Source organism: Cupriavidus sp. 8B, from assembly GCF_054589115.1.
In genome coordinates this window covers 1-54,650 of the sequence record NZ_BAAILO010000093.1, presented here as the reverse complement: position 1 = coordinate 54,650, position 54,650 = coordinate 1, and the positions used below count along the sequence as shown (strand labels likewise).

The following is a 54,650-nucleotide window of genomic DNA, read 5'->3' as shown; positions in this document are numbered from 1 at the left end:
ATTCCCGTCTATAACGAGGAAGACGGCCTGCAAGCCCTGTTCGACCGGCTCTACCCGGCCATGGACGGACTCGGCTGCAACTACGAGATCATCTTCGTCAACGACGGCAGTCGCGACCGTTCGGCACAGATCCTGGCCAGCCAGTTTCACAAGCGCCCGGACACGACGCGCGTGGTGCTGTTCAACGGCAACTTTGGCCAGCATATGGCCATTCTGGCCGGCTTCGAGCACACCCGCGGCCAGATCGTGATCACGCTGGACGCCGACCTGCAAAACCCGCCGGAGGAAATCCCGCGGCTGGTGGCGACCATGCGCGAAGGCCATGACTACGTTGGCACCATCCGCCGCGAACGCAACGACACGGCGTTCCGCCGCATTGCGTCCCGCGCCATGAACCGGCTGCGCGAGCGCATCACGCGCATCAAGATGACCGACCAGGGCTGCATGCTGCGTGCCTACGACCGCAATGTCGTCGACACCATCAATGCCTGCCGCGAGGTGAATACCTTCATCCCGGCACTGGCCTATACCTTCTCCGCCAATCCGGTGGAGATCGTGGTGGAGCACGAGGAGCGCCACGCCGGCGAGTCCAAGTATTCGCTGTTCCAGCTCATCCGGCTGAACTTCGACCTGGTAACCGGCTTCTCCATCGTGCCGCTGCAGTGGTTCTCCGCCATCGGCACCTTGCTGTCGCTGGCATCGGCGGGCCTGGTGGCGGTCCTGCTGGTTCGGCGCTTCGTGCTTGGCGCGGAAGTGCAGGGTGTGTTCACCCTGCTCGCCTTCAACTTCTTCCTGGTTGGCATCATGCTGTTCGGCATCGGCCTGCTGGGTGAGTACATCGGCCGCATCTACCAGGAAGTGCGCAACCGTCCGCGCTATCGCATCCAGGCGGTGCTGGAAGGCACGCCGGAGCAGCAAAAGGCGACGGGGGTCCCGTGCGCGCAGTAGTCTTCGCTTATCACAACGTCGGCGAGCGCTGCCTGCGCGTGCTGCACGCGCGTGGCGTGGAGGTGGCGCTGGTCGTCACGCACCGCGACCGCCCGGATGAGAACATCTGGTTCCGCCGCGTTGCCGATACCGCCGCCGAACTCGGCCTGCCCGTCACCTACGGCGAAGATCCGGCCGACCCGGCGCTGGCCGCCGCGGTGGCCGCGGCGCGCCCCGACGTGATCTTCTCCTTCTACTACCGCGCGATGATTCCCGCGGCAGTGCTGGCGCTGGCGCCGCAAGGCGCCTTCAACATGCACGGCTCGCTGCTGCCCAAGTATCGCGGCCGCGTGCCGGTAAACTGGGCGGTGTTGCACGGCGAGACCGAGACCGGCGCCACGCTGCATGCGATGGAAGCCAAGCCGGATGCCGGCTTCATCGTCGACCAGACGTCAGTGCCGATCCTGCCCGACGACACCGCCGGCGAGGTCTTCGAGAAAGTGACCGTGGCCGCCGAGCAAACGCTGTGGCGCGCCCTGCCCGCCATGATGGCTGGCAACATCACGCCACTGCCCAACCGCCTGGCCGAAGGCAGCTACTTCTCCGGGCGCAAGCCGGAGGACGGCCGCATCGACTGGCAGCAGCCGGCCGCGCAGGTCTACAACCTGATCCGCGCGGTCGCACCGCCCTATCCGGGTGCCTTCACCGATGTCGGCTCGCGCCGCTTCGTGGTGGCGCAGGCGCGCCTTGCGCATGCCGGCAGCGCATCCGGAGCAGCCCCATTGCAGTCCACCAGCGCCGCCCACCCGGGCTTGCACGTGATCGACGGGCAGATCGTCGGCGTGTGCGGCGATGGCGGCCTGATCCTTGTACGCGAACTGCTGGACGATGGCGCCCAACCCGCGCCCGTCTCGCCCGCCGCGCTTTCCACATTTCTTACCGCATTGTCCAAAGAGGAAAACCGATGAAAAAGGTCCTGATTCTTGGCGTCAACGGCTTCATCGGCCACCACCTGACGCGCCGCATTCTCGAAACCACGTCGTGGGAAGTCTACGGCATGGACATGTCCAGCGATCGCCTTGGCGACCTGATCGACCATCCGCGCATGCACTTCTTTGAAGGTGACATCACCATCAACAAGGAATGGATCGAGTACAACATCCGCAAGTGCGACGTGGTGCTGCCGCTGGTGGCCATCGCCACGCCTGCCACCTACGTGCGCCAGCCGCTGCGCGTGTTCGAGCTCGACTTCGAAGCCAACCTGCCGATCGTGCGCGCCGCCGTGAAGTACGGCAAGCACCTGGTGTTCCCGTCCACCTCCGAGGTGTACGGCATGTGCCACGACGACGAGTTCGATCCCGAGACGTCCGAGCTGATCTGCGGCCCGATCAACAAGCCGCGCTGGATCTATGCCTGCTCCAAGCAGCTGATGGACCGCGTGATCCACGCCTACGGCATGGAACAAGGCCTGAACTACACCCTGTTCCGCCCCTTCAACTGGATCGGCGCCGGCCTGGACTCGATCTTTGAATCGAAGGAAGGCTCCTCGCGCGTGGTCACCCAGTTCCTCGGCCACATCGTGCGCGGCGAGCCGATCAAGCTGGTGGACGGCGGCGCGCAGAAGCGTGCCTTTGCCGACGTCACCGACGGCATCAGCGCGCTGATGCGCATCATCGAGAACCCGAACGGAATTGCCACCGGCAAGATCTACAACATCGGCAACCCGCGCAACATCCACTCCGTGCGCGAACTGGCCGAGATGATGCTGAAGATGGCCGGCGACTACGCCGAGTACGCGGAAGAAGCCAAGAAGACCCAGATTGTGGAAACCTCGTCGGGCGACTTCTACGGCAAGGGCTACCAGGACGTGCAGAACCGCGTGCCGAAGATCGACAACACCGTGGAAGAACTCGGCTGGAAGCCCGAGGTCAGCATGGAAGACGCGCTGCGCGCCATCTTCGAGGCTTACCGCAGCAAGGTGATCGAAGCGCGCACCCTGGTCGATTCGGCCAACTGAGCGCGCGCACCCGATGGCCCGTATTGCCCTGAAGGTCGACGTCGACACGCTGCGCGGCACCCGCGAAGGCGTGCCGGCGCTGCTCGCCATGCTGGCACGCGTGCGGGCCGAGGCCACCTTTCTGTTCAGCCTCGGCCCCGACCATACCGGCTGGGCGCTGCGGCGCGTGTTCCGGCCCGGCTTCCTGAAGAAGGTGTCGCGTACCTCGGTGGTGTCCAACTATGGCTTGCGCACGCTGATGTACGGCGTGCTGCTGCCCGGCCCCGACATCGGCCGCAAGGGCGCGGCCGAGATGCGCGCGGCGCGCGCGGCGGGACACGAGTGCGGCATCCACACCTGGGATCACGTCTACTGGCAGGACAACGTGCGCGAGCGCGATGCCGCCTGGACGCGGCGCCAGATGCAAAGCGCATTCGACCGCTACGTCGAGATTTTCGGCGAAGCGCCGCCTACCCATGGCGCGGCCGGCTGGCAGATGAACAATGACGCCTTCCGCCAGATCGACGACTGGGGCATGGTGTATGCGTCCGACGGACGCGGCACCGCGCCGTATATCCCCACGGTCGACGGCATGGCATGCCGCCATGTGCAGATGCCCACTACGCTGCCAACGCTGGACGAACTCATTGGCGTCGATGACTTGACCGAGGACAACGTGCACGAAGCCGTGCTGCGCCTGAGCGAAGGCGAGCGCGACCACGTCTTCACCCTGCATACCGAACTCGAAGGCGGCAAGCTGGCGCCGGTGTTCAACCGCCTGCTGGATGGCTGGCGCGCGCAGGGGCACGACCTGGTCTCAATGGGCACGTTCTATCGACACCTGGATCCGGCGAGCCTGCCGACGGCACCCGTTACCTGGGGCGCCATCGAAGGGCGCAGCGGCGAGTTGATTATCCAGCCCTGAATCGCCGCTGAATATCCGCCAAGAAATGACCGCGCCCCCATCCAATGGGGGCGCGGTCATTTCAGCTCCGCCCTGCTTTCGCCAGCCGCAAGCCGTTGAAGACCACCAGCAAGCTCGCCCCCATGTCGGCAAACACCGCCATCCACATGGTGCCCAGGCCCATGACCGTGAGCGCCAGAAAGATCGCCTTGATGCCAAGCGCCAGGATGATGTTCTGCTTCAGGATCGTCGAAGTCTGGCGCGACAGCCGGATAAAAGCAGGGATCTTGCGCAGGTCGTCGTCCATCAGCGCCACGTCGGCGGTCTCGATCGCCGTGTCGGTCCCGGCCGCGCCCATGGCGAAGCCGATGTCGGCGCGGGCCAGCGCGGGCGCATCGTTGACGCCGTCGCCCACCATGCCCACCACGACGCGCTTGCTGCCATTGCCCTGGATGCCCTGCGCCCCCTTCACGCTGAGCGCAGCGATGGCGTCGGCCTTGTCCTGCGGCAACTGGTTGCCGCGCGCCTCGTCGATCTGCACCTGCGCGGCGATCGCTTGCGCGGTATGCGGGTTGTCGCCCGACAGCATCAGCGTCTTGACGCCCAGCGCATGCAGCTGCGCCACCGCCTCGCGGCTGCTGTCCTTGACCGTATCCGCTACGCCGAACAGTGCCTCGACGCCGTGATCCGCGCCCAGCAGCACAACGGTCTTGCCTTGCCGCTCCAGCGCTTCCAGCGTGGCTTCCAGTTCCGGCGAGCACAGCCCACGGTCGTGGATCAGGCGGTGGTTGCCCAGGTAGTAGCTACGCCCGTTCACGGTACCGCTGACGCCATAGCCCGGCAGCGCCGCAAAGTCCCGCACGTCCAGCGGTACCAGGCCTTCCGCGCGCGCCGCGTTGGCGACAGCCATCGACACAGGATGGTCCGAGCGGGCAGCCAGGCTGGCGGCGATCAGGCGTGCGGCAGCGCTCGCCGCCGCGCCGCCGGCAGCGGTTGTGCCCAGCGGCTGGAAATCGGTCTGGGCCGGCTTGCCGTGCGTGATGGTGCCGGTCTTGTCCAGCGCCAGCCATTTCAGGTCCTTGCCCTGCTCCAGGTAGACGCCGCCCTTGATCAGGATCCCGCGCCGCGCCGCGGCCGCCAGGCCGCTGACGATGGTCACCGGCGTGGAGATCACCAGCGCGCACGGGCAGGCAATCACCAGCAGCACCAGCGCCTTGTAGATCCACGCGCTCCAGTCGCCGTCCATCGCCAGCGGCGGCACCACGGCCACCAGCACCGCGCCAAGAAAGACCAGCGGCGTGTAGATGCGGGCAAAGCGGTCGACAAAGCGCTGCGTGGGCGCGCGGCTGCCCTGCGCCGCTTCCACCGCGTGGATGATGCGCGCCAGCGTGGAGCCGCTGGCCGGCGCGGTGACTTCGTACTCCAGTTCGCCGGCCTGGTTGATGGTGCCGGCGAAGAGCGCATCGCCGACGGTCTTGTCGACCGGGACGCTCTCGCCAGTGATCGGTGCCTGGTCCAGCGTGGACTGGCCGCGCAACACGCGCCCATCCAGCGCTACGCGCTCGCCCGGACGCAGGCGCACCAATGCGCCGATGGCCACCGCGCTAGCCTCCACGGGCAGCCAGTTGCCATCCGGCTGCCGCACCGTGGCCTGCTCCGGCGCCATCGCCATCAGGCCGCGCACCGCGTTGCGCGCACGGTCCAGCGACGCCGCCTCGATGCGCTCGGCCAGCGCGAACAGCACCATCACCATGGCCGCCTCCGGCCACTGCCGGATCAGCATGGCCCCAGTGACAGCGATGCTCATCAGCGCGTTGATGTTCAGGTTGCCGTTGGACAGCGCAATCCAGCCCTTCTTGTAGACGCCCAGCCCGGCTATCGCCACAGCCGCCAACGCCAGCAGGGGCGCGAGCCATTCCTGGCCCGGCACTTGCTGCCACTGCACAGCCTCCGCGCCAAGCGCGACCACGCCGGCGAGCGCCAGCGGCCACCACGGCTTGGCGGCTTGCGGCGGCAGCGCAGCGGCCTGCTCCGATAGCGACTCGGCCTTCATGCCGAGGCTCTCGATGGCCCGCACCACCGGCTCCAGGGAGTCCAGCGTATGGTGCACCGTCAGCACGCGCTGCATCAGGTTGAACTGCAGCGCGGCCACGCCGGCCATGCTGCCCAGCTTGTTGCGGATCAGTGTCTCCTCCGTCGGGCAGTCCATCGCGTCAATGCGATAGCTGGCCGCGGCGGTGCCGGCAGGGACGGCTACGGCAATCTGCGGGGCCATGCTGGCGCTGCCGCAGCAGGCGGCGGCTTGAGCGTGCTGATGGCCGTGACCGCCACTGTGATCATGGCCGTGGTCGTGCCTGTGGTCGTGCCTGTGGTCGTGCCTGTGGTCGTGCCTGTGGTCGTGGCCGTGGCCGTCCTGGTGCTGGTGCTGGTGTGCTTGATCGTGCTTATGCGCATGTTCGTGTGCATCAGAATGCTCATGATCACAACACGATTGGTCACGGAGCGAAGCTTGGTCTGGGGTTGCGCTAGGCATGGCGGTTTTCCCTGCTTGTTTTTGCTTACCGCCCATTTAAGACCCTGAAGCGACTACAGGGTCAAGCGCAGTCTGCAACTCGGTCGATGCGGGCACCTGACATCGCCCTAGCGCCACGATTAAGCCACAGTCGTGCAAGGGTCATCCTTCCTGCCTATATAATCCGCCGCATGCGCCGTTTCCTGATCCTGCTTTTCGCCATCATGCTGCCGCTCCAGTTCGCCTGGGCCGGGGCCGCGGCGTATTGCAATCATGAAAGCGCGCAGCAAGGCAACGGCACCGCCACGGCCAGCGCCAACTGGCATTTCGGCCACCATAGCCACGCCCATCAGGGCAAGCTCAGCCAGCACGGCAGCAGTGACAGCAAGGAAGGCAAGGACAACATCAAGCTGCCCGACCTGGACTGCGCCGTGTGCCACTTTGCCAGCGCCCAGCTGGTCTTGCCGGACCTGGCCACGAGCGCCTCGCACCACGGCGTGGCCATCAGCTACCGGGCGCTGGCCGCGTCCTACCTGTCGGCGCCCGGCGCCCCCCCCGACCGCCCGCAGTGGCCGCTCGCCGCCTAAACGGCGAGACGACTCCCTTTACCTCCAGACTCTCGTCTCGCCGAACTTCCCTGGCCTTTTCCCGGTGAAATTCGATGAGAACACTTGTGATGCCGCTCGGGCTGGCGGCAGCTTTGCTCAGCCCTGCCGCGTTCGCCCAGAACGCGGCGACTACCCCATTGCCTGCCGCGCAAGCGGCGCAACAGATCGCGGAGCCAGCCGGCACGCTGACGCTGGACGATGCGCTCGCCCTCGCGGCCGGGCGCAACTTCACGCTCTCGGCCGCCGGCCATGAGCTCGATGCCGCCGAGGGCGGCATCATGCAGGCCCGCACCATCCCCAACCCGGAACTCGCGGTGCTCCTCGAGGACAACCGCCGCGACACACGCACCACCACGGCCCAGGTCAACCTCCCGATCGAGCTCGGCGGCAAGCGCGCCGCGCGCATCGGCGCCGCGCAGAAGGCGCGCGAGCTCGCCCAATCGCAACTGGGCGCCGCGCGCACCGACCTGCGCGCGGCCGTGGTCGGGGGCTTCTTCGCGGTGGTCATCGCACAGGAGCGCGTCAAGCTGGCGCGGGGCTCGGCCGAGATCGCCGCCAAGGGCGCGCAGGCGGCAATCCGCCGCGTGGCCGCCGGCAAGATCGCGCCGCTCGAAGAAAGCAAGGCACGCGTGGAGCAAGCCAATGCGGAACTCGAGGTCGCCGACGCCGAGGCCGCACTTGCCATAGCACGCCAGTCGCTGGCCGGCCTGTGGGGCAGCAGCGAAGCCCGCTTCCTGGAAGCGGCTGGCAACCTCGATACCCTGCCCGCGCGGCCCGACGGCGCCAGCCTTACGCAAGCGCTGGACAGCGCGCCGGAACTGGCGAGCCGCCGGCTGGAACTGGAGCGCCGGCAGGCCATCATCGGCGTGGAGCGCAGCCGCCAGTACCCCGACCTGACCGTGAGCCTGGGCAGCAAACGCGACAACGGCTCCGATCGCGGCACCATGCCGGTGCTGGGCGTGTCGCTGCCGTTGCCGCTGCTCGACCGCAACCAGGGCAATCTCTACGCCGCGCTGCGCCAGGCCGACAAAGCGGCCGACGAGTACCGCGCCACGCAGGTGCGGCTCGCCAATGAGCTGCAGCAAGCCACGCGGCAACTCACCGTATCGCGGACCTCGGCCGACTCGCTCAGGGGCACCGTGCTACCGGCTGCCCAGCAGGCCTATGAGGCCGCCACGCGCGGCTTCGAAGCGGGCAAATTCAACTTCCTCGACGTGCTCGATGCGCAGCGCACCTGGTTCCAGGCGCGCATCCGCTATCTCGGCGTGGTCGCCAATGCCTATCAGGCAGCCACCACCATCGACCGCATTCTTGGCCGTTGAAGCAAAGGAATTCCATCATGACAATCAACAACAAGCAAAAAACGAGCATCGCCATCATCCTGGCGGGCGGCGCCATCGCCGCCGCGGGACTGATTTTCGTCGGGCGCGGCAGCGGGGACGGCACGACCGAAGCCGCCCCGGCAGCAGCCGCGCAGCGCGAGGCCGCTGCCCACGGCGACGGCGAGCATCACGGCAGCCCGGCCAGCGCGGCGCATGACGACACCGCCCGGCACGCCGACGGGGAGCACCACGAAACGCAAGAGAAAGAAGGCCACGTCGAGATGACCCCGGCGCAGATCCAGGCGGCCGGACTCACGCTGCGCACGGCTGGCCCGGCGCGCATCGAAGCCACGGTGTCCTTCCCCGGCGAGATCCGCTTCAACGAGGACCGCACCGCCCATGTGGTGCCACGCGTGGCCGGGGTGGTGGAAGGCGTATCCGCCAACCTGGGGCAACAGGTGAAGAAAGGCGATTTGCTGGCGGTACTGGCCAGCACCGCATTGTCCGACCAGCGCAGCGAACTGCTGGCCGCGCAAAAGCGCCTGGAACTGGCTGAATCCACCTTCCAGCGCGAGAAAAGGCTGTGGGAGGACAAGATCTCCGCCGAACAGGACTACCTGGCCGCGCGCACCGCGCTGCAGGAAGCCCGCATCGCCACGCAGAACGCCACGCAGAAGCTGACCGCCATCGGTGCCAGCGGCAGCGCTGGCAGTGGCAAGTCGCTCAACCGCTTCGATCTGCGCGCGCCCTTCGACGGCACCGTGGTCGAGAAGCACCTGGCGCTGGGCGAAGCCGTGGCGGCCGACGCCAACGTGTTCATCATTTCCGACCTCAGCACGGTATGGGCCGAGTTCGTGATCGCGCCCAAGGACCTGGATCGCGTGCGGGTCGGCGAGAAGGTGAAGATTGCCTCCACCGCCTTCGACGGCAAGGCCGAGGGCACGGTCTCGTATGTCGGCTCATTGCTGGGCCAGCAAACGCGCACCGCCACCGCCCGCGTCACCCTGCCCAACCCCAAGATGGCCTGGCGTCCTGGCCTGTTCGTCACTGTGGGCGTGACCGACTCCAGCGCCGAGGTGCCGGTGGCGATCGAGGCCGAAGCCCTGCAAAGCAACGGCGATCAGCAGGTGGTGGTGTTCGCTGTCGTTCCGGGCGGCTTCCAGGCGCGGCCGGTCAAGACCGGCCGCAGCGATGGCAAGCTGGTGGAGATCACCGAAGGCCTGAAGTCCGGCACGCAATACGTGGCGGGCAACAGCTTCGTGATCAAGGCCGAGCTTGGCAAGGCCGGCGCCGAGCATAGCCACTAAGCCACTCAGCGGAGACTCCCTCATGTTTGAAAGACTGATCCGCTTTGCCATCGAGCAGCGATGGCTGGTGCTGCTGGCCGTGTTCGCCATGGCCGCGCTCGGCATCTACAACTACAGCCGGCTGCCGATCGACGCCGTGCCCGACATCACCAACGTGCAGGTGCAGGTCAATACCTCGGCACCCGGCTATTCGCCGCTGGAAACCGAGCAGCGCGTCACCTACCCGATCGAGACGGCGATGTCCGGCCTGCCGGGCCTGGAGCAAACCCGCTCGCTGTCGCGCTATGGCTTGTCGCAGGTGACGGTGATCTTCAAGGACGGCACCGATGTCTACTTCGCGCGCCAGCTGGTCAACCAGCGCATCCAGGAAGCCGCGCAGAACCTGCCCGCAGGCGTTGCGCCACAGATGGGCCCGATTTCCACCGGGCTTGGCGAGATCTACCTGTGGACGGTGGAAGCCGAGGACGGCGCCAAGAAGGCCGACGGCACGCCCTACACGCCCACCGACCTGCGCGAGATCCAGGACTGGGTCATCAAGCCGCAGCTGCGCACCGTGCCAGGCGTGACCGAGATCAACTCCATCGGCGGCTTCGCCAAGGAGTACTTGGTGGCGCCCAGCCCTGAACGGCTGGCCTCCTACGGCCTGAGCCTGCAGGACGTGGTGGCAGCGCTGGAGAAGAACAACGCCAACGTGGGCGCCGGCTATATCGAGCGGCGCGGCGAGCAATACCTGGTGCGCGCGCCGGGGCAGGTCAAGTCCGTCGACGATATCCGCGAGATCATCGTGGGCAGCGCGCAGGGCCAGCCCATCCGCATCCGCGACCTGGCGGACGTGGGCATCGGCCGCGAACTGCGCACCGGCGCGGCCACTGACAACGGGCGTGAAGTGGTGCTAGGCACCGTCTTCATGCTGATCGGCGAGAACAGCCGTGCCGTATCGCAAGCGGTGGACCAGCGCATGGCCGCCATCAACCGTTCGCTGCCGGCCGGCGTCAAGGCCGTCACCGTGTACGACCGCACCGTGCTGGTGGACCGCGCCATCACCACCGTCAAGAAGAACCTGGTCGAGGGCGCGATCCTGGTGATCGCGATCCTGTTCCTGTTCCTTGGCAACCTGCGCGCCGCCATCATCACCGCACTGGTGATCCCGCTCTCCATGCTGTTTACCTTCACCGGCATGGTGACCTACAAGATCAGCGCCAACCTGATGAGCCTGGGCGCGCTGGACTTCGGCATCATCATCGACGGCGCGGTGGTGATCGTGGAGAATTGCGTGCGGCGCCTCGCCCATGCCCAGCAACAGCACGGCCGCCCGCTCACGCGCAGCGAACGCTTCCACGAGGTCTTTGCGGCCTCGCGGGAAGCACGCCGCCCGCTGATCTTCGGCCAGCTCATCATCATGATCGTGTACATCCCCATCTTTGCGCTGACCGGCGTGGAGGGCAAGATGTTCCACCCCATGGCGATGACCGTGGTGCTGGCGCTGATCGGTGCAATGATCCTGTCGGTGACGTTCGTCCCGGCGGCGGTGGCGCTGTTTATCGGCGACAAGGTGGCCGAGAAGGAAAACCGCCTGATGCGGTGGGCCAAGCGCGCCTACGCGCCGATGCTCGGCAAGACCATCGCCAACACACCGGTGGTGCTGACCTTCGCCGCCGTGGCGGTGCTGCTCAGCGGCCTGGTGGCGACGCGGCTGGGCAGCGAGTTCATCCCCAACCTGAACGAAGGGGATTTCGCCGTGCAGGCACTGCGCATTCCCGGCACCAGCCTCACGCAGTCGCTCGCCATGCAGCAGCAGATCGAGACGCGCCTCAAGGAGAAATTCCCCGAGATCGAGCGCGTCTTCGCCCGCACCGGCACCGCCGAGATCGCCTCGGACCCGATGCCGCCCAACGCATCCGACGGCTACATCATGCTCAGGCCACGCGCAAAGTGGCCCGATCCCTCCAAGACGCGAGAGCAATTGCTGGCGGAGATGGAGGCCGAGCTGGCGACCCTCCCCGGCAACAAGTACGAGTTCTCGCAGCCGATCCAGCTCCGCTTCAACGAGCTGATCTCCGGGGTGCGCAGCGACGTGGCCGTGAAGATCTTCGGTGACGACAATGCCGTGCTGGAGGACACCGCGCAAAAGGTCGCCACCGTCCTGCAGGCCATCCCGGGCGCAACCGAGGTCAAGGTCGAGCAGACCAGCGGCCTGCCGATGCTGACGGTAGACGTGGACCGCGCCCGCGCGGCCCGCTACGGCCTCAACATGATCGACGTGCAGGACACCGTGGCCATCGCCGTGGGCGGCCGCGACGCCGGCATCTTCTTCCAGGGCGACCGCCGCTTCAATATCGGCGTGCGGCTGCCGGAAGGCATCCGTGCCGATGTGGAGGCGCTGCGCCGGCTGCCGATTCCCCTGCCGAAGGGAAGCACGGCAACCGCCAGCTATATCCCGCTGGGCGAAGTGGCAACCCTCACGCTGGCCCCGGGCCCCAACCAGGTCTCGCGCGAGAACGGCAAGCGCCGCATCGTGGTCAGCGCCAATGTGCGCGGGCGCGACGTGGGCACCTTCGTGCCCGAGGCGATGGCGACGCTGGACCGCCAGGTCAAGATCCCGGCAGGCTACTGGGTTACCTGGGGCGGCACCTTCGAGCAATTGCAGTCCGCCACAACGCGGCTGCAGATCGTGGTACCGGTGGCGCTGCTGATGGTGTTCGTGCTGCTGTTCGCCATGTTCGGCAACGTGCGCGATGGCCTGCTGGTCTTCACTGGTATCCCGTTCGCGCTCACCGGCGGCATCCTGGCGCTGTGGCTGCGAGGCATTCCGCTGTCGATCTCAGCGGCGGTGGGCTTTATCGCCCTGTCCGGCGTGGCGGTGCTCAACGGGCTGGTGATGCTGTCCTTTATCCGCAGCCTGCGCGAGGACGGCAAGCCGCTCGACGAAGCCATACACAAGGGCGCGCTGACCCGGCTGCGCCCCGTGCTGATGACCGCGCTGGTGGCTTCGCTGGGCTTTATCCCGATGGCGATAGCGACCGGGACCGGAGCCGAGGTACAGCGTCCGCTGGCCACGGTGGTGATCGGCGGCATCCTGTCTTCCACCGCGCTGACCTTGCTGGTGCTGCCGGTGCTGTACCGGCTGGCGCATCGGCGCGATGAGGATGAGGCTGGCGTTGAAGATGACGCAGGCTGCGAACGCCTGGCTGGCGGCTTGCCGGTGCCACCGGCATTGCCCAACGGCTAACCCTGCCGACAGCAGGAGCGGCACGCCGCTCCTGGCATCAAGCACCGCTACGCCTCAGTGCAACCAGGTGCCCGGCGGCGCCAGCACGATTTCCACCCGGCGGTTCATTGCGCGCCCGGCCGCGGTGGCATTGTCGGCGAGCGGCTGCACATCGCCACGGCCAGTCACCTGGATCCGGCTTCGCGCGACCCCAACTCCTTGGGCAACATGCGCCAGCCACAACCGGAACGCACCAGGTAGCGCAGCGCATTGATCACCTCGCGCAGATTGCACTGCCTGCGACGGCCACGGGCAAACGGCTTGGGGAGCAAGCCCTCCATCGCACCCCACACAACGTCCGTCAGATCGCTCGGATACCGCTTTGTCTTGGCCGCCATGTTCGCCTGCCGCTCTCGATGTTCATTTTTCCACATCGGAACGTTTAGCCACATCTACCGAGATCTTTCAAACGGGTTCTTACTTCTGGCCTGAAGAATCCAAAATGAAGATCTGAATTTTCCGAATCCTGCCGGCGCTTGAAATCGATATTCTTTGCCGGGCACCGATTCTGGTCGAGCTTGCAACGCCAAAGCGCTTGATGCACGAGGGCTTGGTGCGCTGGCTTGAATCGCCCGCGCACATCGACCGGGCGCTTGGCTTGACAAGCAGATCATGTAAATCGATCACCGTTCGCGCACGGCTCCGTGAAATTCAAATTCCCTACATTTTAGGAAACACCATGGATAGTGATAAATTTGATTTGATTAAGTTTTCTTCAGAAGTCCGTGACTTGCTGAAAAGTGAGTTAGAAGTTTCGGTTGGGAATATGGAGGTTGTTCCATTCGGGGAAAAATTGTACAAATTGGTGCGATCCCATGCGTACAATGAAGGTGCGCTAGACGCGCAGCGTTTGCTGGATCGAAAGTTGTCCGATATTTCGGAACAACTTGATTTGTTGTTGCAGCATGAATAGTAGATATTTACTAGATAAAATAAGGGAGGTTTGGATTGACGCCTATCTAAATGGAGAGGTGGACTGGCTCTCATATAATTTTCGTCACCTTGAAAGGGGTGGCTCTTAACCCCTGCCCACCGAGTCTGTCGAGCACCGGGCATGATGCACCGGAAACATCAGCTCCGCCACAGTCTCGCCGGGCCGGCTGCGCAGGCTCACGCTACCGCCATGCAGCCGCATGATCGTATCGACGATGGCCAGCCCAAGCCCGGTCGAACCCGCCGAATTGCTGCGCGCGGGGTCGCCTCGGTAAAATCGCCCGAACACGTGCGGCAGCGCCTCGGCGGCAATGCCGGCGCCTCCATTGCCAACCTGGATCCGGGTAGCGGCGGCGTCCGCCACTACCCGGATGTCCACGGCGCTGCCGGCGGGCGCGTGCCGCAAGGCGTTGTCGACGAGGTTGGTCACCGCGCGCCGCAGCAGCGTCTGGTCAGCGCGCACGGTGCCTTGGCCCACCAGTTGCACCTTGATATCGCGGTCCGCCGCCACGGCTTCGTAGTACTCGGCGACCTTGTCCAGCTCCGCGCGCGCGTCAAGCTCACGCACCGTCATCGCTACCTGGGCATGGTCCGCGCGCGCAAGAAACAGCATGTTCTCGATCATGCGCGCCAGCCGTTCATATTCTTCCAGGTTGGATTCCAGCAGGTTCTCGTACTCCTGCACCGGGCGACTATGGCCCAGCGTGACCTGGGTCTGGCCGATCAGGTTGCTGATGGGCGTACGAAAATCGTGTGCAAGATCGGCCGAGAATTCGGAGAGCCGATGGACGCCATCTTCCAGGCGCGCCAGCATGTCGTTCAGCGCGGCGACCAGTGCGCGCAGCTCGGTGGGCGCCTGGCCGGCATCGAGCCGCGTGGCGAGCCGGCTCATGGTGACGGCCGAGGCGTCCTCGGCCATGCGCCTGAGCGGGCGCAGGCCGCGCCTGGCCAGCAGGTAGCCCAGCCCTGCCGCGACCGCCGCGCCGCACAGCGTTGCCCACAGCATCTGCGTCTGGTAGGCCTTCATCAGCGCCACGCGGTACCCGGCGTCACGCAGCACCACGATCTCTACCGCCCGCCCGGAATCGCCCAGCTGCCCCAACGCGGAGATGCCGCGCGAGGCGACGCCGTTGCGCGGATACCAGGTGTGCAGTTGTGATTTGTCGGGCGGTGTGGCCGCGGGCAGCACTGGCAATGCCGGCACCGGCTCATGGCGTGGGTTCAGGGTGACCAGTGGCTCGCCGCCGCTGCCGCGCACCAGCAGGATCAGGCCTTCGTGGCCGAGCGCGAGATCGGCGAAGCGATGCGTGTCGGCGCGGATCTCCGCCTCCGAGCCTACCTCGCGCAGCAGATGGCGCACCAGCAGCACTTCGCTGACCAGCTCGCTCTCGTCGCGATCCTGCAACTGGGCAGCAAGCGCGCTCGCCAGGTAGGTCCCAACGGCCACCAGGATGGCCACGGTGGCGGCGCCATAGGCCAGCGCAAGCCGTGCCGTGAGCGATGCCGGCAGGCGCAATACGGCGCGGATCAAGAGGCTGCCCCCGACATCCGCCGGCTCACAGCACTTCCTCTTCCAGCACGTAACCCATGCCCCGCCGCGTATGGATCAGCTTGGCGGGAAAGGGATCGTCAACCTTGGCGCGCAGCCGGCGGATGGAGACATCGACCACATTGGTATTGCTGTCGAAGTTCATGTCCCAGACGTGGGAGGCAATCAGCGAACGCGACAGCACTTCGCCGCTGCGGCGTGCCAGCAGTTGCAGCAGTGCGAACTCCTTGGAGGTCAGCTCCAGTTTCTGGCCGTCGCGCGTGACGCGGCGCTTGACGGTATCGATCTGCAGGTCTGCCACTTCGATCAGCTCGCTTTCACGCAGCGGGCCGCGCCGCAGGATGGTGCGGATGCGCATGACCAGCTCGGCGAAGGCGAAGGGCTTGACCATATAGTCGTCCGCGCCCAGCTCCAGGCCCTTGAGGCGATCGGAAAGTTCGTCACGCGCGGTGAGGAACAGCACAGGCGTATCGCGCTCGCGCCGCAGTTCCTGGAGCACCTGCCAGCCGTCCATGCCCGGTAGCATGACATCCAGCACGATCAGGTCGTACTCCTGCCCGCGCGCATGGGCGAGGCCGTCCACGCCGTCGCGCGCCAGGTCCACCACGAAACCGGATTCGCTCAGGCCCTTGCGCAGGTAGTCGCCTGCCTTGGGCTCGTCCTCGACAATCAATATGCGCATATTTATTCACTCCGGGCCGTCAACCGGCCCTGCAAGACCGACACGCTATACGAGGAAGCCCCGCCGCGGCCGAAGATGTCAGCAATGTCATGTTGGCGTCACGCTACCGCACCTTTCGATGCAGGTACAATATCGGCTGCTGATTCCCCTGCCCCGATGAAACGCTTCCTTAGCTACTTCCTGTTATGCCTTGCCATGATCGCGCTGCCCGCACAGGGTGTCGCGGCGGCAGTCATGATGGTCTGCAGCGCGGCGCAATCGGTGCAATCGGTGCGGACGCAATCCGTCGTACTGCCGGCCGATTCGCCTGCCATGGAATCGATGATGTTACGTCATGCGGCCATGAAGTCGCAGGCGGAAGCCGCGCTCGGCAGCCATGCCGGCGCGCAGTGCCATGACGCGGCGGACCCGGCCCAAGAGAGGGACGGGATGACAGGTACGACTGGCACGACTGACCAGCCCGCCCATCAAGACCATCGGGATCACCACGCCAGCCATGGCGCCGGTGGCGCCTGCAACGCCTGCTCGGCCTGCGCACTCGGGGCCATCATGCCCACGATCCTGCCCGAACTCGCCCTGGCCAGCCACGGCCATGCCGCTCCGGCAGCCTCCCTGGCTGCCTACGCCGACTTCCTCCCCCCCCTCTCCGACCGCCCGCCCGCCGCACGTTGCTGACACCCGAGGTGCGTCCAGCGCACGCTCGCCCGCCGTTCGTTTTGCCCCGCGCGGTCATTCGCACATCCCACGAACTCTGAGGTTGTCATGCATTTCGTCCGCATTCTTGCGGCGGCTTGCCTGGTGCTCGGGCCGACCTTGTCGTCGGCCCAGTCCAGCGCGCCCGCTGCCGATCCGCTCGATCCCCGCGCATCCGTGCCGCCGCTGCCGGCACTGAACGTGCTGGCGGGCTATGTGCCGTTCCAGGCGCAGGCCATCGCCCCGTGGCGCGAGTCCAATGCCCAGGTCACGCCGCCGGCGGGCAAGGACGCACCGGGCGCCAATGCGCCCATGTCCATGTCCATGCCCATGCCCGCGCCGACACCTGCGGCCAAGCCCGCCGCTGCCGCTCACGGCCACCACCACTAAGGAGGCCGCATGTCTCACCCATTGCCAATCCGGCCGGGACTGGCCGCGGCGGCCTGTACCCTGCTGCTGGCCGGCTGCGCCGGATTTACCGCCGACGGCGGCTTCGGCACGGCGGCGACCGCGGCGCGCGAGCGCCTCGGCAAGGACGCTATCTGGGTCCGCTCCGACCAGGACCGCGCCGCCGTCCACGAGCGCACCCAGGCCTTGCTGGCGCAGCCGCTCGACGCCGACAGCGCTGTACAGATCGCGCTGCTCAACAACGCCGGCCTGCAGGCGGCCTTTGCCGACCTGGGCATCTCCGAGGCCGAATACGTCCAGGCAACGCGCCTGCCCAACCCGCGATTCTCCTTCAGCCGCACGCGCCAGGGCGACGACCTCAAGATCGACCGCGCCATCACGGTCGGCTTGATGAACCTGCTGGTGCTTCCGCTGGCGGCCCGCATCGAGCAGGACCGCTTCACGCAAACCCGGCTCGCCGTGGCCGACACCTTGCTGCGGCAGGCGCTGGAAACGCGCAAGGCCTTCGTCAATGCTGTCGCCGCGGAACAATCGGCGCGCTATGCCGAGCAGGTCAAGAACGCGGCTGAAACAGGCGCGCTGTTCGCCCGCGACCTGGCGCGCGCCGGTAACGTCAGCGCGCTCGATCACGCGCGCGAGCAAGCCTTCTATGCCGACGCCGCGACCCAGCTGGCCCGTACGCGCCAGCAGGCACTGGCCGCCCGCGAGCAACTCACGCGCCAGCTTGGGCTGTGGGGCACCGGCGCGCAATACCGGCTCCCCGAACGCCTGCCGGACTTGCCGAAGGCGCGCCCGGCCATGGCGGACCTGGAGGGCTATGCCATGGCCAGCCGGCTCGACCTGCAAGCCGGCAGGCTGCAGCTGGACAGCCTGGCGCGCTCGCTTGGCCTGACCCGCGCCACGCGCTTTATCAGCGTGCTGGATGTGAGCTACCTGCACAACTCTGAAACCGGCAAGCCGCGCGAGACCGGCTACGGCATCGATATCGAGATCCCGCTGTTCGACTGGGGTGGTGCCCGCGTGGCGCGGGCCGAGGCGGTCTACATGCAGGCCGCCAGCCGGCTCGCGCAGAGCGCCATCAACGCGCGCTCGGAAGTGCGCGAGACCTACGCCGGCTACCAGGCGCGCTACGACATCGCGCGGCATTACCGCGACGAGGTAGTGCCGCTGCGCAAGCGCATCTCGGATGAAGGCATGCTGCGCTACAACGGCATGCTGGTCAGCGTGTTCGAGCTGCTGGCTGACGCGCGCGAGCAAGTCGGTGCCGTCAACGGCTATCTCGACGCGCTGCGCGAGTACTGGGTGGCCCAAACCAAGCTGCAAGGCGCGCTCGGCGGACGGCTGCCGGACGGCGCCGCATTGCCTCTCCCAGCCGCCCCTTCCACGGCATCTCCCGCGGCCCCTGCCAGCCCGCCATCGCCCGCCTCGCCTGCTTCGCCCAAAGGACAATGACCATGGTTACCCGAAGACAATTCCTGCATGGCTCCGGCGCTACCATGCTCGGCGCGGCGTTGGTGACGCGCGCCGGCGCCGCAGTGCTGCCCGAGGCCGCGCTGCAAGCCAGCCCCGCCACCCAGCCGCCGCTGGCGCCGGCCACAGGCCGCCCCTACAACCCGGTGGTGACCCTCAACGGCTGGACCCTGCCCTGGCGCATGCGCCAAGGCTGGAAGGAGTTCCACCTGGTGGCGGAGCCCGTCGAGCGCGAGTTCGCGCCCGGCATGAAGGCGCACCTGTGGGGCTACAACGGCCAGAGCCCCGGCCCCACCATCGAGTGCGTGGAAGGCGACAAGGTGCGCATCTTCGTCACCAACAAGCTGCCGGAACACACCACCGTGCACTGGCACGGCATCATCCTGCCGGCCGGCATGGATGGTGTCGGCGGCCTGTCGCAGCCGCATATCCCGCCCGGCAAGACCTTCGTCTATGAGTTCGAGATGAAGCACGCCGGCACCTTCATGTACCACCCGCATTCCGACGAGATGGTGCAGATGGCGATGGGCATGATGGGCTTGCTCGTGGTGCATCCGAAGGACCCCGCGCAGATGCGGGTCGATCGCGATTTTGTGTTCCTGATCTCGGCCTACGACATCGACCCCGGCTCCTACACGCCGCGCGTGGCCGAGATGACGGATTTCAATATGTGGACGTGGAACAGCCGCGTGTTCCCGGGCATCGACACGCTGCCGGTGCGCCTGGGCGATCGCGTGCGGATCCGCTTTGGCAACCTGACCATGACCAACCACCCGATCCATCTGCACGGACACCGCTTCGAGGTGAGCGGCACCGATGGCGGCTGGGTGCCCCCGTCCGCGCGTTGGCCGGAGGTGACCACCGACGTGGCGGTGGGACAGATGCGCGCCATCGAATTCATCGCCGACAACCCCGGCGACTGGGCCTTTCACTGCCACAAGTCCCACCACACCATGAACGCCATGGGCCACCAGTTGCCGACCATGATCGGCGTCAAGCAAAAGGACCTGGCCAAGCGGATGAACGCGCTGGTGCCGGAGTACATGGCGATGGGCGAGGCCGGCATGGCGGATATGGGCGGCATGGAGATGCCGTTGCCGGACAACACCTTGCCGATGATGACCGGACAAGGGCCATTCGGGCCGATCGAGATGGGTGGCATGTTCACGGTGCTCAAGGTGCGCGCCGGCCTTGGCCGCAACGACTACCGCGACCCGGGCTGGTATCGCCATCCCAAGGGCACTGTTGCCTTCGAATATGCCGGCACGCCCGGCGCCAGCCAATGACCACGTCAGCCAGAGAAAGGAAAGACAACATGCGAAACAGGAAATCCCGTGCCGCTACCGCCTTGGTGGCGGCGGCCAGTGCCGTTGCCCTCGCCCTGCCGTGCGCCAGCGCCGTCGCCGCCGGCAGCCACGGCGGCCCTCATGCCGGCGAGGCCGCCAGCGCTATTGGCGAGCCGGGCGACGCCGCCAGCGTGAGCCGCACCATCCAGGTCGACATGACCGACAACATGCGCTTCAGCCCGGCCGACATCAAGGTCAAGGCCGGCGAGACCATCCGCTTCGTGGTGCGCAACGCTGGAAAGCTACGGCATGAGATGGTGCTTGGCACCGAGGCCGACGCACTACGCCGAAATGCTGAAGATGCCTGAGATGGAACACGCCGACCCGAACGCCGTCACGCTCGAAGCCAGCCAGCGCGGCGAAATGGTGTGGCGCTTTACGCGCAGTGGCCGGGTTGATTTTGCCTGCCTGCAGCCCGGCCACTATGACGCCGGCATGCGCGGCAAGGTCAGCGTGCGCTAAGCGTTTTTAGCGTCCAGGCGACAAAACACCCTGTATTCAACACCAACCAACCAACCAACCAGGAAGGAATGCAAATGAACACCAGCAAGAACCTGCTCGCGCTGCTGCCGCTTCTGGCGGCCTTCGCAACCCTGCCGGCCGGGGCCGCCCCCGATACCAGCGACGCCTCCTCCGCCCCGGCCAGCGCGGCACAAGCCGAGGCTGTACCACTGACCAATGGGGAGATCCGCAAGGTAGATGTCGCGGCCGGCAAACTGACCATCAAGCATGGCCCTATCGCCAACCTGGGCATGGATGCCATGACCATGATCTTCCGCGTGCAAGACCCGGCCCTGCTGGGGCAGGCCAAGGAAGGCGACCGGGTGAAGTTCAGCGTGATCCGAGCCAACGGCGCGCTGACGGTGACCACGCTGGTGGTGCAGCCACCGGCGCAGTAAGGGGATTCTTATCCGACCCGGAAGAAATCGACCGTTTGCCCCGCGTTGACAGCCCGCTGCAGCCACTCCGGCCGCTCGCCGGTACCGTCCCAGCTCTGGCCCATGGCGTTACGGTAAAGCACCCGGGCTGGCTTTTCCGCCTCGGCGGCCACTGCCGGCGCGGCAACCGGGGGCGTAACGGCCAACGTGGCGCTCGGCACCACCTGAGCCGGCGCCGGCGGAGCCGGGGGTGCAGCAAAACAGCCCGCCTCAAGTAAATCGTCGAGCGTGAGGCCGTGGCGGTCCATCTGCTCACGGACCCACGTCGCCGCGGCTAGTTTGGCTTCATCAGACTCTGACATGACTTTCGTAATTGACTTTGCCGGCGGACGGATGGCCGGTAAAGCGGAGGAAGGGGGGTAATCCAGCGGGTCAAGCCGCCTGTAATGCACGATTTTACAGGGTCTTGCGCCTTTGCTGGCGCAGACATTTCCTAAGCGTTAATGCCAGTTGCCGCGCGGCCCTTGGCACCTTCGCACATCCCGCGAGGTGCATATTCCGTCTCTCGGCGCCCTCCCTCACGCCAAACCAGCGGCGATGCTATGCCAGGCAGGCGGCATTGACGATGCCCGCCGCCAGCGATACCACCCCCATCAGCGCACCCATGCCGCGATTGTCCGCGGTGATTTCCTCGCTGACGCCGCGCAGCGCCCGCGCCACGATCACATAGGCCAGCACCTGCACCACGAACGCGCCAAAGCCCCACAGCACGAACATCGAGAAGGCGGCATTGTGCTGGATGCTGGCCGAGAGCGTCAGCGAAAAACCCAGCACCGCGCCGCCCAGCGACAAGGCCGCCGCCACGTTGCCCTGGCGGATCAGCTCGAACTCGCGGTGCGGCGTGATCCGCGTGTACACCAGCAGAAACAGCCCCAGCATGGCGAAGCTGGCGAGAATGTAGATCAGGTAGGCGTAGACCGGCTGTAGGGGAAAGGTCATGTGGGTTCCTGGTTGGGTTGGACCGGATGTGAAGCGAATCTGAAAAAATGCGATGCAGCCTTAGCCGCCGCCGGAGCGGCCAGACCCGCCAAAGCGGCTGGTAAAGCCGCCGCGCGAGGACACGGCCGGCGCCCGGCTGACGGCGGCCGAGCGCATCGACATGCCGCCGCTCGCGCCGCGCCCGAGGCTGCTGCGGCTCAGCGTGGCCTCCTCGACCATGGTTGCATGCGGCGTGCCCGGCGCCTGGCTGACGCGGGCCAGGTTGCCGTTGCTGTCATAGACACCCATGGGACGGGCAACGCCGCTCGACATGTCGCGCCGGGTCTGCGTGCCGTCTGGGCGGTAGACGGTGCCGGACTCGGTGTAATACGGCCCGTACCAGCGTGCCATGCCGCCGTGATACCCGCCGTAGTAGCCACCGCCATGGCCACCGCTGCTCGTGCTGGCGCTGCTGTCATCGTTGCCGGTGCCACGGTGGCATGCAGCGGCATGGCGCCGTACTGCCGGGCCAGCGCCAGGCGGTGGGCGTCCATGACCCGGTCCACAACCGTGACCGCCGCTTCCGGATGCGCCTGCACCAGCAGGGGCAGGATGGCCTGGCCGATACAGCCAAAGCCGACAATGACGATATGCTCGATGCGCTTGCTAGACATGATGACAACGTGCAGGACCCAACACGCGGTTTGGGCCGGCAAAATTCAGGGAGAAATAAAAAGCCAAGGCGATGGGATCAGCGAGGGCGGCGCCCTCAGGGCACCCACCAGTACCGCGTGATATGGAAGAAGATCGGCGCGGCGAACACCACGGAATCCAGCCGGTCCAGCATGCCGCCATGGCCCTGGATCATCTGGCCCCAGTCCTTGATGTTGCGGTCGCGCTTGATGGCCGACATCACCAGCCCGCCCAGGAAGCCCATCAAGGCAATCACCAGCGCGATCAGCCCCGCCTTCCAGGGCGAGCCATAGGGCGTGATCCACCACAGCGAGGCGCCCAGCGCGGTGGCGCTGGCCACGCCGCCGACAAAGCCTTCCACGGTCTTGGACGGCGACAGCAGCGGCGCGATCTTGGTCTTGCCGAGCAGCTTGCCCCACACGTACTGCAGCACGTCGCTGCCCTGCACCACGATCACCAGGAATGCGATCAGCAGCAGGTTGCGATCCTCGAAGCCGGGAATCGGCAAGGTCAGCAAGGCCGGCACATGCGACACGCAGAACACGCAGATCATCACGGCCCACTGCACCCCCGCGCAACGCTCCAGGAAGCGCGTGGTTTCCGCCGACAGCGCGGAGAGGATGGGCAGGATCAGGAAAGCGTAGACCGGGATAAAGATGGAAAACAGCCCATACCAGCCGGTGTACACCAGCACGTATTGCAGCGGCAGAAAGACGAAGAAGGCGGCGACGATGGCACGGTGGTCGCCCCGCCGCGTGGTGGTGATGGTGATGAACTCACGCAAGGCGTAGAACGACAACAGGTAGAACAGCACGATGATGGCGGTCCGCCCCATCGCGAACGCCACCCCTAGCACGCCGATCATCCACCACCACGCCGATACGCGCGCGGCAAGGTTGTCGATGACCGCGTGCGGGCCACCCCGGGCCACGCGCCAGCGCAGCAGCGCGGTCACCGTGGAAGCCAGCACGAGTACGCCCAGCACGCCGCCGAACAGCAGCCAGGTCTCATGCATCATGGTCAGGCGAGGAAAGGTCATAGGTTCTTAGTCCAGCGCGGGCGCCAGCGACAACAGGCCTTCGCGGCAGCGCGCCAGGAAGTCATCCTTGGCTTCTTCCGCGCCAAGGGTCAGCGGCTTGCCGAAGGTCACGGTGCACAGCAGGGGCACCGGCACGAACTCGCCCTTGGGCATCACGCGGTTGAGATTGTCGATCCACACCGGCACGAACTCGATGTCTGCGCAAACCTTCGCAAGGTGGTAGATGCCGCTCTTGAAGGGCAAGAGCCGTTCGTCGGTGGTGTTACGCGTGCCTTCGGGAAACAGGATCAGCGAGTCGCCCTTGCGCACCACCTGCTGCATCAGGGCCACAGGATCGCTGCCCGGCTCGCTGCGGGTGCGATCGATCAGCAGGGCGTTGAACACATCCCTGCCGATAAAGCGCCGCAGCGGCGACTTGTTCCAGTAATCCGCGCCGGCCACCGGCCGCGTGAGCAAGCGCAAGTCCGGCGGCAGGCAGCCCCAGATCAGCACGAAGTCGCCGTGGCTGCTGTGGTTGGCAAAATAGATACGCTGCACCGCGGCGGGCAGGCAGCCGTTCCAGTGCGCCTGCATGCCGGTCAGCAAGCGTGCGAACAGGATGATGGCGCGCGCCACCAGTTTGGAAAGCCACATCGTGTGTTATCTCAGCAGCAGTAGCAGCAAGGCCACCAGCAATTGCAGGGCGGCGAGTCCCGCGGCCCAGTGGAGAAAGCGCAAAGCGCCGCGAGCGCGCTGCACCAAGGATCGCCCGCCGCCCTCGGGCCCCGCCCAGCCGAGCTGCACCAGCGCCTGGTCCAGCGAGGCCAGCGTCGAGACCGGGTCGGCGATGCGCAGGGCCTCGGCAAGCGCCGCGAACAAGCGGCGGTCGATTGCCGCGCGGATCAGCAGCCACAGCTGGACCGCGCCGAGCAGCGCCGCTACGATGCCGAGCACCAGATAGACCTGCCCCGCCGGCGACAGGGTACCGGCCAGCAGCAGGTTGATCAGTGCCAGCACCAGCCCGGCCCAGAGCACACGGCCCGCGCCATCGAGGCCCCCCGCCGCGGCCTGCGCCACCCAGTGCCCGGCGGCAGCGTCAAGGTGGTAGTCGTCATGCATCGGAACCGACATGGCCTGCTCCCCCTGAAGACTGTGCGGCCGCCTGCCGGCGGCGGATGAAGTGCGACAGCGCAGCCACGCTGTCCGGGCCCAGCACCACGGCCGGACGCCCCTTGCGCAGCAAGGCCAGCGCTTGCCCGGCGTCGTGCGCGCCGGCGTGGCCGGCGAGCCATGCGGCGGCCACCAGCGCGCTGCGCGAATAGCCAAGCGCGCAGCATACAAGCACATTGCGACCATCGCGGTGCCAGGCTTCAAGCACGGCCACGGCTTCGTCCAGTTGCGCCGGCGCGGGCACGGTCAGGTCCAGCACCGGCACGCATCGATACAAGGTAGCATCCGCCAGCCGCGGCAGCTCGGCGGTCAGGTCGAGCACGGCATCCGCCCCTAGGCGGCGTAGCTCGGTACCGCCCGGGAAACGGCCGACCCAGAGGCCGGGCACGATCTGGCTGGCGCCGGGCTGGCGGCGCGTCCACCAGCGTGAGTTAGCCAACGCGCCCAGCAGGTAAGGCGCCAGCACCCAGCGCGCCGCCATCGGCATGGTGCCGTCGTGCCGCTTCTGGAACAAGGCCGGAATGCCCCGCCGGTAGATCGCCGCGACGCAAGCCAGCGACAGGGCCAGCCAGCCCAGCAGCAACGCTGCGAGGGCCGAGGTAGACGACAGCGCCAGTGCCGCCGCCCCGCCGGCCAGTGCACCCATGGCGTAACGCCTGGCAAGCTGCCGCGTGCGCGGCGCGCTGGCAGCGGGCCCTGCATTGCCCTGCCCCTGCCCGAAGGGAAACAGGAAGACGCAGAACCAGCCCAGCAGCCAGCCCGTGGGCACGTCGATGACATGGTGCTGGTAAGTGGTCAGCACCGACACCCCGATCAGCGCGAACCAGCCGTGCAGCAGCCAGCGCCAGCCGCCGTGCGCGTGCATTGCGTAGGCCACCCACAGGATCACCAGCAGGCTGATGTGCAGCGATGGCGCCTGGTTGAACGGCTTGTCAAAGCCGCCCAGCAGCGTGAAGAGGTGGCCGGGCACGCCGCCGGCCTGCGGGCGATCGAAGGCAAAACGCAGCGGAAAGGCAATAAAGCAGGCAACCGAGATCAGCTGCGCCGCTAGCAAGCGCTTGGCATGGACGAGCAGATCGGCACGCCTGCGCCAGAGGAAAAAGGACAGGCCGTAGAGCAGGTCGATCGACCAGTACGGCACGATGCTCCAGGGCACAAAGGGAATGTGCCGCTCCCATTCAAAGTAGAAGAACGGGACGTCGGGACGCTGGCTCGCCAGCCAGTTGGCCAGCCCATAGGACGAGAAAAACAAGGCGCCCATGCCGGCCAGCAGGACCAGGGCAAGGCCCCAGGGGCGAGCCCCGCCAGCGCCCGGCTCCCCCGCGGCGATGTCCGCGGCCCCGCCTTCGGCCTGCTGGCGCAGCATCATGCGACCCTGCGCGCCAGGCTGACCGTGAAGATGCCCCACGGGTCGATGCGCTGCGCGATCTTCTCGAAGCCGGCTTGCCGGACCAGTTCATCCATCTCCGCCTGCGAGCGGCGCCGCATCACCCAGGCCGAGCCCGCGCGATGGCTGGTGAGCGCGCGCGCGATGAACTCGAGCTGCGGGTGCCAGGGCTGCCCGGTATAGACCAGGTAGCCGCCCGGCGCCACCGCCCGCGACAGGCCACCCAGCGAACGCGACACCATGCCGTTGTCGCCGAACAGCTCATACAGGCCGGAGACGATGGCCAGCGTGGGCGCCGGATCGAGCGCGGCGAGATCGTCGCCATCGAAGGCGTCGCCCTTCTCGAAACGGGCAATGTCCGACAGGCCCTTGCTGCGGATGAGCGCGCGACCCTGCTCCACGTTGATATCGCTGTAGTCGCGCAGCAGGATGCTCTGTACCTGTTGCGCGGCCGCTCCGTTGATGCCCTTGGCGGCCAGCGCCTCCAGCACGTAACGGCCATGGCCCGCGGCGATATCGACGATGCGCACCGGCACGCCGGCGGCGCGCAGGCTGCCGATGGCTACGCCAAGCAGTTCCTCGATGTTTACCTTGCGCTGGCGGATGCCCCGCCAGCCGATGGCGTCCAGGTAGTTGCGGTCGACCATCGGGCCGACGCCAAACCGCCCCTGCGCCTTGTTGCAGTAAACGTAGTCGAGCGTGGAGCCTGAATCGAAACCGGTCCTGTGCCCAAGCCGCACCCCGTCGGACAGCAGGCCGCCGAACTTCAGGCCGGCGCGCGTCAGGCCCCAGTAAATGCCCGCCGCGCTGGCCGGGGACAGCGGCCGCGCCAGCCGGTCGGATTCTTCCTTGAAGGCGCCGCTGCGGTCGGCGTTCAGCAACGAGACCGCCGCCGATGGCGTCTCGAACTCGCGTACGATAAAGCGCCGCGCCGCGGCCACGGCCTGCGCGCGATCGCGCTCGCCCAGGGTGTCGTGGTAGAAGCCGTCCAGCACGATGCGCTCCTTGACGCTGGAGCCCAGCCGCTCGTAGAACGCATCCTGCGGGCCGCGATGCACCACCCAGTCCGCGCCGGAGATCAGCAACTGCGTGGGTACGGTAATGGCGGCCGCATCGGCCACGATGCGATCGGCCGTCTCATAGAGATCCAGCAGGATATTGACGGCAATCGGGCGCGTAATCAGTGGATCTTGCTGGTAACTGGCGATACGCTCGGGATCGTGCGTGAGGAACTTGGCCTTGACGTAGCTGTTGACGAAGAACTTGCCCCGCAGCTTGTGCATGAGCTTGAGGCCCGGCCGCGCCAGCGGCACGTAGAGCTTGACCTTGAACGCCGGCGAAGCGAGCACAAGGGCGCGGATCCGCGCCGCGTAGTCGTGCACCCACGTTGACGCCAGGACAGCGCCAACGCTTTGCGCGACCACGGCGATGCGCTCTACCGGAATGCCATGCTCGGTGGCGATGTGGTCGATGAACGTCTGGATATCGCGCACCGACGTGGCCAGGCTGGGGCTGTAGCCGCGCTCGCCTGGCGAACGGCCGTGGCCGCGCGCATCCCAGGCGAAGAAGGCATGGCCGGGCAAGCCCAGTTCGTCCACCAGGTGGGCGATGCGGCCCGAATGCTCGTGCCCGCGGTGAAACAGCACAACGGCGCCCTGCGGCGCCTGGCCTGCGGCAGGCCAGTGGCGATAGAACAGCGACTGGCCATCGTGGGTTTCGAACTGCGACTCGACAGCGGTACGGCCGGTTTGACTATCCACGTAGTATCACTCCACGGGTTGGGAAGACGGTTTGGCGTGCGGTGCCGCCTGAGCACTCGCCTCGCTTGCCTGGCGCGCCTGTTCGCCCTCGGCCACGCCGCGGCGCACCCGGTTGGCGATGGTCAGCAACGACAGCAGCGACAACAGCACCCACAGCCAGTGCGCGGCATACGCCAGGCTCAGCCCGAGGCCGACCCACAAGCCCAGCGCGCCCAGCACCAGGGCCCGGTCGCTCTTGCCCAGGGGGCCGTCGTAGCGGCGGCTGGCACCGGCCAGCGGCCCGATCAGGCCAGCGCACTCGACGATGACGGCCAGCAGCGCGAACACCATGATTTCGCCGGCACCAAACGGCGCAACCAGGGCGAACGGCAGAATCAGCGCAATATCGGAGACGATGTCCCCAAGTTCATTGAGATAGGCGCCAAGCACGCTCTGCTGGCCGTGCTCGCGCGCCAGCATGCCGTCGATGGCGTTCAGCGCCATGCGCACGAACAGCCAGATCGGCATCAGCAGGAAGACGCCGGGCAGCCAGGCCAGCGCGGCCACCAGGGCACCCACCACCAATGACCCGCCAGCCGCAGCCAGCGTGACCTGGTTGGCGGTGACGCCGCGCGCGGCGAGGCGCGTCACCAACGGCCGCAGAAGGGCCTGGAACTTCGGTTTGATCTGGTAAAGCGTCATGTTTCTCGACCTTTTCAGGCCTTATGTGATTGCCGGCCATGGTGTCCGCGCCCGCGGCCACCGGCCATGCCGGCCCCCTTGCCCAGCCCCCGCAGCCGCCTTTGACGACCAGATGGTGTGCCGCGTGCCCGACAATCGGGCAAGCATAGCTTGATTGCGCGTTTCCGCCAATCATTAAGAATTTATGAGATTTTTGGCACATTTCGACACGATTTGGGCGTGCCTGAGCCACGTTACGCGCCAGGATTTGCGAGGTAACGCCCGTTGGCAAAAGTTGGGGCGCTGCGGTAAGAAATTGCGCGAACTTGGAAGGAATTGGAGGTTGCGGAAAAACGCAGGGGCGGTGGACAAGGAATGCCGTCCGGGCAAGGCGTGCTGCATGACAGCATTGTCATGTGCCGGTCATGTTGTCGTCGGTGCCTGTTTCTTAGACTGCCAGCACGGTCGATCGAAAGAGATCGCCCACCCCTCGAATCCTCGGAGAAAACGATGCGTACTCTCAAGCAAGCCCTGCTCGCCGCCGCCCTGGCCGCCACCCTTGGCGGTGTCGCCAGCCTCGCCAGCGCCGCCCCGCGCAGCGTGGACCCGTATCTTGATGGCGCGGCCACCACCAGCCAGGCGCGGGACATCTACACGCAGGGCGCCAGCAAGCTCGGCCCGCGCGACCCGTTCACCGACGGCGCGCGCGCCGGTGCGCGGGATCCGTTCACCGACGGCGCTCGCAACGGCACCCGCGACGCCTTCAGCGACGGCGCATGAGCACCGGCGCTGATCGCCGCCGATCAGCGAATCTCGCTGTAGATCTGCCTGGCCTCGTCGGCCGAAGCTAGCGGGCGCCCAAGCGTGCGCGCGCCTTCGGCCGCCTGCCCGACGAGGGCCGCGTTGCCTGGCGCGGTGCTGCCGTCGCGCAGCTTCAGATTGTTCTCGAAGCCCACCCGCACATGCCCGCCGAACGCGGCGGCGGTGGTCACGCAGGCATTCTCCTCGCGCCCGAAGGCGCAGATCGCCCACGGCAGCGTGCCGTCATAGACCTGCAGGAACGGCAGCAGGTCGCGCGGCGACGATACCTGTCCCGCCGAATACCGGCCCAGCACAAACAGCACCGACCACGCGCCCGGCGGCACCAGCCCGCGCGCGCGCAGCGCTTGCCAGCGCGCCACGTCGGCCGCGTCGTACAAGATGACCTGGGTCATCACCCGCTCGCGCGCCAGCCAGGCCAGGAAACCGGCCAGCTCGGCCTCGGGGATGTCCGGCACGGCGATCTCGCGCAGCCCGATGGAGACTGCCTCGGGCCGCAGTTCGCGCACCATCGCGATCTGCTCGGCCGCGCGGTAGATGCCGGCGGCTTCGCTGGTCACCTGCACCAGCAAGGCATCGCCCACTTCCTGCTTCACCACGGCAAGCGCTTCGCGATAAATCTGCGGATCCAGGGAATGGCGGCCGTCGGGCTGGCGCACATGCATGTGCATCATGGCCGCGCCGGCTTCCAGGCATGCCCGCGCGTCTGCCGCCAGGGCCGCCGCGGTCAGCGGCACGGCCTGGTGGTCCTTGGCGGTCTTGTAGGCGCCATTGGGCGCGACGGTAATGATCAGCGGCGAATCCGCCAACAAGGTGTGTTCACTCATATTGCGCTCTTGGTGTTCCTGGTGCTCTTGGCGATTCTTGTGGGGTTCAGGGTTCGATCTTGGGCAGTTCCGGCGCGATCAGGTCGAGCCCCGCGCGCAGCAAGCGATCATAGCGCTCTCGTTCCGCGGCGATGGTCTCTGGCGTCCAGCGATAGAAGCCTTCGCCGCTCTTCATGCCGTGGCGGCCGTCCGCCGCGCGCTCGGTCAAGCAGCGGGCCGGTTCGGCCGCGTTGTTGAAAGTGGGATACATGGTAGCCCCGGCCGCCGCGTGCACATCGATGCCGGCGTGGTCGCGCTGCATGACCGGCCCGGCCGCCAGGAAGCGAAAGCCGAAGCCAAAGCGCACCGCCGCATCCACATCCTCGGGCGAGGCGATGCCGCGGTCGATCAGGTCGAAGGCTTCGCGCGACAAGGCGTGTTGCAGGCGGTTGGCGAGGAACCCCGGCAGGTCCTTCTTCACCTTGACCGGCACCATGCCGCAACGGCGCATGAAGCCGATCAAGACGTCGGCACCGGCCTCGGCGCTGCCCTCGCCCAGCACCACCTCCACCAGCGGCACCAGGTGCGCCGGCATGAAGAAATGCAAGCCGAGCATGCGCTCTCGGGTGGGCAGGCCCTCGCCGATGGCGCTGATCGGGAAACTCGAGCTATTGCTGGCGAGAATGGCATCCGGGCGCGCACGCACCACCAGGTCGGCGAACAGCGCGCGCTTGATGTCGAGCCGCTCGGGGATGCACTCGATCACCAGGTCGACCGTGCCCCAGTCGATCGCGTCGAGCCCTGCGGCTACCGTCAATCCCGCCAGGCCAGCCTCGGCAGCCGGGCCGATGGCCGCGAGATTGGCGGCGACCCTTGCCGTTACCGCGCCTGCGCGCTGCGCGTCGGGCTCGACCACGGTAGTGCGGCAGTGCGCGCGCGTGAGCACCACGGCCACGTCGGCGCCCATGGTGCCGCCACCTACCACCACGGCGTGTGCGGTGCCGGGAACGGCTAGCGAAAAGTGGGCGGCGTCGGGCATGGGCATCCTTTGTACTGTCTGGCGTTGTCGTTGGGCGACTGAACCCGCCATTGCCGCAAAATATGGCTAAAACGGCGCTTTTCCTGCATCACGGCCCGGGTTCAGCGGAATTGACCATGAGTGTAGACAAGCCGCTTTGATTGATGAATCAGATTTTCCGAATAGAATGATCGACTAACAAGATCAATCCGCGATCCATGCCGTGAAAATCAACCTGTCGATGCGCGATGTCGAGACCACCCTGGTGCTCGGCCGGACCCTGAACTTCCGGCAGGCGGCGGGACAGCTGCACCTTTCGCAATCGGCGCTGTCCACCCAGATCCTGCGCATCGAGGAGTCCCTGGGCGTGCGGCTGTTCGACCGTACCACCCGCACCGTGCGGCTGACCGCGGCGGGCGAGGTCTTCATGCAGCAGGCAGCGATCCTGCAGGCTGCTTTCCGGGACGCCATCGACGCGGTGAGCGGCATTGCCAGCGCCGAGCGCGGCCACGTTGCGGTGGCCGCCTTGCCCTCGCTGGCCGCCCGCCTGCTGCCGCGCGTGCTGATGGCCTACCGGCGGGAGCATCCCAAGGTTACGCTCAAGGTCTTCGATACGCTCTCCGGCCCGGCCTTTGACCTGGTGCGCGCGGGCGAGGTCGACTTCGCGCTGACCGCGGCCGACCCGCAACAGGCGGACCTGCACTACGACCCCATGATGTCCGACCGCTTCGTGCTGCTGATTCCCAGCGAGCACCCGCTGGCCCACGGCAAGGGGCCGGTGCGCTGGGCCGATACGGTTGACGCCGCGCATGTTTCCATGACGCACCCCAGCAGCGTGCGCCAGTACGCCGAATGGGCCTTCCTGCAGAACCGCATCCGTTTCCAGCCGGTGTTCGAAGCCGAGCACCTGGCCACCATCGCGGCCATGGTCGAATGCGGCTTCGGCGTGGCGGCGCTGCCGGAAATCGCGGCCGGCACGGTGCGCCAGGCCGGCATCGTCGAGCGCTTGCTCACCGCGCCCGTGACAGAGCGCTCGATCGGTCTGGTGACGGCGCGCAACCGCAGCCTGTCGCCCGCGGCGGCGGCGCTGGTCGGCGTGCTGCGCGCCCACCTGGCCCAAACCGGCGGCGGCGTGGCCGAACCGGCATGAGCGAGCCGGGGCGGGATCGCGCGAAGCGGTAAGCAAAACGCACAAGGCTTGAAAGCGCGCGCGATATCGCGGTATGTTCGGAGCCGACAGCGCCTGGCCGGACTGGCCTTGGCCGAGGGCGCGCTGACGCTGGCGCTGCCCTATCCGCTCTATCTGCTCGCCGACCAGTTGCTCGGCGTGTCCGGCGTGGTGGCCGTGGTAAGGGCCGCCCAGCGCCAGGCGGCGCTACCGGCACGATCAGGGGGAATCCGCCAGGGCAGCCGGCTCCGGCTGGTACCGGACTGTGTGGTTGCGCCCGTGGCGCTTGGCCTGATAGAGCGCGATATCCGACTTTTTCAGCACATCGCCGACCTCTTCCGCCGACGCAGGAAAATGCGCGACGCCAAGCGAAATCGTCACCATGCCACCGGTGGGGTTGGGCGCCTTTTCCACGGCCTCGCGCAAGCGCTCAGCAATCAGGAACGCATTCTCCACGGTCGTGCCAGGCAGCAAGATGACGAACTCCTCCCCGCCGCTGCGGCATGTCACATCGCCGCCCCGGGAACCGGCCCGCATCAGGCCAGCGATGTGCTTGAGCACCTCATCACCGACATGGTGCCCGTAACGGTCATTGATCGACTTGAAGTGGTCCACGTCGAGCGTGATGACGGCAAAGGACTGCCCGCTGAGTTCGTACAGGCTGAGTGCGTTGCCCAGCCCGCGGCGATTGCGCAAGCCCGTCAGCGCGTCGGTGATGGTTTCATGGTTGAGCCGGTCCAGCTTGCTGCTGGTCAGGCTCATGCCCCGCAGCAGTGCTTTCTTCAGGCGATCGGCTTCGACATACCTGGCCTGGATCCGCTCGATCCTCTCCATCCCATCGGGCGTGGTCCCCATCCTCGCGTGATCGGCCAACTGCCCCAGCGGCCGCGAGATCCAGCGGGAAAACCACAAGATGAGGACCAGCGACAGGAGCAGGAATGGCATGCTGTTGCCGAACGTCACCAACACCAGGTCACTCAGATCGGCCAGCGTGGCTTGCGTGGATCTCTGCGCCACGATGCCCCATCCGGTGGACGCGACCGGCGCATAGCCGGCAAGCATCTCGACACCATATTGGTTCAGTATCTGCTGGGCGCCCGCTGTGCCGCTGGTTACCGCCAGTACGACTGCATTCTTGAAGATCGACTTGCCAACATGGGAGTCGTCCGGATGAAAAATCACCGTGCCTTTGCGGTCGACCACATATACGTAAGAGCTATCCCGATAATAATGGCTATCGAGAATCTTATGCAGCAGGTTCTTGGCATTCAGATAAATCGTGCCCCCGACATAGCCGAGCAGCTTGCCCGCGGAATTAATAATGGGGTGGGAAATAAAGATAATCAACCGCCCGCTGGCCGAAGTGAAAGGCTCGCTGATTGCCGGGGTGCGGGTAGCCAGGAGCTTATGCCCCCAATCGGTCTTTACGCTCGATCCGGCCCGGCGCAGGGCCGCTGGCGACACCGCAAGCACCATGCCGTCCTCGCGGACGATGGCAACCGAGTTCAGGCTCTTGGTCTGCAAGCGCAGGCGCTCCGCCTCCTCGCTCACGCGGGCCGGATTATCCATGCCCCTGGCGAGCACGCTGGCGCTGTACGCCAGTTGCTGCATGGTGCTGTCGAGATGGGTTTCCGTGGACTCCGCCAGCTTTGCCGCATAAACGCGATTGGCTTCCAGCGTATTGCGGATCAGCAGGTCACGCTGCACGCGGTAACTGGAGTACAGCGTATTGGCCATGGTCAGCAGGACCGACCCCAGGGCCAGGAGCAAGATCAAACGGCCAAGCCCCATTTTGGGCGAGCGCTCCGGAAGCGGCTTACACGGTTGCGCTGACATCTCTTTTGCAGACCGACAATCTTCAGAAGGTGCCGATTTTAGCACGGCCCGCCGGCTAATATTCCTGCTGCAACGCGCAAATGCGGGCTCGCGAGGTTAAAGATCCGAACAAGAATTTCAAGTTTCCCCTCGAGCGGCGTATTGATTCATTTCAATATTTCTATTAACCGCGCCCATGAGACAAATAATGTAATGTACTAAGCGGGCCCTCCGGCACGCTCCCGCTCCGCCGCCAGGTAAGCATCGCGCGAAGGCAGCAGATGGCTACGGCATAGCGCGACAAGATCCTCGCGCCGGCCCGCGCGCAAGGCCTCGATCATGGCCCAGTGTTCCTGCCTGGCACGCTCGCGATAGCCCGCTGCAGCCAGCGAGCCAAAGCGGATCGGATGGGCGCGGCGGGCGTATTCCTCGATGGCCTGCCGCAGCACCGCGTTGTCGACCAGGGCGAACAACTCCCGGTGAAAGCGCTGGTTGATGCGAAACACGGCACGCGCATCACCCGCCGCCACCGCAACGTCGTGCTCCTGCTGCACGGCCACCAGCGCCTGCAACCGCGCAGCCGGTACCGGCAGCGCAATCAGGCTGGCGGCGTGCGTCTCCAGCACTTCGCGCAGTGCGTACAGCTCCATGACCTCGCGCGCCGGAAAGGCGCGCACCACCGCGCCAACGTTGCGCTTGCGTTCGACCAGGCCCATGCCTTCGAGCGTGGCCAAGAGTTGGCGCACCACATGGCGCTTCAGGTTGAAGCGCGCCATCAGGTCGTCTTCGACCAGCCGCTCGCGCGGACTCAGCAAGCCAAAGACGATGTCTTCCTCAAGGATCGCGGCGGCGGCCAGCATGGCGTGCGCGCCACCACCGGAGGCATCGCCCTGAATGCCATGCGCCGCTTGTGTGTGCGTACCGGCACGGGTTGGTCGATCCATGGCAGGACTCTCAGGACTTGCGCGGCACGGTTTCGCTGGTCTGCGCGGCACGCAGAAAATCGAAGTCCACGCCCTGGTCGGCCTGCGTCACCGTGGCCAGGAACAACTTGCGATAGCCGCGCTCGGCGGTGGGACGCACCACTTCGTGCTCGGCCGCGCGGCGGGCCAGTTCCGCGTCGTCGATCAGCAGGGAGATTTCGCGCCGCGCCACCGACAGGCGGATGCGGTCGCCGTTGCGCACGTGGGCCAGCGGGCCGCCGATGGCGGCTTCCGGCGTCACGTGCAGCACGATGGTGCCGGCCGCGGTCCCGCTCATGCGGCCGTCCGAGATGCGCACCATGTCCTTCACGCCGGCGCGCGCCAGCTTCCTGGGAATCGGCATGTAGCCGGCCTCGGGCATCCCGGGCGCGCCGGTCGGCCCGATGCGCTTGAGCACCAGGATGTCGTCGGCATTCACGTCCAGCGCATCGTCGTCGATGCGCAACGCCATGTCCTCGGCATCTTCGAACACCACGGCGCGCCCTTCATGCTCCATCAGCACCGGATCAGCGGCGGACTGCTTGATGATGGCGCCGCCCGGAGCCAGGTTGCCGCGCAGGACGGCCAGGCCGCCCACCGGATAGATCGGTGCGTCGAACGGGCGGATCACATCCTGCGCGAACGGGGTGGGTGCCGCGTCGAGTTCTTCGCCCAGTGTGCGGCCGGAGACCGTCAGCGTGTCCAGATGCAGCAGCGGGCGCAGCTCGCGCAGCAGCGCGGGCATGCCGCCCGCCGCGTGGAAGTCTTCCATGTAATGCTGGCCGGAGGGCTTCAGGTCCACCAGCACCGGCGTCTCGCGGCTCATGCGGTCCAGCCCCGCCAGGTCGATGTCGATGCCTAGGCGGCCGGCGATGGCGGTCAGGTGCACGATGCCGTTGGTGGACCCGCCGATGGCCAGCAGCACGCGGATGGCGTTCTCGATAGCCTTGCCAGTCAGGATGCGGTCCGGCGTCAGCCCGGAGCGGGCCATGGCCACGGCAGTGGTGCCGGTGCGCTCGGCCACCCGCACGCGGTCGGCGGTGACCGCCGGGGCCGATGCGCCACCCGCCACCATCATGCCGAGCGCTTCGGTCAGGCAGGCCATGGTGCTGGCCGTGCCCATCACCGAGCAGGTGCCCACGCTGGCTACCAGTTGGTTGTTTACGTCGGCAATCTCGGGCGCATCGATCTCCTCGGCGCGGTAGCGGCCCCAATAGCGGCGGCAATCAGTGCACGCGCCCACGCGCTCGCCGCGATGCGAGCCGGTGAGCATGGAGCCGGTGACGAGCTGGATCGCCGGCACCCCGGCCGAGGCCGCGCCCATCAACTGCGCGGGCACGGTCTTGTCGCAACCGCCGATCAGCACTACCGCGTCCATGGGCTGCGCGCGGATCATTTCCTCGGTGTCCATCGACATGAGGTTGCGCAGGTACATGCTGGTCGGCGCCGAGAAGCTCTCATGCACGGAGATGGTGGGAAAGTCCACCGGCAGGCCGCCTGCCAGCATGACACCGCGCTTGACGGCTTCCACCAATTGCGGCGCGTTGCCATGGCAGGGGTTGTAGCCGCTGTTGGTGTTGACGATGCCGATCACCGGACGGGAAAGCGCGTCGTCGGTATAGCCCGCGCCCTTGATAAAGGCCTTGCGCAGGAACAGTGAGAACCCTTTATCGCCATAGTTGGTCAGGCCCTTGCCCAGGCCGCTCTCGGCGTCATGCGCCGGCTCGAAGGGGTCCTGCCCCCCCTGTGCCGAGGCGAAAGGGTCCTTGGGGGAATCGAGGGGGCCGGCCATGCTTATCTCCAATAATATTATTGATAATCGAGGTGAGCATCATATCTGGCCTTGCCGCCCCGCCGCAATGGAAAGCTCCACCCCTCACCTTTAATTGAAAATACAGATCAGTCGATAGAAAAATTCTGATTCTTCTATCAAGAGACGGTCCCTACACTCTGCCGTAGCGACGAGCCGGGCGTCCCACGCTGCACAGCCTTGCTGTGCCTTCCCATCCATATCAACCCGGCGCAGGAGATTCCCCTATGACCGGCATTCGACGCCCCGCTCGCCGCGGCGTTTTCGCGCGCAGGCGCCATCTGTTGCTTTCTGCCCTGGCCAGCGCCGGCGCCTTGCTGGCGGGCGCCTGGCCTGGCCCGGCCGCGGCCGCCGACTATCCCACCAAGCCGATCCGCCTGGTCGTGCCCTATCCGCCAGGTGGCGCCACCGACGTCATCGGCCGCACCCTGGCGCAGCACCTGTCCACCGCGCTGGGCCAGCAGGTCGTGGTCGACAACCGGGCCGGCGCGGCCGGCAATATCGGCGCGGAACTCGTCGCCAAGTCGCCGGCCGACGGCTACACCCTGCTGATGGGTGCGCTGACTAGCCACGCGATCAACGCGGCGCTATACAAGAACCGCGTTTCCTACGACATCGAAAAGAGCTTCGCACCGGTGGCGATCGTCGGCACCGTGCCGCTGGTGTTCGTGGTCAATCCCAGCGTCAAGGCGAACAGCCTGCCGGAGCTGATCGCGCTGGCAAAATCCACCCCTGGCGCGATCACCTTTGCCTCCGCCGGCAATGGCTCGCCGCAGCACCTGGCCGGCGAGATGTTCAAGCGCATGGCCGGCGTGGATATGCTGCATGTACCGTACAAAGGCAGCGGCCCCGCCATGACCGACCTGATCGGCGGGCAGGTGCTCAGCATGATCGAGACCGTGCCGGCGGCGCAGTCCTACGTAAAGGGCGGCAAGATCCGCGCGCTGGCCGTCACCACCAGCGAGCGCGTGGCCGCGCTGCCCGACGTGCCGACGGCCAATGAAGCGGGCCTGAAGGACTTCGAGGTCAACTCCATGTTCGGCATCGTGGCCCCGGCCCGCACCCCCGCCCCGGTGGTGGACCGGCTCAACGCCGAACTCAAGAAGATCCTGGCCGAGCCCGACGTGAAGGCCTCCCTGCTCAAGCAAGGCGCCATCGCCACCTGGACCACGCCGGCGCAGACCCAGGCCCGCATCAAGTCCGAGCTGGCGAAGTGGACCGCGGTAATCCGGGAAGCGGGCGTCAAGCCAGAGTAAGCGTCGTCGCGGGCCCCACCGCCCGATACCGGAAGCAGTTTGCCCGCCCCGCCCTCATGTGACGGGGCGGGCGCCTGCCATCTCACGCCTTGACACCCCGACGATTCCGCCTATGATGACTAGCGCAATGCTGCGGCGCAGCAAGTGACGATTGCCACCGACGAAATCCCTTCGGACGCGTTGCCTCGTCATGAACTATCGGAGACGCTCATGGCTACCCCCTCTCACGCTGAACTCGTCGAGGCGCCTCTGCCTTACCCGGTCATCGATTTCGGCCTGGCAAGCCCCTGGGCGCAGGTGGCGCAGAAGATCAGCGCGCTGAACCTGCAAACGGCAAAGACGCTCATCGCCGAGGGCACCGACTACCTGCGCGAGGCGGCCGCGCAACCCTTCAGCTTCACCACGTTCCGGCCCGAGCTGGCCGACGTGATGGCGCAGCACATTGCCGCCTACACCCACAGCCTGATCGAGATCGTGTTTGGCGCGAACGCTGATTTTTCCGACAATGTCCAACGCCATTTCGCCGCGATCGGCGGCCAGGACCCGTTTCAGTGGTGCTTGATGGGCCGGGATTTTCTGCCGGAGTACAGCAACGGGCTGCCCACCATGGGCGCGGCGATAACAGGGTGGGTCGCGGCCTACCTGCCAGGCGGCAAGCCGCTGCCGCAAGCAACAGTCGAAGCCGCGCCGCGCAAGACAGCGCTGCTGGTGGCACCGGCCGACGTTGTGGAGCCGGTCGTGGAGCCGGACAAGCCAGCCGAATAAACCCGGCGCCCGGCGCGGTACTTGTCGATGACCAGCATCGAGGCCGCCGCATCGCCTGTCACGTCTTCCAGCAGCAATGCGCTGCCCGCCTCGCTCATCAAAAAAAGCGCTGATCCGGTAAGCCTGGATCAGCGCTCGCGCAGGCTCCATGTTGCGTCATTGGCAGGCGGTGCCGGGCACTGGCTTGCCCGAGTTGGTCATGCCCTGGCAAGCGTCGCCGACAATGGTATCGGCGTCGAAGGCCGCGTTGTTATATGGCTTGAGCCTGCCCGCTACCGTGCAGCAAAAGCGCGGCTCGCCCGGGACGGGCGTTGCAGGCGGCGCGCTCTTCGCCATGCGGGAGGACATGGGCGCTGGCACCTGGCTGGCGGCGGGCACCGGCGCGGGAGCAATGCGAGAGGCTGGCGGCTTGGCGGGCTGGTCGACGCTCTGGTCGTCGTCATCCGGAGACATGCATTGGCCCTTCTGGCAGATCCGATCCCCTTTGCACTGCATGTCATATTGGCAACCCGCTGCGTATGCGTGCAGCGGCGACGCCATCGCCAACGTGGTGGCGAACAGCAAGCCCAGCGTTCTCATGTTTCCTCCTACTCAACTGCCAACGCGAATCGTACGAACCGCCCGCGCCGGATCGTGCATTCCGGCCCTGGCACAACGCCGGGCATCGCGGCGTTTTGCGCTGGGATACCCGACTTCGGCGACGACCGCCACTTCAGTCGAAGCGATCCACCGCCACCTCTAGCATAGGCATCGGGACCCGCCACAGGGAACCCCGCGATGCAGGCGTGTGAGCGCCGCGCCACCAAGCGCGGCAACGGAAAATGAGCGCCCCGCTCCGTGCTCGGCCAGGGCGTCGAAACGCCCGTGTGAAACTGGTTGCGCCCGGCGCCCGCACGCTTCCAGTCCTTGCATGATTGCCGCTGGATTCGTTATTCGTTGTACGGCCCTGCCCCACCTGACCATCTGATCCTCCAGAGGCGAGTCGAATGGTGTTTCGCACCGTTGAGTCCGCGTTGCTGAACAAGCCGGTGCAGGACATCGACGACTTCAAGAAGGTCAATGACCGCTATGGCCACGACATCGGCGACGAAGTGCTCAAGCACGTGGCCGCTGGGATCAAGCTGGTGATGGGGATTGCCAGTACGCGCGCCTGGGCGCAGAAGAATTCGGCATTTATCTCAAGGGGATGACGCGCGCCGAGACGGAAATCCGCATCGACCTGCTATGCGGCAGCATCCGGGACGTGCCATCGGCGCACACCGTGACCATCAGCATTGGCGTCACCCACCTGGTCTGCGGCGACACGCTCACCAAGGCGCTCATCAAAGCCGATGAAGCGCTCTATGATTCAAAGAGGACCGGCAAGGACAAGTACACGTTTCACCGGGAAGCCAGCCAGCCTGAAGGATCGACATGACCCGCATCAACCTGCTACGCGCCACCTGGGTGGCATCCGGCTGCCTTGCCAGCGCGGCGCTGGCCCAGCAAAGTACCGTTGTCATCAACCAGAGCGGCATTTCCGCATCGGGCGCATCCGGCAGCAGTGTCGTCATCGTCAATGGCCAGGTGGTGACTTCCCATGACGCTACCAAGGGAGGTGGCCCCGAGAAGACCGAGCAGCGCCTGGTCGGCGCGTTCTCCAGCGTGCAGCTCAATGCCCCGGTCGATGCGCTGTTCTCGGCTTCGCGCACGCACTCCGTTTCCATCACCGGCCCCGCGGACGTCCTGCCGCTGGTGCTCACCACCCTGGCCGACGGCAAACTGACCATCGGCCTGAGCGCGCCGGTCGTGCTCGCGGCGCCGCTCAGGGTAGCCATTACCGGGCCATCGCTGCAGGCGGTCAGTATTCCCGGCGCCGGCACCCTGCGGGCGTCCGGCCTGCACGAGGCATCCATCGACCTGCGCCTGTCCGGTTCCGGCTCGATCGTTGCCGAGGGCACGGTGGGCAGCTTGCGCGCCGCCATCTCCGGCTCCGGCGAGGTGGATGCCAGCGCCTTGCGCGCACAAAGGCTGGACGCGCAGCTCAGCGGCTCGGGCCGCATCCTCGGCTATGCGTCGGATGCGGCCAGCGTGGCACTGACGGGATCGGGCGACATCGTCGTTGCCGGCAAGCCGCACCAGCGCGCCGTCAGCCGTACCGGTTCGGGCCAGGTGTCTTTCGAATAGCCTGCCCCGCCGGGCCTACCAGGCAGCCAGCCCGTCCACCGCCTGCTGAGTGATGGCAACGCCATGCTGCGCCCGGCTGGCCAAGGTGGAGATCGCGCGCAAGGTGCAACGCCTTCTGGAAGACGCAGCGGCGCCGCTTGCATTAGCGCCGCGGCCACGTCGGCTACCGTCAACCGGTTCGATCGGCGTGCCTTCAGCGCCATGAAGCCCGCTGCCTATCGGCAGCTAGCGCGGCCATCGCTTGGTAGTCAGTAACCGCAGCATGCGCTGAGGCTTGTTGGCCGGCTCGCTGCGCCCGACACGCGAGTACGCACAACAATTTCCCACGCCAGCGCTTGTTGACGTTGCAGTGCAAGAATGGCAGCATTCCCGGCTTCGGTGGGTTGCCCACCTGACCATACACTCGCCCGCCGCCAAACTCGGGCTTCGGAGTTTTCAAGTCATGCGCGTTGCATTTATCGGCCTGGGTGTCATGGGCTATCACATGGCGGGCCACCTCGCCGCCAACGGCCATCAGGTCACCGTCTACAACCGCACGGCTAGCAAGGCCGAGCAGTGGGTCGCGGCGTTCGGCGGCAAGTCGGCTGCCACGCCGGCGCTGGCAGCGCAAGGCGCCGAAGTGGTCTGCTCCTGCGTGGGCAACGACGATGACCTGCGCTCGGTGCTCGCTGGCAAGGACGGCGCCTACAGCAACGCGCCGGAAGGCTGCGTGTTCGTGGACCACACCACGGCCAGCGCCAATGTGGCGCGCGAGTTGTATGCCGCGGCTAGCGAACGGGGTCTGCACTTTGTCGACGCGCCCGTCTCGGGCGGCGAAGTCGGCGCGCAAAAGGGCATCCTGACCATCATGTGCGGTGCCGACGAGGCCGTGTTCAGCCGGGTCGAAGCAGTCCTGGGCGCCTATGGGCGCGCCGTCACCCGCATTGGCGGCTGCGGTGCGGGCCAGCTGGCCAAGATGGTTAACCAGATCTGCATCGCTGGCCTGCTGCAGGGCCTGTCCGAAGCCATCGCCTTTGGCGAGCGCGCCGGCCTGGACATGAAGGTGGTGCTGGACGTGATCAGCAAGGGCGCTGCCGGCTCCTGGCAGCTGGAACACCGCGGCCCCACCATGATCGAAGACAAGTTCGATTTCGGCTTCGCGGTGGACTGGATGCGCAAGGATCTGGGCCTGTGCCTGGACGAGGCGCGCCGCAACGGCGCCAGCCTGCCGGTCACCGCCGTGGTGGACCAGTTCTACGCGGACCTGCAGCAAGACGGCTGCGGCCGTGCCGACACCTCCTCGCTGATCAAGCGCCTGCGTTGATCCTGCGCTGACCGAACGGCTGCCGGGCACGTGTGCTGCCCGCTTCGCCGGCTGTTCGTCACCCCCACCCTCCAGCTTCCTTCCTGGCGCCGCGCTCGCGGCGTCATCCAATTCCTACATCCATATCAGAGGCCGTCCCGCTGGGCCGGTCTGCGCACCCGGCTATCTTGTAGGCATGGCAGGCGCGCCCGTTAGCGCCTTCAGTGCCGTACGCGGCATCAAGCACGTAGGAGACCAACATGTTGAGACTGGCAAGCGCGCTCATCGCGGGCGCCGCACTACTGATCGGATTGAACGGTTGCACGGCTACCGGCGCAGTGGCTGGCGGCGTGGCTGGCCATGAACTGTCGCACGGCAGCACCGCCGGCACGATTGGCGGCGCGGTGGTTGGCGGCGTCATCGGCCACGAACTGGGCAAGTAAAGAGACACAACGAGATCACGAGATAGCGCGAATCCCACGCTGATCCCCCATCAAGGAGCCAATCATGGCCATCGGTACGATCCTGCTTATCCTTCTTATCCTGCTGCTGATCGGCGCACTGCCAACGTGGCCGTACAGCACGGGATGGGGCTACTACCCCAGCGGCGGCCTCGGCCTGGTCGTGCTGATCGTCGTGATCCTGGTGGTCATGGGCCGGCTGTAGCGCAGGCTGACTTCCTGAAATGAAAATGCGCCGCATGGAAAATGCGGCGCATTTTTTTATTGTTTTCATCGCTGAAAGAATGGCAATGCCGCCGGACGGATTAGCAGGCAATGCATCAAGAGCGAGATCAATACGACTTCGGCAAACCCAGCACGCGCTCAGCGATATGGCACATGATGAGCTGCGCGCTGACCGGAGCAATCCGCGGGATATAGGACTCCCGCAGGTAACGCTCCACCTGGTATTCGCGCGCATAGCCCATGCCGCCCAACGTCAGGACCGCGGTCTGGCAGGCCTGGTGCGCGGCCTCCGCCGCGAGGTACTTGGCGGTATTGGCCTCGGCCCCGCAAGGCTTGCCGTTGTCGTACAGCCAGGCCGCCTTCCACACCATCATGTCAGCGGCTTCCAGCGCCATCCACGCTTGCGCCAGCGGATGCTGGATGCCCTGGTTCTGGCCGATCGGGCGCCCGAACACGGTGCGCTCCTTGGCATACCGTGTTGCCGCCTCCAGCGCGACGCGGCCAAGGCCGACGGCTTCGGCGGCAATCAGGATGCGCTCGGGATTGAGGCCATGCAGGATGTACTCGAAGCCGCGCCCTTCCTCCCCGATGCGGTCCGCCACCGGCACCGTCAGCCCGTCGATAAAGAGCATGTTGGAGTCCACCGCGGCGCGCCCCATCTTGTGGATCTCGCGCACCTCGATGTGCTTGCGGTCCAGCGCCGTGTAGAACAGGCTCAGCCCCTGCGTCGGCTTGGCCACCTTGTCCAGCGGCGTGGTGCGGGCCAGCAACAGCATGCGGTCGGCGACCTGCGCGGTGGAGATCCAGATCTTGCGGCCGTCCACGCGATAGCTGCCGCCATCCGCCGACAGCACGGCCTGGGTCTTGAGATGGGTGGTGTCCAGGCCGGCGTCGGGCTCGGTCACGGCGAAGCAGGCTTTCTCGGTCCCGGCGATCAGCGGCGGCAGCGCCGCCTCCTTCTGGCGGTCGTTGCCGAACACCACCACCGGGTTGAGTCCGAACACATTCATATGGATGGCCGACGCGCCGGAAAACCCCGCGCCGGACGCCGACACCGTCTGCATGATCAGCGCCGCCTCGGTAATGCCCAGCCCGGCGCCGCCATACGCTTCCGGCATCGCGATGCCGAGCCAGCCCGCCTGCGCCATGGCCTGGTGAAACGCGTGAGGAAATTTGCCTTCGTCGTCCAGCCCCGACCAGTAGTCGGCGCCAAAATCGCTGCATAGCTGCGTCACCGCTTCGACGATGGCGCGCTGCTCGGGGGTTCTTTCAAAGTTCATGCCTGCCTCACTCCGGCTGGATGCCAGCGTCCTTGACCAGCTTGGTCCACTTGACCAGCTCGCCGGCCACAAAGCCGGAGAACTGCTTGGGCGATTGCCCGAATGCCTCAAAGCCCAGCGCCTCGAAGCGCGGTGCCACTTCCTTGCTCGCGGCGATGCGCGACAGCTCGCGGTTGAGCCGCTCGACCACCTCCGCGGGCGCCTTCGCCGGCGCGAACACGCCATTCCAGGAAGTAATGTCGAAGCCCTTCAGCTCAGGCGTGTCAGCCAGCGGCGGCAGCTCCGGCAGCAGCCGGCTGCGCTGCGCGGTGGTCACCGCCAGCGCGCGCAGCTTGCCCGCCTTCACGTTGGCAATGCCGGCCGCCACGTCGACGAACATCATCGGCACCTGCCCTGCAATCACGTCGGTCATGGCCGGCGGCGTGCTCTTGTACGGCACATGCAACAGGTCCAGCCCGGCCATGCGCCCGAGCGTGGCGCCCGACACGATGCCGGTGCTGTTGCCGCTGGCGTAAGACATGCCCGGATGCGTGCGCGCGTAGGCAATCAGCTCCGCCACGGTCTTGACCGGTAGCTTGGGATTGACCACCAGCATGAACGGCAGGTTGCCCATGCGCGCCACCGGCGTGAAGTCGCGGATCGGGTCGTACGGCAGCTTCTTCATCAGCGAAGGGTTGGCCGAATGGGTCGTGTTGGTGGTCATGAACAGCGTGTAGCCGTCCGGCGCGGCCTGCGCGACGATCTCGGCGGCAATCGCGCCGTTTGCCCCGGGGCGGTTGTCCACCACCACATTGGCCTTGAGCGCATCACCGAGCTCCTTGGCGGTGATGCGGGCCACCGCGTCGGTGCCGCTGCCGGCGGCGAACGGCACCACCATGCGGATCGGTTTGCTGGGATACGCGTCTGCCGCCGCCGCGAACGGCGCTGCGGCGAGGCTCAGCAATGGCAGCGCGGCGCGCAGCAGCGTGGTGAGGCTTGGCATAGTGTTGTCTCCTGTTTTTTTGGCTAGCTATCTCGTTGTCGTGGATTAGCTTTGTCGCTGCGATGCCCACGGGGCGCCACGCCACTTCATGGCGCGGTCTTCTCTTTGTAGTTCGTGTCCTTTACCAGCTTGGCCCAGCGCGCGGCGTCATCGGCGATGATGGTGGCGAACTGCTCGGGCGTGCTGCCGACGGCCTCGTAGTCGATGGCGGCAAGGCGCTCCTTGATATCCGGCATCGCGACGATCCGCACGATTTCCTGGTTCAGCCGGGTGACGATTTCCTTCGGCGTGCCTGCCGGCGCCAGCAGGCCGGCCCAGGAATTGAAGTTCATGCCCTGGATACCGGCCTCCTGCATGGTCGGCACATCGGGCAGCGCCGGCGAGCGCTTGGGCGACAGCACGGCCAGCGGGCGCAGCCTGCCGGCCCGGATCATCGCCATCGAGTTGAACGGGTCGATGGTCATGTCGACCTCGCCCGCCACCACGGCCTGCATCTGCGGACCGGTGCCCCGGTACGACACGCTAACCACGTCCGGCGTGCCGGCAGTGGATTTGAACGTCTCCCCGATCAGCTCGATCATGCTGCTGCCAGCCGACAAGCTCAGCGGCCGGCTCTTGGCGCGAGCCAGCCCGACAAACTCCTGCACGGTCTTGGCCGGCACCGACGGGTGGACCACCATCACAAAACCGATGCTGCTGATCAGGCTGATGGGCGCAAAGCTCTTCAGCGGCTCGTAGCCGGCCTTGTACAGCACGGGGCTGAGCGTCTGCGCGCCGGCGGTGTTGAGCAGCAACGTATAGCCATCGGGCGCGGCACGCGCAACCACATCGGTACCGATGATGCCGTTGGCGCCGGGACGGTTCTCCACTACCACCGGCTGCTTCAAGGCCTCCGCCAGCTTCTGCGACAGCAGCCGCGCCACTACGTCGGTGGCGCCGCCCGGCGCGTAAGGCACCACCATGCGGATCGGCTTGGTGGGATAGGCGCTGCTCCACGCCAATGCGGGCATGGCACTCCAGATAGCGGCGCACACCAGCAAACGGCGTCGGGAAGACAGAGTCATCGGGTTCTCCTACCAGGCTTGAACAACAAACGTCGCAGCGGGTGCACGCACCCGGGCGGAATGGCGGCAATGCGCAGCGGTCGGCAGCGGTCGGCAGCGGTCGGCAGCGGTCGGCAGCTGTCCTCAGGCGGGACGGATCACGCGCTCCGGGGATTCCTCGTAAGGCGGGGCGTAGATCACCAGCAGCTTCACGGGCTCGTCGCTGATCACCGTGAACACATGCATGGCCTCGGCCGGGAAGAAGCAGCAATCGCCGGGGCCAAGCTCGCGCGACTGCCCGTTCACCTCGGCGCGCGCCCGACCCTCCAGCACATAGCAGACTTGCTCGATGCCGGGATGCGCGTGCGGCAAGGCGCCCTTGCCGCGCTCGATGGTGCCGTGGATGACTTCAAGCTGGGTGGCGCCGACATTCTCGCGTCCGATGATGCGGCGGTTCAGCGTGCCGACATGGTTGGCCGGATGGTAGCCGGGCACTTCCTCGGCACGGACGAAGTAAGTCGGTGAGGACGACGGGGGGGTCATTGCAGTCTCCATGCCGGCCAGGCCGCACCCCTTGTGGGGTGCCGTCAAGCCAATCTGTTTTTCATGTTTGTGAAAGCTATTTTATGCTGATGAAAAAACTAGTCAACTGTTTCAGCCATCCCGGGAGCGCCGCGACCCCTGCGCAGGCTTGCGGCGAACCTGATCCATTGGCCGACCGGCCGATCGGTTAGTCAATTTCCCTGACGGGAGGATAGACGCGGGAACGGGGCGACTCCCACCGCCTGGCCGCTGCGGCGGTTGGTGGCCAGCCCTTCCAAGCTGCGCCCTCGGGCCATGGCCAGCTATTCAATCTCCGCCACACCGACGATTTGCAGCCGATTCTGGTAGCGGACTTCCTGCCGCATGACGAAGCGCCGAGCCGGGCAATACCAGTCCGTCATATCGAGCAGCGTCGGCTCCAGTTCGACCACGATGTCGCCCAGCCGGAAGCTGCCCGTATCCACGAACTTGGTATAGCGGATCGGCCAGCAAAGAAGCGTGCCGGACGCGAGCGTCAGGCGCTGCAGAGCGCCAACCGTGCGATCGGACAAGGTCAGGCGGACATTGGAAGCGACCATTTCGGAGATGGTGGAGCCAGTACCACGATCGACGATACGAAAGTAGTAGCGGGATACGAAGGTCTCTGGAGGAAGCACCTGCCCTTCGACCAGCGCCGGCGGATAAAGCAGCAATCCATTCGAATTCGTACTCATTTCCCCGATCATTTCGCTATAACGGCCGTAAGCGTGAACGCGCGCGTTCACGCTGCTGACAAGGGGCTGCCCGGACCGCTCGTCGATCACGATGCGATGATGCTGTACCGTCTCCACAGGCGGCCCCATCAACCGGCGCAACGCCGACTTCGAGTAAATATCCAGGTCAAGCGCGCAAGTATCCCGCTCCAGGTCATTGACGTTGCTGAGGAATGCGAGCGTCGTCATCGGCGTCATTCCGTCCGCCTCGAAGCGGATTTTCCCGCCGTCATGGATGTAGGGCGCATCGCATATCTGGCCAGCGCTTGCGTGCCCACTTGTCACGCCCAGCAGGGCAGCGGCAAGCATGCCGGCAGCAAGGAACACGGCCCGGGAAAGCTTGGGCCGCCGCACCTGCCATGGCTGCCAATGGGCAACCCCGCCCGCCTGTCCGAAATCAAGCACGAGTCTCATGGTGTCGCGAAGAAACCGAAGCCATTGGATGGGATGGATGGGGCTTGACGCCCCGAGCAGTTAGGGCGGCGTTCCAGCTGGCCCGCTCCCCATGCTGCATCTGGCAGCCCGACCTGGTCACGAGCATACACCGGCGCTCAGGACGTACCGCGGTCACCACCGGCCGCACGTCGCTTTGAGGGCGTCAATCCATCTACTTTCTAGATGCTTCTCATCGAAATAAATAGGCTACCTAGATGGATAGGCGGCCGCTACGATTCAACTCACACGGCTCGCGGAGCCGCGCCACCAGGAGAGTTCAGATGGCCAAGGTTCTTGTTCTGTATTACTCGTCGTACGGTCACATCGAAAAAATGGCCGATGCCATTGCCGAAGGCGCGCGCGCAGCGGGCGCTCTTGTCGACGTCAAGCGCGTGCCCGAGACCGTGCCGGAAGGCATTGCCAGGAGCGCTCACTTCAAGCTTGATCAATCCGCTCCGATCGCCACGGTTGCCGAACTCGAGCACTACGATGCGATCGTCGTCGGCACCGGTACGCGCTTCGGCCGCATGTCCTCGCAGATGGCAGCGTTTCTTGACCAGGCCGGCGGCCTCTGGGCACGCGGCGCGCTCAACGGCAAAGTCGGCGCGGCGTTCTCGTCGAGTGCGACACAGCACGGCGGCCAGGAAACCACCCTTTTCGCCATCATCGCCAACCTGCTTCACTTCGGCATGACGATCGTGGGCCTGCCATATAGCCATCAGGGCCAGATGAGCATGACGGAGATTGTCGGCGGTGCCCCGTATGGCGCGACCACCGTTGCCGGTGGCGACGGCTCGCGCCAGCCGAGCGAGATCGACCTCGCGGGCGCCCGCCACCAGGGGAAACTGGTCGCGAAGACGGCGGCCAAGCTTCGCGCCTGAACACGGCAAACCTCTCGCAGCAAGAGCTACCCCTACAAACGGAGCAAATCATGCAACAACAAGACATCGGCGAGATCGCCAAGGCCGTCGTGCGTCGCAATACCGCGGAAGTCCAGGGCGGCGGTGACTGGGCCCTGTTCGACGCGCTGTTCTCGGACGACTTCCTGGACCACACTCCGCAACCGAACTGCACCCCGGACAAGGCCGGCGCGTTGGGCCTGTATCGCAAGTTGCGCGAGGCATTCCCCGACTTCCACGCCGAAATCCACTGGCAGCGCGCGCACGGCGATGTGGTCACCACCTACAAGACCTACCACGGCACGCACAAGGGCGACTTCTTGGGTGTCGCGCCGACGAACCGCGCGGTGCAGTTCGAGACGGTCGACGCCATGCGCGTGCAAGACGGCAAGATCACCGAGCACTGGGGTGTCGCCAATCTGTTCTCGGTGCTTCAACAGCTCGGAGCATGGCCCATCGGATCGGGAGAGCCCACATGAACACCAACATCCTCACTGGCAAGGTCGTGGTTGTGACCGGTGCGGCCAGTGGCATCGGCAAGGCGGTTGCCGTCCAGGCTGCCCGCCATGGCGCCAAGGCGATCATCGTCTCGGATCTGAATGCCGAGCCGCGCGAGGGCGGGCGCTCCACCCTCGACGAGATCGCGGATATCGGTGTGCCCGCACGGTTCCATCGGGCTGACGTCAGCCAGCGCGCCGACGTCGATGAGCTGGTCAACGCGGCAGAGGCGTTTGGCGGCATCGACGTAATGGTGGCAAACGCCGGGATCACGGCAAAAGCCGACGGATTCGACGTCACCGAAGAGGACTTCCATCGCCTGATGCGGGTGAACCTGGACGGTACGCTCTTCAGCGCGCAGGCCGCCGCCCGGCAGATGAAGGCCAACGGCAAGGCGGGAAGCATCGTGCTCATGGCCAGCATGGGCGGGATCGCCGGCGCAGGCATTACGGTGGGCTACTCCACCAGCAAGGGCGGGGTCGTGCTGATGGCCAAGTCCCTGGCCGATGCCCTGGGGCCGGACAGCATTCGCGTCAACGCCGTTGCCCCAGGGACCATCGATACGCACCTGCTGCGCACAAGCCCCGGTATCGCCCAAGCGGCAGAGGGCTTTCGCCTGCGCACTCCGTTGCGCCGGTTCGGGAAGCCCTCGGAGATCGGTGACGCGGTTGCGTGGCTGGGCTCCGATCTTTCCAGTTTTGTGACCGGCACCGCCTTGCTCGTCGACGGCGGACTGCTGGCCGTGATCTGAAGACAAGCACTACAGCCCATTTACAGGAGTACAAGACATGAGCACCGTCATCCGATTCCACGTCCACGGCGGCCCCGAGGTCCTTGAGGTGGAACAGCAAACCCTTGCGCAACCCGGCCTTGGCGAGGTTCGCCTGCGCCACGAGGCCATTGGCGTCAACTTCATCGACACTATCTTCCGCAAGGGCATCTACCCGGTGTCGTTGCCTTCCATCCCAGGCGTCGAAGGCGCCGGGGTCGTCGAAGCCCTGGGCGAAGGCGTACACGGGCTCGCCGTGGGCGATCGCGTCGCCTACTTCCTGTCTCCGGGAAGCTACGCACAAGAGCGGACCATTGACGCCCAAGCCCTCGTCAAGCTGCCACAGGATGTGTCGGCCGAGCAGGCAGCGGCAGTCCTGACCAAAGGCCTGACGGCATGGTCCGGCCTTCACGGGTTCCATCAGATCAAGCGTGGCGAAACCATACTCGTCCAGGGCGCGACCAGCGCGGTCGGCCGGCTCCTCTCGCGCTGGGCACGCGCGCTCGGCGCTACGGTGATCGGCACCGGCAGCGTTGCCAAGCAAGACACGCTGCGCGCGGATGTCGATCATGCACTGGCCTCGGACGATCCGGATCTTGGTGCGCAGATCCGCGACATCGCGCCTGATGGCGTCGACGTCGTCTATGAGTTCGTGGGCCGGGCCACCTTCGCGGCTTCCGTGGCCGCGGTGCGGGATGGCGGGACGATCGTGAACATCGGCGCCGCCTCGGGCGCGCCCGAAATCGACAATGCCGCCCTCGCGGCTCGGCAAGTGCGTGTCGCCGGAGGACCGATGGCCCAACACCTGCAAGGCCAGGCGCGCGACGAAGCCGTCGCCGCGGTGTTCGAAGCGCTGCGTGCTGGTGTCTTCGGCGAGACCGAGGTTGTGCGCTACCCGCTCGCCGACGCGTCGCGCGCGCATGAAGACATCGCCGAACGACGCCGCTGTGGCACGGCAATTCTCATTCCCTGAGGCGCCCGCGGCGCAAGCACCCTGCCTCGTGCCGCGACGGTCGGCACCGGCGCCTGCCCGCCCCCGCCTCTAAGCTACCTGGAAACCCAACGATGCAACACACCACACTGATCAATGGGCGCACCGACCTGCGCACGGCAGACGCCCTGACCCTGATGAATGTCTCGCCGAGGTTCGACGTCACGGAATGGCCCAGGCAGGTGGAGAGGTTCCTGCATAACACAGAGAATCCTCTGCACAGGGCAATCCTCAAGAACTACCTGCGCCACCTCCTGCTGGAAGTATCCGGCTACTGGAACCAGATCATCGTGCCCGAACTCACCGTGGAAGAGCCCATGTACCGCGTGGGAGACCGGCGGGAAATGAAGGTGCTCACGGGCAAGGCCGCCGTCGAAGGCTTCTACCGCGAAGCGTTCGAAACCCGGACCAACGTAATGGGTGCGCGGACCATGAACATGGGCGTCGAAGACTATGGCGTCACCACCGAGGCCGTCTGGACGCACGTCGTTCCAGGTGCGACGCTCACGGGGCATGATATCGACGCGGATCCCGCAGCGCACTACCTCATGACACATCACCTGTTCCAGATCTTTACCTATACCAGCGAGGCCAGGCCCAGGCTGATCGCGGAGCGGATCTACGATGACCTGGAGAGCTACAGCTACGAAAAACTGGCGCCGGCAGAAGTCGTGACGCCGGAGATGGCCCGAGCACAGTTGGCACCATTCCTGGCGCGTGCGACGCTTGAGTAGGCTGGGCGGAGGAACGGCCGACAGGCACGCTGCATGGTGCGTCAGCGATTTGAACGCGACTGTTCTCGGCCGAGGTCGTTGTTGCAGGCGCGCACGCCATTGCCGGTCATTTGCTTTTGACCATCGGCGCTGGATGTCGGCTTTTCAACAGCGAACAGTCACCGCTCAGGTCGCGGTGTCCTCCCTCCACCATTGCTGCGTACTCGCGATCCGATTCGGAACATCAACGTCGCGTTATTCGGATAGCCGCCTTATAGTTAAACGATCATAAGTGCCGCGCACCACCGGATTGATGCCCGCCAGGAAATGAATTGCGCCTTTATACAATACAACCAGCAAACGTCTACCATGCTCTTCTTCGCGGGCAGTCGTTCCGATCGGAGCCGTTTGTTCATCCGGAGGCAGATCTCGACTTTCAGTCGGCGTATGACTGGCTCGTTGGCGAGATGGAGCAACGATGTGGACGCCGCCCGAGAGGGGTCACATATCCAGTGTGGGCTTGGTATTTGTGGGAAGGTAAGAAAAAGGCGCGTCCGGATTTGCGCTATCGGCGCGTCAGAGACAATGCGATCGACGGCGATGCCGTGCTCCTGACGCTTGATATTGGCGATGAGCGAGTTGTTCTCTCGGACTATGACGCATGGCATCATCCCCTGAACTACTGGTTTCTTGGAACGGCTGCACAGGCGGAGGTTTTCGAAGCCAAATGCTCGGCGGTGAGGCTTTCGGCATACAAGCATAAGCCTCTACCTCATCCGGCACTTCACTCAGAACTCATAGCGTCCTGGCGTGGCATCTTCAATAAGGACGGTGCACCATCGATGCTTGAGGGGATGACCGACCCCACCATTTTCAATCCAGGCGACATTCTGGGAGCTACACCCAGGGGATGTCGTGGATGTCGTGGGCTTCGGCAGGATTGGGAAGACAAGGAAATTGCCGCCGCCCCGCGCCGCCTTTTGATCCACGGCGATTCAAGAATCTATGCGTCAAGATTTTCCACCTACCGATGCGGCGTCACGAACGTGGAAAAACTGGAATCCGGGCAGCGAAGTGGTACCCCGACTATCCCGGGTTGCGAGACCTCGCCGTTATTGCGCCGCCACAGCCCGCATCGCTGGCGTGCGGCGGCCGTCGAGGCTGAACGCGCCGGCGCCATAGTGCATCACCTGCACCAGGCCGCCGGCCATGGCCAGGTTTTTCAGGAAGTGGAACATCTGGTTCTGATCGCCCAGCGCATGGTGGAAGATCAGCGCCGTCACCACGGCGTAGACCGCAAGCAGCGCGGCCATCAGTCGCGTGCGGTAGCCGGCGATCAGCAGCACGCTGCCGGCTAGTTCGAGCACCAGCGCACCGAAATAGCCCAGCGCCGGCGCAGGCAGGCCGAGCGAGCCGATATAGCCGATGGTAGCGGCAGGCGCCATCAATTTGCCAAAGCCGCTGACGAGGAAAATGGCGGCGATGAGAGTGCGGCCGATCAGGGGAAGGGCCGGGTGCGCGTTTGCGTTGGTCGAATTCATGGCTTGCATCCTTTGTTTTAGAAATGTGAGGTGATGGGTAAGAAGTGAGTAGTAAGTCGTGGGTAATGGGTAATGGGTAATTAAGCGGAAAGTGCGTGTCCTGCGGCTGCTTCGGGTTACCGCAGGCGACCCTCGGCGCGCAGTTGCATGCCGATCCTGGCGATCTCGGCTTCGCCCTTGCGGAGCGCCTCGTCGGACGTATGGACGGAGTAGTAGCCAAGCGACAGGTCGTGCGGATGCGGGACTGCCGATGCGACGATGAAATCCGCATCTGACTGGGCTGCGAATTCGAGCGGGTCTTCCGATTGGGCGAAGACAACGAGTTCGTTGTGCAGGAACTCGTCGTCGACAGCCAGCGTGCCGCGGTTGGCATGTGCCCAGGCCACGGTGTGGCCTTCCGGCGGCTGGTAGCGCCAGCGCTCGCCGGCGGCCAGGCGCACGTGCTGCAGCGCCACGCCGGAAGGCGCGGCAACCGGGCTGTTCCTGCCGGACTGGGTGCCGAGAATCACGCGTGCCGGACCCGTGCGCGGGATCGACGAAGCGGGGAGGTACTGGCTATGCGGCAGCCCGTTCTCGAGACTGCGCGGCAAGGCGACCCAAAGCTGATAGCCTTGGAACCTCTCTCCCTTGGCGGGACTGGCGCCGTGCCAGATGCCATTTCCAGCTCGCATCCACTCCACGCTGCCTGAAGGCAGCACACCGGCCGCACCGGTCGTGTCCTCATAGTTCAGTTCGCCCTCGATCAGCACGGTGAGCGTGGCAATGCCCGAATGCGGGTGCATGGGGAACAGCGCGTCGCCGGAAGGCGCGAAGTCGAAGTAGTCGAGAAAGACAAAGGGCTTGATCAGCTGCCCCACGTCTCCCGGGCTGACGATCCGCGTGACGGGGCCATGCCGGCGCCCTTTGGTACGCAGCACGATGGGACGGGTGGCTGCCGCTTGCGGCTGCGCCATGGGATGCCGGGTCTGGCGCTCTTCTGCTGCGCGCCCGGCCTGCGTTGCGAATTTCATCAGTTTGCTCGGGAAACCTCGCCCTTTAGGGCGGGGATGGATAGCGCGGACGCCGAAGGCGTCCTCTTAAAGCGCTGGAACGATCTGGAATTGCTCAAAGTTGCAATGTCTCCTGATTGAAGGTAACTTGTGTTTTCCCTGGACAAAGCGTTGAAAAGGAAGCGTTGATCAA

General features: G+C 65.9%; 56 protein-coding genes and 3 pseudogenes (1 of these 59 running past the window's edge). 32 read left to right on the top strand and 27 right to left on the bottom strand.

Features of this window, described 5'->3' with window-relative positions:
* The 4 genes in view from ACYP5B_RS09260 to ACYP5B_RS09245 are tightly spaced (at most 13 nt apart) and all read left to right on the top strand, a layout consistent with a single transcriptional unit that may run on beyond the window.
* Positions 1 to 948: the 3' portion of a glycosyltransferase gene (locus ACYP5B_RS09260; RefSeq protein ID WP_400096529.1), read on the top strand. 45 nt of this gene lie to the left of the window's left edge; the window shows 948 of its 993 coding nt (coding positions 46-993); its start codon lies off the left edge, out of view; the stop codon is at positions 946 to 948.
* The gene (locus ACYP5B_RS09255) at positions 936 to 1,895 is read left to right on the top strand and encodes a formyltransferase (RefSeq protein ID WP_459569392.1); all 960 of its coding nucleotides are present in this window, start codon (positions 936 to 938) and stop codon (positions 1,893 to 1,895) included. The genes ACYP5B_RS09260 and ACYP5B_RS09255 overlap by 13 nt, the downstream gene beginning before the upstream one ends.
* Positions 1,892 to 2,944 carry a bifunctional UDP-4-keto-pentose/UDP-xylose synthase gene (locus tag ACYP5B_RS09250; protein ID WP_052495092.1) on the top strand — a complete coding sequence of 351 codons (1,053 nt, stop codon included), beginning with the start codon at positions 1,892 to 1,894 and terminating at the stop codon, positions 2,942 to 2,944. Before ACYP5B_RS09255 ends, ACYP5B_RS09250 begins: the two co-directional genes overlap by 4 nt.
* Positions 2,945 to 2,957: 13 nt before the next feature.
* Positions 2,958 to 3,848, top strand: a complete 891-nt coding sequence (locus ACYP5B_RS09245; RefSeq protein WP_459569391.1) for a polysaccharide deacetylase family protein — start codon at positions 2,958 to 2,960, stop codon at positions 3,846 to 3,848.
* A 61-nt stretch (positions 3,849 to 3,909) separates the two neighbouring features.
* On the opposite strand, the gene ACYP5B_RS09240 is transcribed toward ACYP5B_RS09245, so the two are convergent.
* Positions 3,910 to 6,102: a heavy metal translocating P-type ATPase gene (locus tag ACYP5B_RS09240; RefSeq protein WP_459569389.1), complete on the bottom strand. Its 2,193-nt coding sequence runs from the start codon at positions 6,100 to 6,102 to the stop codon at positions 3,910 to 3,912.
* Positions 6,103 to 6,129: 27 nt separating this feature from the next.
* Here ACYP5B_RS09240 and ACYP5B_RS09235 point away from each other — a divergent pair, with 27 nt between their 5' ends.
* The 5 genes from ACYP5B_RS09235 to ACYP5B_RS09215 all read left to right on the top strand — a co-directional run bounded on the left by ACYP5B_RS09235 (position 6,130) and on the right by ACYP5B_RS09215 (position 12,805).
* Positions 6,130 to 6,408 carry a hypothetical protein gene (locus ACYP5B_RS09235; RefSeq protein ID WP_459569387.1) on the top strand — a complete coding sequence of 93 codons (279 nt, stop codon included), beginning with the start codon at positions 6,130 to 6,132 and terminating at the stop codon, positions 6,406 to 6,408.
* Positions 6,409 to 6,530: 122 nt separating this feature from the next.
* A complete protein-coding gene (czcI, locus tag ACYP5B_RS09230) occupies positions 6,531 to 6,926 on the top strand; it encodes a cation efflux protein, CzcI family (protein WP_459569385.1) in 396 nt (131 codons plus the stop codon).
* Between the two features lie 74 nt (positions 6,927 to 7,000).
* Positions 7,001 to 8,269: a TolC family protein gene (locus ACYP5B_RS09225; RefSeq protein ID WP_459569383.1), complete on the top strand. Its 1,269-nt coding sequence runs from the start codon at positions 7,001 to 7,003 to the stop codon at positions 8,267 to 8,269.
* Positions 8,270 to 8,286: 17 nt separating this feature from the next.
* Positions 8,287 to 9,576 carry an efflux RND transporter periplasmic adaptor subunit gene (locus ACYP5B_RS09220; protein WP_459569382.1) on the top strand — a complete coding sequence of 430 codons (1,290 nt, stop codon included), beginning with the start codon at positions 8,287 to 8,289 and terminating at the stop codon, positions 9,574 to 9,576.
* Between the two features lie 22 nt (positions 9,577 to 9,598).
* The gene (locus ACYP5B_RS09215) at positions 9,599 to 12,805 is read left to right on the top strand and encodes a CusA/CzcA family heavy metal efflux RND transporter (RefSeq protein ID WP_459569380.1); all 3,207 of its coding nucleotides are present in this window, start codon (positions 9,599 to 9,601) and stop codon (positions 12,803 to 12,805) included.
* A gap of 164 nt (positions 12,806 to 12,969) precedes the next feature.
* On the opposite strand, the gene ACYP5B_RS09210 is transcribed toward ACYP5B_RS09215, so the two are convergent.
* The gene (locus ACYP5B_RS09210; RefSeq protein WP_459569379.1) at positions 12,970 to 13,218 is read right to left on the bottom strand and encodes a transposase; all 249 of its coding nucleotides are present in this window, start codon (positions 13,216 to 13,218) and stop codon (positions 12,970 to 12,972) included.
* A gap of 305 nt (positions 13,219 to 13,523) precedes the next feature.
* Here ACYP5B_RS09210 and ACYP5B_RS09205 point away from each other — a divergent pair, with 305 nt between their 5' ends.
* Entirely contained in the window at positions 13,524 to 13,757 is a 234-nt protein-coding gene (locus tag ACYP5B_RS09205) for a DUF2164 family protein (RefSeq protein WP_459569378.1), read from the top strand.
* 105 nt (positions 13,758 to 13,862) lie between these two features.
* Here the strand turns inward: ACYP5B_RS09205 and ACYP5B_RS09200 are convergent, their stop codons facing one another.
* Positions 13,863 to 15,308: a heavy metal sensor histidine kinase gene (locus ACYP5B_RS09200; RefSeq protein WP_459569376.1), complete on the bottom strand. Its 1,446-nt coding sequence runs from the start codon at positions 15,306 to 15,308 to the stop codon at positions 13,863 to 13,865.
* A 25-nt stretch (positions 15,309 to 15,333) separates the two neighbouring features.
* On the bottom strand, positions 15,334 to 16,008 hold the full coding sequence (locus tag ACYP5B_RS09195; RefSeq protein ID WP_318231020.1) for a heavy metal response regulator transcription factor: 675 nt from the start codon (positions 16,006 to 16,008) through the stop codon (positions 15,334 to 15,336).
* A 156-nt stretch (positions 16,009 to 16,164) separates the two neighbouring features.
* Between ACYP5B_RS09195 and ACYP5B_RS09190 the strand changes: the two genes are divergently transcribed.
* The 6 genes and pseudogenes from ACYP5B_RS09190 to ACYP5B_RS09165 all read left to right on the top strand — a co-directional run bounded on the left by ACYP5B_RS09190 (position 16,165) and on the right by ACYP5B_RS09165 (position 20,824).
* Positions 16,165 to 16,683 (top strand): hypothetical protein, encoded by a 519-nt coding sequence (locus ACYP5B_RS09190; RefSeq protein WP_459569374.1) that lies wholly within the window; start codon positions 16,165 to 16,167, stop codon positions 16,681 to 16,683.
* Between the two features lie 87 nt (positions 16,684 to 16,770).
* On the top strand, positions 16,771 to 17,091 hold the full coding sequence (locus tag ACYP5B_RS09185) for a hypothetical protein (protein WP_459569372.1): 321 nt from the start codon (positions 16,771 to 16,773) through the stop codon (positions 17,089 to 17,091).
* 9 nt (positions 17,092 to 17,100) lie between these two features.
* Positions 17,101 to 18,561, top strand: coding sequence for a TolC family protein (locus tag ACYP5B_RS09180; RefSeq protein WP_459569371.1), 1,461 nt, complete (start codon positions 17,101 to 17,103; stop codon positions 18,559 to 18,561).
* A 2-nt stretch (positions 18,562 to 18,563) separates the two neighbouring features.
* On the top strand, positions 18,564 to 19,865 hold the full coding sequence (locus tag ACYP5B_RS09175) for a multicopper oxidase family protein (protein WP_459569369.1): 1,302 nt from the start codon (positions 18,564 to 18,566) through the stop codon (positions 19,863 to 19,865).
* A 29-nt stretch (positions 19,866 to 19,894) separates the two neighbouring features.
* A pseudogene (locus ACYP5B_RS09170) lies at positions 19,895 to 20,387 on the top strand (cupredoxin domain-containing protein).
* Positions 20,388 to 20,461: 74 nt separating this feature from the next.
* On the top strand, positions 20,462 to 20,824 hold the full coding sequence (locus tag ACYP5B_RS09165) for a copper-binding protein (RefSeq protein ID WP_400096513.1): 363 nt from the start codon (positions 20,462 to 20,464) through the stop codon (positions 20,822 to 20,824).
* A gap of 8 nt (positions 20,825 to 20,832) precedes the next feature.
* Here the strand turns inward: ACYP5B_RS09165 and ACYP5B_RS09160 are convergent, their stop codons facing one another.
* The 10 genes and pseudogenes from ACYP5B_RS09160 to ACYP5B_RS09115 form a co-directional block, all read right to left on the bottom strand.
* Complete coding sequence (locus tag ACYP5B_RS09160) at positions 20,833 to 21,165, bottom strand: H-NS family nucleoid-associated regulatory protein (RefSeq protein ID WP_318231013.1); 333 nt, start codon at positions 21,163 to 21,165, stop codon at positions 20,833 to 20,835.
* Positions 21,166 to 21,403: 238 nt separating this feature from the next.
* Positions 21,404 to 21,802 (bottom strand): DUF350 domain-containing protein, encoded by a 399-nt coding sequence (locus ACYP5B_RS09155; protein ID WP_318231012.1) that lies wholly within the window; start codon positions 21,800 to 21,802, stop codon positions 21,404 to 21,406.
* A gap of 60 nt (positions 21,803 to 21,862) precedes the next feature.
* Positions 21,863 to 22,192, bottom strand: a complete 330-nt coding sequence (locus ACYP5B_RS09150) for a hypothetical protein (protein ID WP_459569401.1) — start codon at positions 22,190 to 22,192, stop codon at positions 21,863 to 21,865.
* A 104-nt stretch (positions 22,193 to 22,296) separates the two neighbouring features.
* A pseudogene (locus ACYP5B_RS09145) lies at positions 22,297 to 22,455 on the bottom strand (saccharopine dehydrogenase NADP-binding domain-containing protein); the annotation flags it as partial.
* A gap of 95 nt (positions 22,456 to 22,550) precedes the next feature.
* On the bottom strand, positions 22,551 to 23,513 hold the full coding sequence (locus tag ACYP5B_RS09140; protein ID WP_459569368.1) for a phosphatidate cytidylyltransferase: 963 nt from the start codon (positions 23,511 to 23,513) through the stop codon (positions 22,551 to 22,553).
* Between the two features lie 6 nt (positions 23,514 to 23,519).
* The gene (locus tag ACYP5B_RS09135) at positions 23,520 to 24,146 is read right to left on the bottom strand and encodes a lysophospholipid acyltransferase family protein (RefSeq protein ID WP_400096510.1); all 627 of its coding nucleotides are present in this window, start codon (positions 24,144 to 24,146) and stop codon (positions 23,520 to 23,522) included.
* 6 nt (positions 24,147 to 24,152) lie between these two features.
* Complete coding sequence (locus tag ACYP5B_RS09130) at positions 24,153 to 24,623, bottom strand: hypothetical protein (RefSeq protein WP_400096509.1); 471 nt, start codon at positions 24,621 to 24,623, stop codon at positions 24,153 to 24,155.
* A complete protein-coding gene (locus ACYP5B_RS09125) occupies positions 24,604 to 26,028 on the bottom strand; it encodes a phosphatase PAP2/dual specificity phosphatase family protein (protein WP_459569397.1) in 1,425 nt (474 codons plus the stop codon). Before ACYP5B_RS09125 ends, ACYP5B_RS09130 begins: the two co-directional genes overlap by 20 nt.
* Positions 26,028 to 27,809, bottom strand: coding sequence for a bifunctional alpha/beta hydrolase/class I SAM-dependent methyltransferase (locus tag ACYP5B_RS09120; protein WP_459569367.1), 1,782 nt, complete (start codon positions 27,807 to 27,809; stop codon positions 26,028 to 26,030). The genes ACYP5B_RS09125 and ACYP5B_RS09120 overlap by 1 nt, the downstream gene beginning before the upstream one ends.
* A 6-nt stretch (positions 27,810 to 27,815) precedes the next feature.
* Positions 27,816 to 28,490: a CDP-alcohol phosphatidyltransferase family protein gene (locus ACYP5B_RS09115; protein ID WP_459569366.1), complete on the bottom strand. Its 675-nt coding sequence runs from the start codon at positions 28,488 to 28,490 to the stop codon at positions 27,816 to 27,818.
* A gap of 489 nt (positions 28,491 to 28,979) precedes the next feature.
* Between ACYP5B_RS09115 and ACYP5B_RS09110 the strand changes: the two genes are divergently transcribed.
* The gene (locus ACYP5B_RS09110; protein ID WP_459569364.1) at positions 28,980 to 29,249 is read left to right on the top strand and encodes a hypothetical protein; all 270 of its coding nucleotides are present in this window, start codon (positions 28,980 to 28,982) and stop codon (positions 29,247 to 29,249) included.
* Positions 29,250 to 29,272: 23 nt separating this feature from the next.
* Here the strand turns inward: ACYP5B_RS09110 and ACYP5B_RS09105 are convergent, their stop codons facing one another.
* Together ACYP5B_RS09105 and ACYP5B_RS09100 are read right to left on the bottom strand one after the other, a co-directional pair.
* Positions 29,273 to 30,115 (bottom strand): beta-keto acid cleavage family enzyme, encoded by an 843-nt coding sequence (locus ACYP5B_RS09105; protein ID WP_459569363.1) that lies wholly within the window; start codon positions 30,113 to 30,115, stop codon positions 29,273 to 29,275.
* 46 nt (positions 30,116 to 30,161) lie between these two features.
* Positions 30,162 to 31,139, bottom strand: coding sequence for a 3-hydroxyacyl-CoA dehydrogenase family protein (locus ACYP5B_RS09100; protein WP_459569362.1), 978 nt, complete (start codon positions 31,137 to 31,139; stop codon positions 30,162 to 30,164).
* A 196-nt stretch (positions 31,140 to 31,335) separates the two neighbouring features.
* On the opposite strand from ACYP5B_RS09100, the gene ACYP5B_RS09095 reads away from it, so the two are divergent.
* Complete coding sequence (locus ACYP5B_RS09095; RefSeq protein ID WP_459569361.1) at positions 31,336 to 32,262, top strand: LysR family transcriptional regulator; 927 nt, start codon at positions 31,336 to 31,338, stop codon at positions 32,260 to 32,262.
* Between the two features lie 237 nt (positions 32,263 to 32,499).
* On the opposite strand, the gene ACYP5B_RS09090 is transcribed toward ACYP5B_RS09095, so the two are convergent.
* The 3 genes from ACYP5B_RS09090 to ACYP5B_RS09080 form a co-directional block, all read right to left on the bottom strand.
* Complete coding sequence (locus ACYP5B_RS09090; protein ID WP_400096537.1) at positions 32,500 to 34,071, bottom strand: sensor domain-containing diguanylate cyclase; 1,572 nt, start codon at positions 34,069 to 34,071, stop codon at positions 32,500 to 32,502.
* Between the two features lie 242 nt (positions 34,072 to 34,313).
* Entirely contained in the window at positions 34,314 to 34,955 is a 642-nt protein-coding gene (locus ACYP5B_RS09085; RefSeq protein WP_318231060.1) for a GntR family transcriptional regulator, read from the bottom strand.
* A 94-nt stretch (positions 34,956 to 35,049) separates the two neighbouring features.
* Positions 35,050 to 36,849, bottom strand: a complete 1,800-nt coding sequence (locus ACYP5B_RS09080) for an IlvD/Edd family dehydratase (RefSeq protein WP_459569360.1) — start codon at positions 36,847 to 36,849, stop codon at positions 35,050 to 35,052.
* A gap of 245 nt (positions 36,850 to 37,094) precedes the next feature.
* Between ACYP5B_RS09080 and ACYP5B_RS09075 the strand changes: the two genes are divergently transcribed.
* Both ACYP5B_RS09075 and ACYP5B_RS09070 read left to right on the top strand, forming a co-directional pair.
* Entirely contained in the window at positions 37,095 to 38,123 is a 1,029-nt protein-coding gene (locus ACYP5B_RS09075) for a tripartite tricarboxylate transporter substrate binding protein (RefSeq protein ID WP_459569359.1), read from the top strand.
* A 210-nt stretch (positions 38,124 to 38,333) separates the two neighbouring features.
* On the top strand, positions 38,334 to 38,888 hold the full coding sequence (locus ACYP5B_RS09070) for a hypothetical protein (protein ID WP_400096503.1): 555 nt from the start codon (positions 38,334 to 38,336) through the stop codon (positions 38,886 to 38,888).
* 156 nt (positions 38,889 to 39,044) lie between these two features.
* Here ACYP5B_RS09070 and ACYP5B_RS09065 read toward each other — a convergent pair whose 3' ends face one another.
* On the bottom strand, positions 39,045 to 39,467 hold the full coding sequence (locus ACYP5B_RS09065; RefSeq protein WP_318230999.1) for a hypothetical protein: 423 nt from the start codon (positions 39,465 to 39,467) through the stop codon (positions 39,045 to 39,047).
* 407 nt (positions 39,468 to 39,874) lie between these two features.
* Here ACYP5B_RS09065 and ACYP5B_RS09060 point away from each other — a divergent pair, with 407 nt between their 5' ends.
* The 6 genes from ACYP5B_RS09060 (at position 39,875) to ACYP5B_RS09035 (ending at position 43,002) form a co-directional block, all read left to right on the top strand.
* Positions 39,875 to 40,078 carry a diguanylate cyclase gene (locus ACYP5B_RS09060; protein ID WP_400096502.1) on the top strand — a complete coding sequence of 68 codons (204 nt, stop codon included), beginning with the start codon at positions 39,875 to 39,877 and terminating at the stop codon, positions 40,076 to 40,078.
* Positions 40,075 to 40,305, top strand: coding sequence for a hypothetical protein (locus ACYP5B_RS09055; RefSeq protein ID WP_459569357.1), 231 nt, complete (start codon positions 40,075 to 40,077; stop codon positions 40,303 to 40,305). The genes ACYP5B_RS09060 and ACYP5B_RS09055 overlap by 4 nt, the downstream gene beginning before the upstream one ends.
* On the top strand, positions 40,302 to 41,054 hold the full coding sequence (locus ACYP5B_RS09050; protein WP_400096501.1) for a head GIN domain-containing protein: 753 nt from the start codon (positions 40,302 to 40,304) through the stop codon (positions 41,052 to 41,054). The genes ACYP5B_RS09055 and ACYP5B_RS09050 overlap by 4 nt, the downstream gene beginning before the upstream one ends.
* 397 nt (positions 41,055 to 41,451) lie before the next feature.
* Positions 41,452 to 42,357 (top strand): NAD(P)-dependent oxidoreductase, encoded by a 906-nt coding sequence (locus ACYP5B_RS09045; protein WP_400096535.1) that lies wholly within the window; start codon positions 41,452 to 41,454, stop codon positions 42,355 to 42,357.
* 239 nt (positions 42,358 to 42,596) lie between these two features.
* The gene (locus ACYP5B_RS09040; RefSeq protein ID WP_318230995.1) at positions 42,597 to 42,779 is read left to right on the top strand and encodes a glycine zipper 2TM domain-containing protein; all 183 of its coding nucleotides are present in this window, start codon (positions 42,597 to 42,599) and stop codon (positions 42,777 to 42,779) included.
* Between the two features lie 64 nt (positions 42,780 to 42,843).
* The gene (locus ACYP5B_RS09035) at positions 42,844 to 43,002 is read left to right on the top strand and encodes a DUF3309 family protein (RefSeq protein WP_183034576.1); all 159 of its coding nucleotides are present in this window, start codon (positions 42,844 to 42,846) and stop codon (positions 43,000 to 43,002) included.
* A 127-nt stretch (positions 43,003 to 43,129) separates the two neighbouring features.
* On the opposite strand, the gene ACYP5B_RS09030 is transcribed toward ACYP5B_RS09035, so the two are convergent.
* The 5 genes from ACYP5B_RS09030 to ACYP5B_RS09010 form a co-directional block, all read right to left on the bottom strand.
* Positions 43,130 to 44,302, bottom strand: a complete 1,173-nt coding sequence (locus tag ACYP5B_RS09030; protein WP_400096499.1) for an acyl-CoA dehydrogenase family protein — start codon at positions 44,300 to 44,302, stop codon at positions 43,130 to 43,132.
* A 7-nt stretch (positions 44,303 to 44,309) separates the two neighbouring features.
* Positions 44,310 to 45,284 carry a tripartite tricarboxylate transporter substrate binding protein gene (locus ACYP5B_RS09025; RefSeq protein ID WP_318230993.1) on the bottom strand — a complete coding sequence of 325 codons (975 nt, stop codon included), beginning with the start codon at positions 45,282 to 45,284 and terminating at the stop codon, positions 44,310 to 44,312.
* 86 nt (positions 45,285 to 45,370) lie between these two features.
* Positions 45,371 to 46,348 carry a Bug family tripartite tricarboxylate transporter substrate binding protein gene (locus ACYP5B_RS09020; RefSeq protein ID WP_459569354.1) on the bottom strand — a complete coding sequence of 326 codons (978 nt, stop codon included), beginning with the start codon at positions 46,346 to 46,348 and terminating at the stop codon, positions 45,371 to 45,373.
* Between the two features lie 123 nt (positions 46,349 to 46,471).
* Entirely contained in the window at positions 46,472 to 46,870 is a 399-nt protein-coding gene (locus ACYP5B_RS09015; RefSeq protein ID WP_459569353.1) for a cupin domain-containing protein, read from the bottom strand.
* A gap of 302 nt (positions 46,871 to 47,172) precedes the next feature.
* Positions 47,173 to 48,036, bottom strand: coding sequence for a hypothetical protein (locus ACYP5B_RS09010; RefSeq protein WP_459569352.1), 864 nt, complete (start codon positions 48,034 to 48,036; stop codon positions 47,173 to 47,175).
* Positions 48,037 to 48,338: 302 nt separating this feature from the next.
* Here ACYP5B_RS09010 and wrbA point away from each other — a divergent pair, with 302 nt between their 5' ends.
* The 6 genes and pseudogenes from wrbA to ACYP5B_RS08980 form a co-directional block, all read left to right on the top strand.
* Complete coding sequence (gene wrbA, locus ACYP5B_RS09005; RefSeq protein WP_459569351.1) at positions 48,339 to 48,938, top strand: NAD(P)H:quinone oxidoreductase; 600 nt, start codon at positions 48,339 to 48,341, stop codon at positions 48,936 to 48,938.
* 50 nt (positions 48,939 to 48,988) lie between these two features.
* A complete protein-coding gene (locus tag ACYP5B_RS09000; RefSeq protein ID WP_400096494.1) occupies positions 48,989 to 49,435 on the top strand; it encodes an ester cyclase in 447 nt (148 codons plus the stop codon).
* Positions 49,432 to 50,205: an SDR family NAD(P)-dependent oxidoreductase gene (locus ACYP5B_RS08995; protein ID WP_459569349.1), complete on the top strand. Its 774-nt coding sequence runs from the start codon at positions 49,432 to 49,434 to the stop codon at positions 50,203 to 50,205. The genes ACYP5B_RS09000 and ACYP5B_RS08995 overlap by 4 nt, the downstream gene beginning before the upstream one ends.
* 37 nt (positions 50,206 to 50,242) lie before the next feature.
* Positions 50,243 to 51,196: a quinone oxidoreductase family protein gene (locus ACYP5B_RS08990; RefSeq protein ID WP_459569348.1), complete on the top strand. Its 954-nt coding sequence runs from the start codon at positions 50,243 to 50,245 to the stop codon at positions 51,194 to 51,196.
* A 92-nt stretch (positions 51,197 to 51,288) separates the two neighbouring features.
* On the top strand, positions 51,289 to 51,948 hold the full coding sequence (locus ACYP5B_RS08985) for a hypothetical protein (protein ID WP_459569347.1): 660 nt from the start codon (positions 51,289 to 51,291) through the stop codon (positions 51,946 to 51,948).
* Positions 51,949 to 52,259: 311 nt separating this feature from the next.
* A pseudogene (locus tag ACYP5B_RS08980) lies at positions 52,260 to 52,745 on the top strand (DUF3841 domain-containing protein); the annotation flags it as partial.
* Positions 52,746 to 53,039: 294 nt separating this feature from the next.
* On the opposite strand, the gene ACYP5B_RS08975 reads toward ACYP5B_RS08980, so the two are convergent.
* Together ACYP5B_RS08975 and ACYP5B_RS08970 are read right to left on the bottom strand one after the other, a co-directional pair.
* Positions 53,040 to 53,477, bottom strand: coding sequence for a DoxX family protein (locus ACYP5B_RS08975; protein WP_459569346.1), 438 nt, complete (start codon positions 53,475 to 53,477; stop codon positions 53,040 to 53,042).
* A gap of 107 nt (positions 53,478 to 53,584) precedes the next feature.
* Complete coding sequence (locus ACYP5B_RS08970; protein WP_459569345.1) at positions 53,585 to 54,478, bottom strand: pirin family protein; 894 nt, start codon at positions 54,476 to 54,478, stop codon at positions 53,585 to 53,587.
* Positions 54,479 to 54,650: the final 172 nt, after the last annotated feature.

Coding starts and splice junctions, on each gene's coding strand:
- ACYP5B_RS09250 (WP_052495092.1), top strand. CDS start 1,892: ATGAAAAAGGTCCTGATTCTTGGCGTCAACGGCTTCATCGGCCACCAC.
- ACYP5B_RS09245 (WP_459569391.1), top strand. CDS start 2,958: ATGGCCCGTATTGCCCTGAAGGTCGACGTCGACACGCTGCGCGGCACC.
- ACYP5B_RS09240 (WP_459569389.1), bottom strand. CDS start 6,102: ATGGCCCCGCAGATTGCCGTAGCCGTCCCTGCCGGCACCGCCGCGGCC.
- czcI (WP_459569385.1), top strand. CDS start 6,531: ATGCGCCGTTTCCTGATCCTGCTTTTCGCCATCATGCTGCCGCTCCAG.
- ACYP5B_RS09225 (WP_459569383.1), top strand. CDS start 7,001: ATGAGAACACTTGTGATGCCGCTCGGGCTGGCGGCAGCTTTGCTCAGC.
- ACYP5B_RS09220 (WP_459569382.1), top strand. CDS start 8,287: ATGACAATCAACAACAAGCAAAAAACGAGCATCGCCATCATCCTGGCG.
- ACYP5B_RS09215 (WP_459569380.1), top strand. CDS start 9,599: ATGTTTGAAAGACTGATCCGCTTTGCCATCGAGCAGCGATGGCTGGTG.
- ACYP5B_RS09210 (WP_459569379.1), bottom strand. CDS start 13,218: ATGTGGAAAAATGAACATCGAGAGCGGCAGGCGAACATGGCGGCCAAG.
- ACYP5B_RS09205 (WP_459569378.1), top strand. CDS start 13,524: ATGGATAGTGATAAATTTGATTTGATTAAGTTTTCTTCAGAAGTCCGT.
- ACYP5B_RS09195 (WP_318231020.1), bottom strand. CDS start 16,008: ATGCGCATATTGATTGTCGAGGACGAGCCCAAGGCAGGCGACTACCTG.
- ACYP5B_RS09190 (WP_459569374.1), top strand. CDS start 16,165: ATGAAACGCTTCCTTAGCTACTTCCTGTTATGCCTTGCCATGATCGCG.
- ACYP5B_RS09185 (WP_459569372.1), top strand. CDS start 16,771: ATGCATTTCGTCCGCATTCTTGCGGCGGCTTGCCTGGTGCTCGGGCCG.
- ACYP5B_RS09180 (WP_459569371.1), top strand. CDS start 17,101: ATGTCTCACCCATTGCCAATCCGGCCGGGACTGGCCGCGGCGGCCTGT.
- ACYP5B_RS09175 (WP_459569369.1), top strand. CDS start 18,564: ATGGTTACCCGAAGACAATTCCTGCATGGCTCCGGCGCTACCATGCTC.
- ACYP5B_RS09165 (WP_400096513.1), top strand. CDS start 20,462: ATGAACACCAGCAAGAACCTGCTCGCGCTGCTGCCGCTTCTGGCGGCC.
- ACYP5B_RS09160 (WP_318231013.1), bottom strand. CDS start 21,165: ATGTCAGAGTCTGATGAAGCCAAACTAGCCGCGGCGACGTGGGTCCGT.
- ACYP5B_RS09155 (WP_318231012.1), bottom strand. CDS start 21,802: ATGACCTTTCCCCTACAGCCGGTCTACGCCTACCTGATCTACATTCTC.
- ACYP5B_RS09150 (WP_459569401.1), bottom strand. CDS start 22,192: ATGGCACGCTGGTACGGGCCGTATTACACCGAGTCCGGCACCGTCTAC.
- ACYP5B_RS09140 (WP_459569368.1), bottom strand. CDS start 23,513: ATGACCTTTCCTCGCCTGACCATGATGCATGAGACCTGGCTGCTGTTC.
- ACYP5B_RS09135 (WP_400096510.1), bottom strand. CDS start 24,146: ATGTGGCTTTCCAAACTGGTGGCGCGCGCCATCATCCTGTTCGCACGC.
- ACYP5B_RS09130 (WP_400096509.1), bottom strand. CDS start 24,623: ATGTCGGTTCCGATGCATGACGACTACCACCTTGACGCTGCCGCCGGG.
- ACYP5B_RS09125 (WP_459569397.1), bottom strand. CDS start 26,028: ATGCTGCGCCAGCAGGCCGAAGGCGGGGCCGCGGACATCGCCGCGGGG.
- ACYP5B_RS09115 (WP_459569366.1), bottom strand. CDS start 28,490: ATGACGCTTTACCAGATCAAACCGAAGTTCCAGGCCCTTCTGCGGCCG.
- ACYP5B_RS09110 (WP_459569364.1), top strand. CDS start 28,980: ATGCGTACTCTCAAGCAAGCCCTGCTCGCCGCCGCCCTGGCCGCCACC.
- ACYP5B_RS09105 (WP_459569363.1), bottom strand. CDS start 30,115: ATGAGTGAACACACCTTGTTGGCGGATTCGCCGCTGATCATTACCGTC.
- ACYP5B_RS09100 (WP_459569362.1), bottom strand. CDS start 31,139: ATGCCCATGCCCGACGCCGCCCACTTTTCGCTAGCCGTTCCCGGCACC.
- ACYP5B_RS09090 (WP_400096537.1), bottom strand. CDS start 34,071: ATGGGGCTTGGCCGTTTGATCTTGCTCCTGGCCCTGGGGTCGGTCCTG.
- ACYP5B_RS09085 (WP_318231060.1), bottom strand. CDS start 34,955: ATGCTGGCCGCCGCCGCGATCCTTGAGGAAGACATCGTCTTTGGCTTG.
- ACYP5B_RS09080 (WP_459569360.1), bottom strand. CDS start 36,849: ATGGCCGGCCCCCTCGATTCCCCCAAGGACCCTTTCGCCTCGGCACAG.
- ACYP5B_RS09075 (WP_459569359.1), top strand. CDS start 37,095: ATGACCGGCATTCGACGCCCCGCTCGCCGCGGCGTTTTCGCGCGCAGG.
- ACYP5B_RS09070 (WP_400096503.1), top strand. CDS start 38,334: ATGGCTACCCCCTCTCACGCTGAACTCGTCGAGGCGCCTCTGCCTTAC.
- ACYP5B_RS09065 (WP_318230999.1), bottom strand. CDS start 39,467: ATGAGAACGCTGGGCTTGCTGTTCGCCACCACGTTGGCGATGGCGTCG.
- ACYP5B_RS09060 (WP_400096502.1), top strand. CDS start 39,875: ATGGTGTTTCGCACCGTTGAGTCCGCGTTGCTGAACAAGCCGGTGCAG.
- ACYP5B_RS09055 (WP_459569357.1), top strand. CDS start 40,075: ATGACGCGCGCCGAGACGGAAATCCGCATCGACCTGCTATGCGGCAGC.
- ACYP5B_RS09050 (WP_400096501.1), top strand. CDS start 40,302: ATGACCCGCATCAACCTGCTACGCGCCACCTGGGTGGCATCCGGCTGC.
- ACYP5B_RS09040 (WP_318230995.1), top strand. CDS start 42,597: ATGTTGAGACTGGCAAGCGCGCTCATCGCGGGCGCCGCACTACTGATC.
- ACYP5B_RS09035 (WP_183034576.1), top strand. CDS start 42,844: ATGGCCATCGGTACGATCCTGCTTATCCTTCTTATCCTGCTGCTGATC.
- ACYP5B_RS09030 (WP_400096499.1), bottom strand. CDS start 44,302: ATGAACTTTGAAAGAACCCCCGAGCAGCGCGCCATCGTCGAAGCGGTG.
- ACYP5B_RS09025 (WP_318230993.1), bottom strand. CDS start 45,284: ATGCCAAGCCTCACCACGCTGCTGCGCGCCGCGCTGCCATTGCTGAGC.
- ACYP5B_RS09020 (WP_459569354.1), bottom strand. CDS start 46,348: ATGACTCTGTCTTCCCGACGCCGTTTGCTGGTGTGCGCCGCTATCTGG.
- ACYP5B_RS09015 (WP_459569353.1), bottom strand. CDS start 46,870: ATGACCCCCCCGTCGTCCTCACCGACTTACTTCGTCCGTGCCGAGGAA.
- ACYP5B_RS09010 (WP_459569352.1), bottom strand. CDS start 48,036: ATGAGACTCGTGCTTGATTTCGGACAGGCGGGCGGGGTTGCCCATTGG.
- wrbA (WP_459569351.1), top strand. CDS start 48,339: ATGGCCAAGGTTCTTGTTCTGTATTACTCGTCGTACGGTCACATCGAA.
- ACYP5B_RS09000 (WP_400096494.1), top strand. CDS start 48,989: ATGCAACAACAAGACATCGGCGAGATCGCCAAGGCCGTCGTGCGTCGC.
- ACYP5B_RS08995 (WP_459569349.1), top strand. CDS start 49,432: ATGAACACCAACATCCTCACTGGCAAGGTCGTGGTTGTGACCGGTGCG.
- ACYP5B_RS08990 (WP_459569348.1), top strand. CDS start 50,243: ATGAGCACCGTCATCCGATTCCACGTCCACGGCGGCCCCGAGGTCCTT.
- ACYP5B_RS08985 (WP_459569347.1), top strand. CDS start 51,289: ATGCAACACACCACACTGATCAATGGGCGCACCGACCTGCGCACGGCA.
- ACYP5B_RS08975 (WP_459569346.1), bottom strand. CDS start 53,477: ATGCAAGCCATGAATTCGACCAACGCAAACGCGCACCCGGCCCTTCCC.
- ACYP5B_RS08970 (WP_459569345.1), bottom strand. CDS start 54,478: ATGAAATTCGCAACGCAGGCCGGGCGCGCAGCAGAAGAGCGCCAGACC.